General features: G+C 66.8%; 49 protein-coding genes and 2 tRNA genes (2 of these 51 only partly in view). 16 read left to right on the plus strand and 35 right to left on the minus strand.

Translation table 11 applies throughout. From position 1 onward, the window contains the following. Together DBY63_RS05605 and DBY63_RS05610 are read right to left on the minus strand one after the other, a co-directional pair. Positions 1–412, minus strand: the 5' portion of a protein-coding gene (locus DBY63_RS05605) for a transposase (protein ID WP_074584930.1). The gene continues 44 nt to the left of window position 1, outside the view; the window shows 412 of its 456 coding nt (coding positions 1–412); the start codon lies at positions 410–412; its stop codon lies beyond the left edge, outside the window. A 123-nt stretch (positions 413–535) separates the two neighbouring features. Then, positions 536–2,803, minus strand: a complete 2,268-nt coding sequence (locus DBY63_RS05610; RefSeq protein ID WP_027598826.1) for a YgiQ family radical SAM protein — start codon at positions 2,801–2,803, stop codon at positions 536–538. Positions 2,804–3,248: 445 nt separating this feature from the next. On the opposite strand from DBY63_RS05610, the gene DBY63_RS05615 reads away from it, so the two are divergent. Beyond that, positions 3,249–4,625: an amino acid permease gene (locus tag DBY63_RS05615; RefSeq protein WP_007161139.1), complete on the plus strand. Its 1,377-nt coding sequence runs from the start codon at positions 3,249–3,251 to the stop codon at positions 4,623–4,625. Between the two features lie 103 nt (positions 4,626–4,728). Here the strand turns inward: DBY63_RS05615 and DBY63_RS05620 are convergent, their stop codons facing one another. From DBY63_RS05620 to rnr, 10 genes are all read right to left on the minus strand, one after another. Next, complete coding sequence (locus DBY63_RS05620) at positions 4,729–6,210, minus strand: glucosyltransferase domain-containing protein (protein WP_108581463.1); 1,482 nt, start codon at positions 6,208–6,210, stop codon at positions 4,729–4,731. Positions 6,211–6,283: 73 nt separating this feature from the next. Beyond that, positions 6,284–7,300 carry a D-alanine--D-alanine ligase gene (locus DBY63_RS05625; RefSeq protein ID WP_027601073.1) on the minus strand — a complete coding sequence of 339 codons (1,017 nt, stop codon included), beginning with the start codon at positions 7,298–7,300 and terminating at the stop codon, positions 6,284–6,286. Further along, positions 7,300–8,694, minus strand: coding sequence for a replicative DNA helicase (gene dnaB, locus DBY63_RS05630; protein WP_007161142.1), 1,395 nt, complete (start codon positions 8,692–8,694; stop codon positions 7,300–7,302). The genes DBY63_RS05625 and dnaB overlap by 1 nt, the downstream gene beginning before the upstream one ends. A 150-nt stretch (positions 8,695–8,844) precedes the next feature. Further along, entirely contained in the window at positions 8,845–9,291 is a 447-nt protein-coding gene (gene rplI / locus DBY63_RS05635) for a 50S ribosomal protein L9 (protein WP_007161143.1), read from the minus strand. A 20-nt stretch (positions 9,292–9,311) separates the two neighbouring features. Then, on the minus strand, positions 9,312–10,202 hold the full coding sequence (locus DBY63_RS05640; protein WP_027598829.1) for a hypothetical protein: 891 nt from the start codon (positions 10,200–10,202) through the stop codon (positions 9,312–9,314). 35 nt (positions 10,203–10,237) lie between these two features. Further along, positions 10,238–10,468: a 30S ribosomal protein S18 gene (gene rpsR, locus DBY63_RS05645; RefSeq protein ID WP_007161145.1), complete on the minus strand. Its 231-nt coding sequence runs from the start codon at positions 10,466–10,468 to the stop codon at positions 10,238–10,240. A 26-nt stretch (positions 10,469–10,494) separates the two neighbouring features. Further along, positions 10,495–10,905 carry a 30S ribosomal protein S6 gene (rpsF, locus tag DBY63_RS05650; protein WP_058791034.1) on the minus strand — a complete coding sequence of 137 codons (411 nt, stop codon included), beginning with the start codon at positions 10,903–10,905 and terminating at the stop codon, positions 10,495–10,497. A gap of 182 nt (positions 10,906–11,087) precedes the next feature. Continuing rightward, entirely contained in the window at positions 11,088–11,462 is a 375-nt protein-coding gene (locus DBY63_RS05655) for a response regulator (RefSeq protein WP_007161147.1), read from the minus strand. A 129-nt stretch (positions 11,463–11,591) separates the two neighbouring features. After that, the gene (rlmB, locus tag DBY63_RS05660; RefSeq protein WP_108581464.1) at positions 11,592–12,344 is read right to left on the minus strand and encodes a 23S rRNA (guanosine(2251)-2'-O)-methyltransferase RlmB; all 753 of its coding nucleotides are present in this window, start codon (positions 12,342–12,344) and stop codon (positions 11,592–11,594) included. Further along, a complete protein-coding gene (gene rnr, locus DBY63_RS05665; RefSeq protein WP_108581465.1) occupies positions 12,341–15,145 on the minus strand; it encodes a ribonuclease R in 2,805 nt (934 codons plus the stop codon). Before rnr ends, rlmB begins: the two co-directional genes overlap by 4 nt. Positions 15,146–15,354: 209 nt before the next feature. Here rnr and DBY63_RS05670 point away from each other — a divergent pair. Both DBY63_RS05670 and DBY63_RS05675 read left to right on the plus strand, forming a co-directional pair. Next, positions 15,355–15,441 (plus strand) — tRNA-Leu (locus tag DBY63_RS05670). 112 nt (positions 15,442–15,553) lie between these two features. Further along, positions 15,554–15,640 (plus strand) — tRNA-Leu (locus tag DBY63_RS05675). A 91-nt stretch (positions 15,641–15,731) separates the two neighbouring features. On the opposite strand, the gene DBY63_RS05680 is transcribed toward DBY63_RS05675, so the two are convergent. The 12 genes from DBY63_RS05680 to DBY63_RS05735 form a co-directional block, all read right to left on the minus strand. Next, positions 15,732–17,666, minus strand: a complete 1,935-nt coding sequence (locus DBY63_RS05680) for a methyl-accepting chemotaxis protein (RefSeq protein ID WP_027598832.1) — start codon at positions 17,664–17,666, stop codon at positions 15,732–15,734. A gap of 198 nt (positions 17,667–17,864) precedes the next feature. After that, a complete protein-coding gene (locus DBY63_RS05685; RefSeq protein ID WP_027601077.1) occupies positions 17,865–19,160 on the minus strand; it encodes an adenylosuccinate synthase in 1,296 nt (431 codons plus the stop codon). 78 nt (positions 19,161–19,238) lie between these two features. Further along, the gene (locus DBY63_RS05690) at positions 19,239–20,426 is read right to left on the minus strand and encodes an ATP phosphoribosyltransferase regulatory subunit (RefSeq protein WP_027601078.1); all 1,188 of its coding nucleotides are present in this window, start codon (positions 20,424–20,426) and stop codon (positions 19,239–19,241) included. 255 nt (positions 20,427–20,681) lie between these two features. After that, a complete protein-coding gene (gene hflC / locus DBY63_RS05695) occupies positions 20,682–21,551 on the minus strand; it encodes a protease modulator HflC (protein ID WP_007161153.1) in 870 nt (289 codons plus the stop codon). Then, positions 21,551–22,738 (minus strand): FtsH protease activity modulator HflK, encoded by a 1,188-nt coding sequence (hflK, locus tag DBY63_RS05700; RefSeq protein ID WP_007161154.1) that lies wholly within the window; start codon positions 22,736–22,738, stop codon positions 21,551–21,553. The genes hflC and hflK overlap by 1 nt, the downstream gene beginning before the upstream one ends. 98 nt (positions 22,739–22,836) lie before the next feature. Continuing rightward, entirely contained in the window at positions 22,837–24,141 is a 1,305-nt protein-coding gene (gene hflX / locus DBY63_RS05705) for a ribosome rescue GTPase HflX (RefSeq protein WP_007161155.1), read from the minus strand. A 20-nt stretch (positions 24,142–24,161) separates the two neighbouring features. After that, on the minus strand, positions 24,162–24,407 hold the full coding sequence (gene hfq / locus DBY63_RS05710; protein WP_007161156.1) for an RNA chaperone Hfq: 246 nt from the start codon (positions 24,405–24,407) through the stop codon (positions 24,162–24,164). Positions 24,408–24,494: 87 nt separating this feature from the next. Continuing rightward, the gene (gene miaA / locus DBY63_RS05715; protein ID WP_027601079.1) at positions 24,495–25,475 is read right to left on the minus strand and encodes a tRNA (adenosine(37)-N6)-dimethylallyltransferase MiaA; all 981 of its coding nucleotides are present in this window, start codon (positions 25,473–25,475) and stop codon (positions 24,495–24,497) included. Between the two features lie 42 nt (positions 25,476–25,517). After that, positions 25,518–27,416 (minus strand): DNA mismatch repair endonuclease MutL, encoded by a 1,899-nt coding sequence (gene mutL / locus DBY63_RS05720; protein WP_108581466.1) that lies wholly within the window; start codon positions 27,414–27,416, stop codon positions 25,518–25,520. Next, a complete protein-coding gene (locus DBY63_RS05725) occupies positions 27,409–28,839 on the minus strand; it encodes an N-acetylmuramoyl-L-alanine amidase (RefSeq protein ID WP_027598837.1) in 1,431 nt (476 codons plus the stop codon). The genes mutL and DBY63_RS05725 overlap by 8 nt, the downstream gene beginning before the upstream one ends. Positions 28,840–28,877: 38 nt before the next feature. Next, positions 28,878–29,339, minus strand: coding sequence for a tRNA (adenosine(37)-N6)-threonylcarbamoyltransferase complex ATPase subunit type 1 TsaE (tsaE, locus tag DBY63_RS05730; RefSeq protein WP_108581467.1), 462 nt, complete (start codon positions 29,337–29,339; stop codon positions 28,878–28,880). Next, the gene (locus tag DBY63_RS05735) at positions 29,327–30,814 is read right to left on the minus strand and encodes a bifunctional ADP-dependent NAD(P)H-hydrate dehydratase/NAD(P)H-hydrate epimerase (protein WP_027598838.1); all 1,488 of its coding nucleotides are present in this window, start codon (positions 30,812–30,814) and stop codon (positions 29,327–29,329) included. The genes tsaE and DBY63_RS05735 overlap by 13 nt, the downstream gene beginning before the upstream one ends. 61 nt (positions 30,815–30,875) lie before the next feature. Here DBY63_RS05735 and queG point away from each other — a divergent pair, with 61 nt between their 5' ends. Continuing rightward, a complete protein-coding gene (gene queG / locus DBY63_RS05740; RefSeq protein ID WP_108581468.1) occupies positions 30,876–31,940 on the plus strand; it encodes a tRNA epoxyqueuosine(34) reductase QueG in 1,065 nt (354 codons plus the stop codon). A 4-nt stretch (positions 31,941–31,944) separates the two neighbouring features. Here the strand turns inward: queG and DBY63_RS05745 are convergent, their stop codons facing one another. The 5 genes from DBY63_RS05745 to DBY63_RS05765 form a co-directional block, all read right to left on the minus strand. Beyond that, positions 31,945–32,634 (minus strand): DUF2931 family protein, encoded by a 690-nt coding sequence (locus tag DBY63_RS05745; RefSeq protein WP_108581469.1) that lies wholly within the window; start codon positions 32,632–32,634, stop codon positions 31,945–31,947. Next, a complete protein-coding gene (locus tag DBY63_RS05750) occupies positions 32,631–34,499 on the minus strand; it encodes a DUF2235 domain-containing protein (protein ID WP_108581470.1) in 1,869 nt (622 codons plus the stop codon). Before DBY63_RS05750 ends, DBY63_RS05745 begins: the two co-directional genes overlap by 4 nt. Before the next feature lie 97 nt (positions 34,500–34,596). After that, positions 34,597–35,211, minus strand: coding sequence for a trimeric intracellular cation channel family protein (locus tag DBY63_RS05755; protein WP_042137396.1), 615 nt, complete (start codon positions 35,209–35,211; stop codon positions 34,597–34,599). A gap of 16 nt (positions 35,212–35,227) precedes the next feature. Then, positions 35,228–35,776 (minus strand): oligoribonuclease, encoded by a 549-nt coding sequence (orn, locus tag DBY63_RS05760; protein ID WP_108581471.1) that lies wholly within the window; start codon positions 35,774–35,776, stop codon positions 35,228–35,230. 50 nt (positions 35,777–35,826) lie between these two features. After that, complete coding sequence (locus DBY63_RS05765) at positions 35,827–36,597, minus strand: class I SAM-dependent methyltransferase (protein WP_108581472.1); 771 nt, start codon at positions 36,595–36,597, stop codon at positions 35,827–35,829. A gap of 94 nt (positions 36,598–36,691) precedes the next feature. Here DBY63_RS05765 and rsgA point away from each other — a divergent pair, with 94 nt between their 5' ends. Continuing rightward, positions 36,692–37,714 carry a small ribosomal subunit biogenesis GTPase RsgA gene (gene rsgA, locus DBY63_RS05770; protein ID WP_007161170.1) on the plus strand — a complete coding sequence of 341 codons (1,023 nt, stop codon included), beginning with the start codon at positions 36,692–36,694 and terminating at the stop codon, positions 37,712–37,714. Positions 37,715–37,762: 48 nt separating this feature from the next. Here rsgA and DBY63_RS05775 read toward each other — a convergent pair whose 3' ends face one another. The 3 genes from DBY63_RS05775 to motA all read right to left on the minus strand — a co-directional run bounded on the left by DBY63_RS05775 (position 37,763) and on the right by motA (position 40,537). Continuing rightward, the gene (locus DBY63_RS05775) at positions 37,763–38,362 is read right to left on the minus strand and encodes a nitroreductase family protein (RefSeq protein WP_007161171.1); all 600 of its coding nucleotides are present in this window, start codon (positions 38,360–38,362) and stop codon (positions 37,763–37,765) included. Between the two features lie 163 nt (positions 38,363–38,525). Then, positions 38,526–39,686: a flagellar motor protein MotB gene (locus DBY63_RS05780; protein ID WP_042137344.1), complete on the minus strand. Its 1,161-nt coding sequence runs from the start codon at positions 39,684–39,686 to the stop codon at positions 38,526–38,528. Further along, a complete protein-coding gene (gene motA / locus DBY63_RS05785; protein ID WP_007161173.1) occupies positions 39,686–40,537 on the minus strand; it encodes a flagellar motor stator protein MotA in 852 nt (283 codons plus the stop codon). The genes DBY63_RS05780 and motA overlap by 1 nt, the downstream gene beginning before the upstream one ends. Before the next feature lie 117 nt (positions 40,538–40,654). On the opposite strand from motA, the gene DBY63_RS05790 reads away from it, so the two are divergent. From DBY63_RS05790 to DBY63_RS05810, 5 genes are all read left to right on the plus strand, one after another. Beyond that, positions 40,655–42,172, plus strand: a complete 1,518-nt coding sequence (locus DBY63_RS05790) for an HDOD domain-containing protein (RefSeq protein WP_108581473.1) — start codon at positions 40,655–40,657, stop codon at positions 42,170–42,172. 59 nt (positions 42,173–42,231) lie between these two features. Beyond that, positions 42,232–43,041 carry a rhodanese-like domain-containing protein gene (locus DBY63_RS05795; RefSeq protein WP_058791019.1) on the plus strand — a complete coding sequence of 270 codons (810 nt, stop codon included), beginning with the start codon at positions 42,232–42,234 and terminating at the stop codon, positions 43,039–43,041. Positions 43,042–43,057: 16 nt separating this feature from the next. Next, entirely contained in the window at positions 43,058–43,966 is a 909-nt protein-coding gene (asd, locus tag DBY63_RS05800) for an archaetidylserine decarboxylase (RefSeq protein WP_108581474.1), read from the plus strand. A 67-nt stretch (positions 43,967–44,033) separates the two neighbouring features. Then, positions 44,034–45,794 carry a molecular chaperone gene (locus tag DBY63_RS05805; protein ID WP_108581475.1) on the plus strand — a complete coding sequence of 587 codons (1,761 nt, stop codon included), beginning with the start codon at positions 44,034–44,036 and terminating at the stop codon, positions 45,792–45,794. A gap of 40 nt (positions 45,795–45,834) precedes the next feature. After that, positions 45,835–47,913 carry an EAL domain-containing protein gene (locus tag DBY63_RS05810; protein ID WP_074584943.1) on the plus strand — a complete coding sequence of 693 codons (2,079 nt, stop codon included), beginning with the start codon at positions 45,835–45,837 and terminating at the stop codon, positions 47,911–47,913. 27 nt (positions 47,914–47,940) lie between these two features. On the opposite strand, the gene serB is transcribed toward DBY63_RS05810, so the two are convergent. After that, the gene (gene serB, locus DBY63_RS05815) at positions 47,941–49,095 is read right to left on the minus strand and encodes a phosphoserine phosphatase SerB (RefSeq protein ID WP_108581476.1); all 1,155 of its coding nucleotides are present in this window, start codon (positions 49,093–49,095) and stop codon (positions 47,941–47,943) included. 189 nt (positions 49,096–49,284) lie between these two features. Between serB and DBY63_RS05820 the strand changes: the two genes are divergently transcribed. The 3 genes from DBY63_RS05820 to DBY63_RS05830 all read left to right on the plus strand — a co-directional run bounded on the left by DBY63_RS05820 (position 49,285) and on the right by DBY63_RS05830 (position 53,069). Continuing rightward, a complete protein-coding gene (locus DBY63_RS05820) occupies positions 49,285–50,778 on the plus strand; it encodes an AhpA/YtjB family protein (RefSeq protein WP_108581477.1) in 1,494 nt (497 codons plus the stop codon). A gap of 21 nt (positions 50,779–50,799) precedes the next feature. Then, the gene (locus DBY63_RS05825; RefSeq protein WP_027598856.1) at positions 50,800–52,338 is read left to right on the plus strand and encodes a C13 family peptidase; all 1,539 of its coding nucleotides are present in this window, start codon (positions 50,800–50,802) and stop codon (positions 52,336–52,338) included. Positions 52,339–52,427: 89 nt separating this feature from the next. Next, complete coding sequence (locus DBY63_RS05830; protein ID WP_108581478.1) at positions 52,428–53,069, plus strand: oxidoreductase; 642 nt, start codon at positions 52,428–52,430, stop codon at positions 53,067–53,069. 295 nt (positions 53,070–53,364) lie between these two features. On the opposite strand, the gene DBY63_RS05835 is transcribed toward DBY63_RS05830, so the two are convergent. Beyond that, on the minus strand, positions 53,365–54,300 hold the full coding sequence (locus tag DBY63_RS05835) for a LysR substrate-binding domain-containing protein (protein WP_017642882.1): 936 nt from the start codon (positions 54,298–54,300) through the stop codon (positions 53,365–53,367). A 126-nt stretch (positions 54,301–54,426) separates the two neighbouring features. Here DBY63_RS05835 and DBY63_RS05840 point away from each other — a divergent pair, with 126 nt between their 5' ends. After that, a complete protein-coding gene (locus tag DBY63_RS05840) occupies positions 54,427–55,803 on the plus strand; it encodes an L-serine ammonia-lyase (protein WP_108581479.1) in 1,377 nt (458 codons plus the stop codon). Between the two features lie 63 nt (positions 55,804–55,866). Beyond that, the gene (locus DBY63_RS05845) at positions 55,867–56,343 is read left to right on the plus strand and encodes a YbaK/EbsC family protein (protein ID WP_108581480.1); all 477 of its coding nucleotides are present in this window, start codon (positions 55,867–55,869) and stop codon (positions 56,341–56,343) included. On the opposite strand, the gene DBY63_RS25160 is transcribed toward DBY63_RS05845, so the two are convergent. Then, positions 56,331–56,459, minus strand: a complete 129-nt coding sequence (locus DBY63_RS25160) for a hypothetical protein (protein ID WP_007161186.1) — start codon at positions 56,457–56,459, stop codon at positions 56,331–56,333. The genes DBY63_RS05845 and DBY63_RS25160 overlap by 13 nt on opposite strands. 145 nt (positions 56,460–56,604) lie before the next feature. Between DBY63_RS25160 and DBY63_RS05850 the strand changes: the two genes are divergently transcribed. Further along, positions 56,605–56,897, plus strand: the start of a protein-coding gene (locus DBY63_RS05850; protein ID WP_108581481.1) for a PLP-dependent aminotransferase family protein. It continues 1,111 nt past the right edge of the window; 293 of the gene's 1,404 nt are visible here — the first part of the coding sequence; it begins with the start codon at positions 56,605–56,607; its stop codon lies beyond the right edge, outside the window.

A 56,897-nucleotide genomic window follows, 5' to 3' on the forward strand; every position in this document is an offset into this window, starting at 1 on the left:
TCACCAGCCCCGCCCTTAGCGGATTGGCGACGATGTACCGGGCCACCGCCTGCACATCCTCTTCGGCTCGTAGCGCATGGTCATGATAGGCCGGCGCCCACACAGCCCCTTTGGTATTGCGGATCGCATTGACCCGACGCGCGCTTGCCGACTTCAGGCGCAGGACCAACTCTTCCAGGCTGAAACACTCACCCAGCGAAACCAGCCAGTGAACGTGATCCGGCATCAACACCCAGGCAAGCAGCCTGGCGTCATCGAGCAAACGAGGGTCGTTGAAGGCACGAGCCGCCGTGCACGCCAAATGGAAATCGGCGAACAGTGCCTGACGTTCCACGGTCGTGGTGGTAAGGAGATACAGCTGGCCAGGCAGAGAAACCCGGCCCCTGCGTAGCGCCGCATGACGTGATGACATCGCTCGTCCTTGAGTGATGAAGACAATTCAAGATCTTAATCGCGGCCATGGCGGTCCGCCGATGCGGCCGCTCCTACAAAAGCATCGCTCTCTGTAGGAGCGGCCCATGGCCGCGATAGAACCCTACCGCGGCATGTTCGGCTGGCGCCGCGACTTCTTGCGCGGACCGCCCTTGGCGTAGCCGGCGGCCTGGCCTTCCTGGCCCTTGTCCCAGGCCTTGCTGCCGTCGCTGGCGCGGGGCGGCAGGCCGTTGTGCTGGGTCAGGATGCGCCCAGCGCCGGTGCCGGCCTTCTTGCTGCCCACCGGGGTGGAATTCTTGCGTCGCGCGCTCTGGTAACCGGTGTCGCCCACCGGCTGGGTGGCCGGGATCAGCTGGTGCTTGCCCGGCCCGATCAGGTCGGCGCGGCCCATCTCCTTGAGCGCCTCGCGCAGCATCGGCCAGCCCTTGGGATCGTGATAGCGCAGGAAGGCCTTGTGCAGGCGGCGCTGCTGGTCGCTCTTGACGATGGTCACGCCATCGCTCTTGTAGGTGACCTTGCGCAGCGGATTCTTGCCCGAGTGGTACATGGCCGTGGCGGTGGCCATCGGCGAGGGATAGAAGGCCTGCACCTGGTCCGCACGGAAGCCGTTGCGCTTGAGCCAGAGGGCGAGGTTCATCATGTCCTCGTCCGTGGTGCCCGGGTGCGCGGCGATGAAGTACGGGATCAGGTACTGCTCCTTGCCCGCCTCCTTGGTGTACTTCTCGAACATCTGCTTGAAGCGGTCATAGCTGCCGATGCCGGGCTTCATCATCTTGTCCAGCGGACCGCGCTCGGTGTGCTCGGGCGCGATCTTCAGGTAGCCGCCGACATGGTGGGTGACCAGTTCCTTGACGTACTCGGGCGATTCCACGGCCAGGTCGTATCTCAGCCCCGAGGCGATCAGGATCTTCTTCACCCCCGGCAGCGCCCGCGCCTTGCGGTAGAGCTCGATCAAGGACGAGTGATCGGTGTTGAGGTTCTCGCAGATGCCGGGGAACACGCACGACGGCTTGCGGCAGTGGCGCTCGATCTCCGGATCCTTGCAGGCGATGCGGTACATGTTGGCGGTCGGCCCGCCGAGGTCCGAGACCACGCCGGTGAAGCCCGGTACCTTGTCGCGCATCTCCTCGATCTCGCGGATGATCGAGTCGTGGGAGCGATTCTGGATGATCCGGCCTTCGTGCTCGGTGATGGAGCAGAAGGTGCAGCCACCAAAGCAGCCACGCATGATGTTCACCGAGAAACGGATCATCTCGTAGGCCGGGATCTTTTCCTTGCCATAGGCCGGGTGCGGCACGCGCGCATAGGGCATGCCGAACACGTAGTCCATTTCCTCGGTGGTCATGGGGATGGGCGGCGGCGTGAACCAGACGTCCACGTCGCCATGCCGCTGCACCAGCGCCCGGGCGTTGCCCGGGTTGGTCTCCAGGTGCAGCACCCGGTTGGCGTGGGCATAGAGCACCGGGTCGTTGCGGACCTTCTCGAAGGACGGCAGGCGGATCACCGTCTTGTCGCGGGTCATGCGCGGGCTTTCCAGCAACTGCACCACCTTGGCTTCGTTGGGATCCTCAACCTCACCCTTGGCTTGCTCGATGGCGCAGGCCTCGGTGTCCTGGGTGTTCACATAGGGATTGATGATCTTGTCGACGCGACCGGGACGGTCGATGCGGGTCGAGTCGACCTCGAACCAGCCCTCGGGCGTATCGCGACGGATGAAGGCGGTGCCGCGCACATCGGTGATGGACTCGACGCGCTCGCCACGCGACAGGCGCTGGGCGATCTCCACCACCGCCCGCTCGGCGTTGCCATAGAGCAGGATGTCGGCGGTGGCGTCCATCAGGATCGAGCGGCGGACCTTGTCCTGCCAGTAGTCGTAGTGGGCGATCCGGCGCAGCGAGGCCTCGATGCCGCCGAGCACGATCGGCACGTGGCTGTAGGCCTCCTTGCAGCGCTGGCTGTAGACCAGGCTGGCGCGATCCGGTCGCTTGCCGGCGACGTTGCCCGGGGTATAGGCATCGTCGGACCGGACCTTCTTGTCCGCGGTGTAGCGGTTGATCATGGAGTCCATGTTACCCGCGGCCACCCCGAAGAACAGATTCGGCTCGCCGAGCTTCATGAAGTCGTCCTTCGACTGCCAGTCCGGCTGGGCGATGATGCCCACGCGGAAGCCCTGGGCCTCCAGCAGCCGGCCGATGATGGCCATGCCAAAGGACGGATGATCGACGTAGGCGTCCCCGGTGACGATGATGATGTCGCAGCTGTCCCAGCCGAGTTGCTCCATCTCCGCCCGACTCATGGGCAGGAAGGGTGCAGGACCAAAGCACTCGGCCCAGTATTTCGGATAGTCGAACAGCGGCGTGGCGGCTTGCATGGCAGCTTCCGGGAAAGGGGGTTTTCAGGAGGGCGCGAAGAATAGCACAAAAAATGACCAGTTCAGCCCCCGGACATCGATTGCCTTTGGCTATCGACGGTGGCTCTGGACCCGCCCTCACCCCAACCCTCTCCCCGGGGGAGAGGGGGCAAAAGCACACCGCGCAGCTATTCGTCCCCCTCTCCCTTGGGGAGAGGGTCGGGGCTAGGGAAGCCCATCGGCAATGCCCTTCAGCCGTAGGGTGGATAACGGCGCAGCCTTGTCCACGCGTAGCTGCCCCCTTCTCCCCAGAGAGGACCGAGGAAAGATACCCAACGGCAGCATGCTCTTCCCCCTCGCCCTCCGGGAGAGGGACGGAGTGAGGGAAAGTCCACTCAGCGGCCCAACTCGACAGGAGTGCTACCATAGCCGCCCGCTCCCCTTCACCACCGAGACGCCCCCGTCCATGTCACAGCCCCAACCCGCCGCCGGCCAGTTGCAGCGCGGCCTGAAGAATCGTCATATCCAGCTGATCGCCCTCGGCGGAGCCATCGGCACCGGTCTGTTCCTCGGCTCGGCCGGGGTGCTGAAATCCGCCGGTCCGGCGATGATCCTCGGCTACGCCATCGCCGGCTTCATCGCCTTCCTGATCATGCGCCAGCTCGGCGAGATGATCGTCGAGGAACCCGTCGCCGGCTCCTTCAGCCACTTCGCCAGCCGCTACTGGGGGCGCTTCCCGGGCTTTCTCTCCGGCTGGAACTACTGGGTGCTCTATGTGCTGGTGGGCATGTCGGAACTCACCGCGGTGGGCAAGTACGTGCAGTACTGGTGGCCCGAGGTGCCGACCTGGGCCAGCGCCCTGGTGTTCTTCGTGCTGGTCAACGCCATCAACCTGTTCAACGTGAAGGCCTTCGGCGAGACCGAGTTCTGGTTCGCGCTGATCAAGGTGGTGGCCATCCTCGGCATGATGGCCTTCGGGCTCTGGCTGCTGGTCAGTGGCAGCGGCGGTCCCGAGGCCTCGGTGAGCAATCTCTGGAGTCATGGCGGCTTCCTGCCCAACGGCTGGAGCGGTCTGTTCGCCGTGCTGGCGATCATCATGTTCTCCTTTGGCGGCCTGGAACTGGTGGGCATCACCGCCGCCGAAGCCGACCAGCCGCGCAGCGTGATCCCCAAGGCCATCAACCAGGTGGTCTGGCGCATCCTGATCTTCTATGTCGGCGCCCTGACCATCCTCTTGTCGCTGCATCCCTGGGACGAACTGGTGCGCAGCATCGGCGCCGGCGGTGACGACTACGCCGGCAGTCCCTTCGTGCAGACCTTCGCCCTGCTCGGCAGCGACACCGCCGCCCACCTGCTCAACTTCGTGGTGCTGACCGCGGCGCTGTCGGTCTACAACAGCGGCGTCTACTGCACCAGCCGCATGCTCTACGGCCTGGCCGAACAGGGCGATGCCCCGCGCGCCCTGCTGCGCACCAATCGCCGTGGCGTGCCGCTGCTGGGCATCGCGGTGTCCTCGGCGGTGACCCTGCTCTGCGTGGTGGTCAACTACCTGCTGCCGCAGAATGCCCTGGAGCTGCTGATGTCGCTGGTGGTGGCCTCGCTGGTGATCGCCTGGGCACTGATCAGCCTGACCCACCTGAAATTCCGCGCCGCCCAGCGCCAGGCCGGGCGCACCTCGCACTTCCCGGCCTTCTGGTCGCCCTTCGCCAACTGGCTGTGCCTGGCCTTCGTCGGCATGATCCTGGTGCTGATGCTGCGCATCCCCGGCATCGCCGTCTCGGTCTATGCCATCCCGGTCTGGCTGGCCTTCCTGTTCCTCTGCTACCGGCTGCGCCGCGGCTGATCGCTACGGGTAGTTGGGCTGAGCGCAAGCGAAGCCCAACACCTGGGGTAGGCACCGCTCGTTGGGCTTCGACGATGGAGCCGTCTCAGCCCAACCTACCTCCCTACTCGAACGGCACCCAGGGCCTTTGCGGCTTCATGATGATGCAGCCGTCCTCGCCCACCGCCCAGATGTCGTAGAAGCGATTGTCCACCAGTCGCGTGGCGGCACCGGGCACGGCCACCCGCTGGGTGCAGCTGTCGCTGTCGGCATCGTCGATCACCCCCAGATCCAGCAGGCGTTCGGCGATCATGAAGTTGCCCGGCGACAGGCCGAGGATGAAGGGCAGCACCGGCACCTGCTCGAAGGTCTTCTGTGCCAGCGGCAGCCAGGCCACTTCCAGCGGCCCCCCGGTCCAGAGCAGGCGCTTGAGCGACCGTAGCTCCGGAAGGCTGCTGAGGTCATGGTGCAGTTCCTGGACGAAACCGCGCTCGAAGATCTTTTGCGCCGAGAGCACCTGGCCATAGGCATAGGCCAGCGACAGCATCCACAGCACCGGCAGCACCAGCAGCCAGGTCAGCCGTGGCTGGAGACGTTCCAGCAGGTCGTGGGCCAGCAGCAGGGCCAGGGTCAGGATGACCGCCAGGCCCATCAGGGTGCGCGCCTCGAGGATGAAATCGCTGAACAGCAGGGTGATGCCGGCCACGCAGGCGGCCAGCACCGGCAGCGTCGCGCCGTACAGCAGCAGGGGCAGCAGCGCCCGGCGGCCATAGGCGCGGGCATAGGTCAGGCCGCCCAGGCCATAGCCGATCGCCGCCAGCCCACCAAACAGCCACCACAGCCAGAGATTGCCGGGGGTGACCAGCAGGCCGACGCTCTGCAGCACCTCGCCCAGCCGATGCCAGAGCTCGGGCAGCACCTGGCCACCCACACCGGCGTGTCGCGTGGTCGCCATCAGCTGATAGGCGGTGAGGAAGTAGAGGGCGCAACCCAGCAGCAACTGCAGGCCCTGGCGCAGCACCAGCCGCAGGGCCTGCGCCGGGGCCTCGCGGCGTTGCACGGCGCGGATGAACTCCAGGCAGCAGAGGCCGACGAAGACATTGAGGGCCACCTGGTAGAAAGCGACGGCCGCCGCCAGCAGCGCCGCCGGCACCAGCAGCGCCAGCACGGTGTGACGACTGCGAAAGATCGCCGCATAGATCACCGCCACCAGACTCAGGGCCATGGTCGGGCCATCGTACTGGTAGGTCAGGTTGCCCAGCCAGAACGGCGAGAACCACAGCGGCAGCAGGGCCAGGCACTGGGTCGGTCGCGGCGCGCCGAAGCAGTGGCGGGCCAGATCGGTCAGGGCCCAGGTCGCGGCGGCGCAGGCGATCAGCAGCGGCAGGGGAAAGAGGTTGAGGGTACTGCCGCTGAAGGTCAGCAGCCGATAGAAGACCTCGGTGAGCACCCGCCCCTGCTGGCGCCACTCCGGGCCGTTCTCCAGCTGGATGCGCCAGTTGTCATCGACATAGGGAAAGTCGACCAGGATGAAGGGCAGGACGAACAGCAGCAGTGCGGAAAGGAACAGCGCCCGGGTCTGCACCGGGGTGAGCGTCTGGGGCATGGCGGCGGATCCGGCTTCGACGGGAGACGCAGCCGCCACCACCCGAAGCGATAGCGGCGCCGGCTGCGTGGGGTCAGTCCTGCAGGGCCAGCTGGCAGATGCGCTCGCAGAGTTCGTCGAAGTCGATGCCCATGGCCGCGGCCGATTGCGGCAGCAGACTGGTGGCGGTCATGCCCGGCAGCGTGTTGACCTCCAGACACCAGAGCCGTCCCTCGGCGTCCAGGCGGAAGTCGGCGCGACTGTAGCCGTCGAGCTTGAGCGCCCGATGCGCGGCCAGGGCCAGCCGGCGCGCTTCCTCGGCGATCTCCGCGGAGACCTCGGCCGGAAAGACTTCCACAGCGCCCTTGGGCTGGTATTTGCTGGTGTAGTCGAACACGCCACTCTGGCCGAGGACGATCTCGCCCACCGCCAGTGGCTGGTCGCCCAGTACGCCCACGGTCAGCTCGCGCCCGGCGACGAAGCGCTCGATCATCACCTCGCGGTCATAGCGCAGCGCCAGCTCGATGGCCGGTTGCAGGTCCTCGGCGCGGCTGACCTTGCTCAGGCCCACGGTGGAACCCTGCTGGCTGGGTTTGACGATCACCGGAAAGCCCAGGGTGTCGGCCACGGTCGCGGCATCCACCGGCGCCATCAGCCAGTCGGCGGTGGGTACGCCAGCGGCCCGGAACAGCCGCTTGCTGAGGTCCTTGTCCATGGCCACGGCGCTGCCCACCCGGCCGCTGCCGGTGTAGCGCAACTCGGCCAGGTCGAGCAGGGTCTGCAGGGTGCCGTTCTCGCCGGTCCCGCCGTGCAGGGCGAGGAACAGCAGATCCTGGTCGCCCAGCTGGGCACGGCTGAGCACCGCGCCGGCATCCTGGCCGCGCATCCGCACCAGGGCGGTCCGCTCCGGCGGTTCGAGGCCGACGCGGGCTTCCAGCAGGGCGCGCTCGGCGTCTTCATCGAGCAGCCCCAGGGCGGTATCCACGGTCACCACCTGATGCCCACGCCGGCGCAGCGCCGCCACCACCTGGGCACCGCTGGCGATGGACACGTCGCGTTCTTCGCTGGTGCCGCCGAGCAGGACCGCGATCTTCAGCTTGTCCTTGACCATCATTCGTCCTCGAAAACGTAGCTGCCGGGCGCGAGATTCTCGAACCGGGTGTATTTGCCGATGAAGGCCAGCCGCGTGGTACCGATCGGACCGTTACGCTGCTTGCCGATGATGATTTCCGCCACGCCCTTGTACTCGGTCTCCGGGTGGTACACCTCGTCCCGGTAGACGAACATGATGACGTCGGCGTCCTGCTCGATGGCGCCCGATTCGCGCAGGTCGGAGTTCACCGGGCGCTTGTTCGGCCGCTGTTCCAGCGAGCGGTTGAGCTGGGAGAGCGCCACCACCGGGCAGTTGAATTCCTTGGCCAGGCCCTTGAGCGAGCGCGAGATCTCGGAAATCTCGTTGGTCCGGTTCTCGCCGCTGCTGCCACCGATCTGCATCAGCTGCAGGTAGTCCACCATGATCAGCGCCAGGTCGCCGTGCTCGCGCACCAGGCGCCGGGTGCGGGCGCGCATTTCCGAGGGACTGATGCCGGCGGTATCGTCGATGAACAGCTTGCGGTCGTTGAGCAGGTTGACCGCCGAGGTCAGTCGCGGCCAGTCGTCATCGTCCAGCTTGCCGGAACGCACCTTGGTCTGATCGATGCGGCCGAGGGACGAGAGCATCCGCAGCACGATGGAGTCGGCGGGCATCTCCAGGGAGAACACCAGGACCGCCTTGTCGGTGCGCAGCACCGCGTTCTCCACCAGATTCATGGCGAAGGTGGTCTTGCCCATGGAGGGACGGCCGGCGACGATGATCAGGTCGGCCGGCTGCAGGCCGCTGGTCTTCTCGTCCAGGTCGGCGAAGCCGGTGGACACCCCGGTGATGGCATCGCTGGAGTTGAACAGGGTATCGATGCGGTCGATGGCTTTGGTCAGGATGTCGTTGACCCCGACCGGCCCGCCGGACTTCGGCCGCGCCTCGGCGATCTCGAAGATCTTGCGCTCGGCTTCGTCGAGCAACTCGTTGGCCCCGCGCCCTTCCGGGTTGTAGGCGCTGTCGGCGATGTCGGCGCTGATGCCGATCAACTGGCGCAGGGTGGCCCGCTCGCGGACGATCTGCGCATAGGCCTTGATGTTGGCCACCGAGGGGGTGTTCTTGGCCAGCTCGGCCAGATAGGCCAGGCCGCCCACCTGGGGCAGCTGACCTTCGTTGTCCAGCTGTTCGGACAGGGTCACCACGTCGAACGGCTGGTTGCGCTCGGCCAGACGGGCCACGGCGCGAAAGATGAGTCTGTGGTCGTGGCGATAGAAGTCGCCATCGGACACCTGATCGAGCACGCGCTCCCAGGCGTTGTTGTCCAGCATCAGACCACCCAGCACGGCCTGTTCGGCCTCGATGGAATGCGGCGGGACCTTGAGGGCAGCGGTCTGCAGATCGTACTGCTCGGGCAGGGAAATCTCGTTCATGCGCAGGTCTTGGGCCCCCATTGCGGGCGGCGAAATGATTTTCGATAGGGCAGAAAAGACAAAGGGCACGTCACTGCCTTGGCAATGACGTGCCCGATTGTCGACAGACCGGCGCCGGGGCGCAAGTCCGCCAGTCAGGCGACGGCGCGCTTATTCAGCGACGACGACGACCTTGACGGTGGCTTCGACGTCGGTGTGCAGGTGCACTTCGACATCGTATTCGCCAACGCTGCGCAGGGCGCCGTTGGGCAGGCGAACTTCGCTCTTGTCCAGCTCAACGCCGGCGGCGCTGACGGCTTCGGCGATGTCGCGGGTGCCGATGGAACCGAACAGCTTGCCTTCGTCGCCGGAGTTGGCGGCGATGGTAACGGTCAGGTCGGCCAGCTTGGCGGCACGGGCATCAGCCTCGGCCTTCTTCTCGGCAGCCTGCTTCTCGAGCTCGGCGCGACGAGCTTCGAAAGCCTCGACGTTGGCAGCGGTGGCTGCGGTGGCCTTGCCCTGCGGCAGCAGGAAGTTACGGGCGTAACCGCCCTTGACGTTCACTTTGTCGCCCAGGTTGCCCAGGTTGGCGATCTTTTCCAGCAGGATGACATCCATTGAGTCTTTCCTCTTAACTTTTAACCTTCACCGTCCGCGGGCCCCTGCGGCTCTTGCGCGGACCGCCCACGGAAATCGAACACGCTATCGATCACAGCCAGAATCACCAACAACGGATAGATCAGCTGCCCGAACAGCAACAGCGTCACGTACAGCCCTACCAGCCAGAATCCTGCCAGGCGCTTGGCCGCCACCAGCCCGTGCAGCAGGGCGATGCCGGCAAAGGCCAGCGGCACGCTGCACAGCGGGGTCAGCAGGCCAAGCCCGCTGCCCAGGTTCGGCGCCAGCACCAGCAGGGCCAGGAGGCCGAGCGCGATGGCCGGACGCAGACGCAGGGCGCGAAATTCGCGACCGAACCCCTGGGGGTTGTACAGCGCCGCCTGCCAGTAGCGCCCGAGCATCAGGCACAGCAGGCAGGTGATCTGGAAGAACGCCGCCATCAGACCGGTCAGCACGGGCAGCAGCAACTGCTGCAACTGCGCCTGCTTTTCCGGCGGCAACTGCGCCGCGCTCGGGCCCAACACCTGGGGCAGCAGCCGACGGATTTCCTCCGCCAGTTGCGCGATGCCCTCGGCATAGACCTGGCCCAGCACCAGGGCGAAGACCAGCCCCAGGGGGACACTGGCCAACAGCACCCGGGTCCAGGACAGACTCTGGCGCAAGATGGCCGCCAGCAGCGTCGAACCCAGCAACACCAGCACGATGCTGGCATCACCCAGATACAGCCAGAACAGCGCTGGCAACAGGGCCCAGACCAGCACCCCGGCCGCCGCGGCAGGTCCCCGGCGCAACAGCACCAGGCTGCCACCGGCAGCGGTCATCCAGTACAGCAGCGGCACGACTGCACCCAGCACCACCACGAGGGTGGCTTGAGTACGGCCGCGCATGATGAACTCAGCCAGAGGCCGCATGCCGTGTTTATCCGTTATTCGTGATCAGGCGTCGATCAACGACCGTGGCTGTCGGTGTAGGGCAGCAGGGCCAGGTAACGGGCACGCTTGATGGCGGTACCCAGCTGACGCTGGTACTTGGCCTTGGTGCCAGTGATACGGCTCGGGACGATCTTGCCGGTTTCGGAGACGTAGGCCTTCAGGGTGTTGAGATCCTTGTAGTCGATCTCTTTCACGCCTTCGGCGGTGAAACGGCAGAACTTACGACGACGGAAGAAACGTGCCATGACAATGATTCCTCGCTAGATCCAGATTACTCGGCGCTGTCGGCGTCGTCGGAGTTGCCTTCGGCGGACTCGGACTCGGCAGGACGCTCGCGACGCTCGCGACGCTCGTTGCGGTTTTCTTCGGCCTTGAGCATCTCGGATTGACCGGTGACGGCCTCGTCACGGCGCAGGATCATGTTGCGGATCACGGCGTCGTTGTAGCGGAAGTTGTCTTCCAGCTCGGCCAGGGCCTTGGCGCTGCACTCGATATTCATGAGCACATAGTGAGCCTTGTGAACGTTGTCGATGGCGTAAGCCAGCTGACGACGGCCCCAGTCTTCCAGGCGATGGACTTTGCCACCGTCTTCTTCGATAGCCTTGGTGTAGCGCTCGACCATGCCGCCCACCTGTTCGCTCTGGTCCGGATGAACCAGGAACACGACTTCGTAATGACGCATTTAATGCTCCTTACGGGTTGCAGCCTGCCGCGGAAACGCGGTCAGACAAGGAGTGAATAGTTCGGATGACTTGCCCTGCGGAATGCGGACGCACTCCGGGCAAGGGGCAACATTCTAGAGAAGGGCGCCGGGGGGCGCAACCGCAGGCATGACCGACGCGACCGCCGGGCAGCCCCAGGCACTCAGCGTTGCACGTCGGCCAGGGCCTGGCGGATCTTGTTCAGGTCATAGGGCTTGATCAGCACCCCGACCCGCGCCTCCATCCCCGGCTCGCGCTCGAAGGCATAACCCGAGGCGACCACGATGCGCAGCGTCGGATCCATCGCCAGGGCGCGGCGGGTCAACTCGATGCCGGACATGCCGCCCAGCCCGATATCGGTGAACAGCACATCGTGTTCGCGTTGCGGCAGCAACTCGAGGGCGGCCTCCGCCGAGGCGACGGCCGTAACCTGATGGTCCAGCTCCTCGATGACTTCGGTGGTCAGCATGCGCAGCGTGGCATCGTCTTCGACGAGCAGCACTCGCAAGCCTACCGGCTCCTGGATCTCCTGACTCACGCGGGCGTCCTCTTGTTGACAGGCCTCGCCCCGGCATTCCCGGAGCGAGGCCGATATTCTGCGCACTGCAGCGCGATTCGTATAGTGCGATACGCGCTGCGTCGGTACCCAGACGTTTCTTAGCGCGGGTTAGCTGGGCGCAGAGGCGCGTCTTTGACGCACGGCCTCGAACAGGCAGACCCCGGTCGCCACCGAAACGTTGAGACTGCTGACACTGCCGGCCATGGGCAGCCGGGCCAGATGATCACAATGCTCACGGGTCAGTCGGCGCATGCCCTTGCCCTCGGCCCCCATGACCACCACGGTCGGCCCACTCATGTCGACGTCATAGATCTCCTGGGTCGCCTCACCGGCAGTCCCGACGATCCACAGGCCACGCTTCTGCAGCTTTTCCAGGGTCCGCGCCAGGTTGGTGACGGCCACCAGCGGCAGCACCTCGGCGGCCCCACAGGCGACCTTGCGCACCACGGCGGTCAGGGTGGCCGACTTGTCCTTGGGCACGATCACCGCCAGGGCTCCGGCGGCATCGGCGCTGCGCAGGCAGGCGCCGAGGTTGTGCGGATCGGTCACACCATCAAGCACCAGCAGCAGTGGCGGGCCCTCGGCCCGATCGAGCAACTCCTCGAGCATGGCCTCGCCCCAGACCTGGCTGGGGCTGACCTGGGCCACCACGCCCTGATGCACGCCCTCGGCCAGTTCGTCGAGCAGCGCCCGCGGCTTGGTTTCCACCGCCAGGCGCTGACCGGCGGCCAGCTCCAGCAGGGCCTCGACCCGCGGCTCACGCCGCCCTTCGGCGATCCAGAGCTGCTTCACCCGCCGCGGATGGAAGCGCATCAGCGCTTCCACGGCGTGGATACCGTAGACGGTTTCCAGCTGGCTCATGCGTCATCCTTGGGGCGCGCCTGGCCCTTGCGATGCGGCTTCTTGGCCTTGGCCTTGGTCCTGCTCTTGGCCGCGGCCTGGGCCTGGCCTTCGACCTTGGGCTTGGCAGCCGACTTCTTCTTGGCGGCAGCGGCCTTGGACTTCTTGACCTTGGCCTCCACCGCGGCGGCGCCCTCGGCGGCCGTGCCCTGCGCCGGGCGCTTCGCCGGAGCGGTACGCGCCTTGGCCGTGGCACTGGCCTTGCCCTTGGCAGTCTTGCCCTGAGCCGTGGCCTGGCCCTGGGCGCCGGCCTTGTCCTGACCGCCGGACTTGCCCTTGGCCTTGGGCTTGCCGCCCTCGACCTTGGCTTCCGCCAGCAGCGCCTGCTTCACCGCACGACTGCGCTTGACGTCGGTATTGCCCAGCAACTTGTCGGCCTGCTCCAGCAATTCCGGCGACACCGAGGTAGCCGGGGCTTCCGGCGTCGGGGCGACGGCCTGGTCTTCCACTGCCGGCGCCTCGCGGCGACGACCGCGACCGTCACGCTTGCGGCGCGGCTCGCGCTCTTCACGGACCCGCGGCGCGCCGGCCGAGGCCGGCAGCACGAAGTCGATCTTGCGCTCGTCCAGGTCGACCCGGGCCACCACCACCTCGATGGGATCGCCCAGGCGATAGCTGCGCCCACTGCGCTCGCCGGAGAGGCGATGATGGACGCTGTCGAAATGGTAGTAGTCGTCCGGCAGCGCGGTGACGTGCACCAGGCCCTCGACAAAGACCTCGGACAGTTCGACGAACAGGCCGAAACCGGTCACCGCGGTAATGACGCCGGCATAGGTCTCGCCGACGCGATCCTTCATGAACTCGCACTTGAGCCAGTTGGACACGTCACGCGTGGCTTCGTCGGCACGGCGCTCGGTCATGGAGCACTGCTCACCGAGCTGATCCAGGCGCAACTCGTCGTAGGGATAGATGCGCGCCTTGGCCATGCTCGTCGCGCCTGCGCGCTTGACGTGCTTGGTCTCCAGCTTGGAGCGGATGACGCTGCGGATCGCCCGGTGCACTAGCAGATCCGGATAACGCCGGATCGGCGAGGTGAAATGGGTGTAGGCCTCGTAGTTGAGACCGAAGTGACCGTTGTTGTCCGGGCTGTAGACCGCCTGACTCAGGGATCTGAGCATCACCGTCTGGATCAGCCGGAAATCCGGCCGCTCACGGATCTGCTGCAGCAGCGCCTGGTAGTCCGACGGCACCGGATTGGCCTTGCCCTTGGTCAGCGACAGACCCATCTCACCGAGGAACTGGCGCAGATTGGTCTGCTTTTCCAGGGGCGGCGCCTCGTGCACCCGATAGAGGGCCGGCACCTTGTGCTTTTCGAGGAACTTGGCGGTGGCCACGTTGGCGCACAGCATGCACTCCTCGATCAGCTTGTGGGCATCGTTGCGCTGGGTCGGACGGATCTCCGAGATCTTGCGGTCGGCGCCAAAGACGATGCGCGTTTCCTGGGTCTCGAAATCGATGGCACCGCGCACATGACGAGCGGCCAGCAGCACCTTGTACAGGCTGTAGAGCTGCTCCAGGTGCGGCACCACGTCGCCGAGCTGCTTGCGCAACTGCTTGCCTTCGGCCGACTTGGGCTGTTCAAGCACCGCCGAGACCTTGTTGTAGGTCAGACGGGCATGGGAGTGGATGACCGCTTCGTAGAACTGGTAGCCGGTCATGCGCCCGGAAGCGGCGATGGTCATCTCGCAGACCATGGCCAGGCGATCCACCTGGGGATTGAGCGAACAGAGGCCGTTGGACAGCGCCTCCGGCAGCATTGGAATCACCCGCTCGGGAAAATACACCGAGTTGCCGCGCTTTTCCGCCTCGGCATCCAGCGCCGAGCCGACCTTGACGTAGTGGGAGACGTCGGCGATGGCCACGTACAGCCGCCAGCCGCCGGACTTCTTGGCCTCGGCATAGACGGCATCGTCGAAGTCGCGAGCATCTTCGCCATCGATGGTCACGAAGGGCAGCTGGCGCAGATCGATGCGCTTCTGCTTGTCCTTCTCCTCCACCTCGGGCTTGAGCTTGGCAGCCTCCTTCTCGACGGCCTTGGGCCATTCGTTGGGGATGTCGTAGCTGCGCAGGGCGACCTCGATCTCCATGCCCGGTGCCATGTAGTCGCCCAGGATCTCGACCACTTCGCCCTGGGCCTGGCGGAAGGTGGTGGGCCACTCGTCGATGCGCACCTGCACGAACTGGCCGTGAGCGGCGCCGCCGTGCTTGCCCTCGGGCACCAGCACCTGCTGACCGATCTTGGGATTGTCCGGCACCACGTAGGCCAGGCCGCTCTCCTGGAAGAAGCGCCCGACCAGCGACTCGTGCGCCCGGGTGACCACCTCGACCAGGCCGCCTTCGCGACGACCGCGCCGATCATGGCCGGCGACCCGCGCCAGGGCGATGTCGCCATCGAACACCAGGCGCATCTGCGCCGGGCTGAGGAAGAGGTCGTCGCTGCCGTCGTCGGGGATCAGGAAGCCGAAGCCATCGCGATGGCCGGCGATGCGGCCACGCACCAGGTCCAGCTTGTCGATGGGCGCATAGGCACCGCGGCGGGTGTAGATCACCTGACCGTCGCGCTCCATGGCGCGCATGCGGCGCCGCAAGGCTTCGAGCTGGTCTTCGGTGACGAGACCGAATTCTTCGGCGAGCTGTGGCCGTGTGGCCGGGGCGCCGCGATCGGCGAGATGAGCCAGAATGAGTTCGCGACTCGGAATGGGGTTATCGTACTTTTCCGCTTCCCGGGCGGCCTCGGGATCGAGGGATTGCCAATCGGCCATCAGTCTGGGGTTACCTTCTGTGTCTTGGTTCGGTAGGAACTGCCATGGCGCCTATTGAAACGTGAAAACCACGCAATAGTTAGCCTGGCATGCTCAATAAAATATTTTTCACAGCAGGGGTTTACAAGCAAACGCCCCCTGAGTAAAGTGCCGCCCCACGACGCCGTGAGCAATCACGACGCCGGAGATGAGCAATCATCGCCTTGAGTGCCCAGGTGGCGGAATTGGTAGACGCACTAGGTTCAGGTCCTAGCGGTGGCAACACCGTGGAAGTTCGAGTCTTCTCCTGGGCACCACTCATTATAGTCGATCGATTTGCAGATCGGTCGACGAAAAGCCGGCACTAGCCGGTTTTTTAATCCTGAAACCCGCAAGGGTGACGGGAAGCGACCAGAAGTCGCACTGCAGGCCCAGGTGGCGGAATTGGTAGACGCACTAGGTTCAGGTCCTAGCGGTGGCAACACCGTGGAAGTTCGAGTCTTCTCCTGGGCACCAATACCAAGCGGACGATCCCGGATCGGACGCAACAGAAAAAACCGGCTTCGGCCGGTTTTTTCTTGCCTGCGAAAAGGCGTGGGGCCCTCCCCTACGCCTTGAACTGCCCCAGACTGCCGCGCAACTGGGCGGCCAGCTCCGCCAGAGTCCGACTGCTGTGCGCAGTGGCCGCCACCGATTCGGCTGCGCGCAGCGTCTCGCCATGGATGACCTCGACCCGCTGGCGTACCGCCGCGGCGCCCTCCGCCTGACGCTGGGCCGCCTGGGCAGCCGTGGTCATGCTGGCATGCACCTGATCCACGGCGCGGTGGACATCCTGCTGGATGCGCTTGCTGTCGCGCAGCACCGCCAGCCCGCTGCCGGCCTGCTGGCGCGCCGCGCCTATGGCGGCGACAGCTTCGCGCGCGCCTTCCTGCAGACCGGCGATGTGGGTCCGGATGCTGCCGGTGGATTCCTGGGTCTTGCTGGCCAGCGCCCGCACCTCGTCGGCGACCACCGCAAAGCCACGTCCGCTCTCGCCGGCCCGGGCCGCCTCGATGGCTGCATTGAGCGCCAGCAGGTTGGTCTGCTCGGCGATGCCGCGGATCACGTCCAGCACCACCTCGATCTGCTCACTTTGCGCGGCCAGCCGCTCGATCACCTGGGCGCCGGACTCGACCTGGGTCACCAGCCCCTCGATACCTTCGGCCACCTCGGTGGCGATGCGGGCGTTGCTCTGGGTGGAACTGCGAATGGCCTCCACCTGCTGCAGGGCGCCCTGCATGGCCTGACTTTCGCCCTGGGCTTCCGCGGCGATACCGGACAAGGCCTCCAGACTGCGCGCCACCTCTTCGCGTTGGCGCAACGCCGCCGCTTCGGCGGTGGCACTGCTGCCGGCCAAACCGCGGATTTCCTCGCCGGTACGCGCCGCGACGCCATGGGCCTCGCCCACCAGCGGCTGCAGCTTGGCCAGGAAGCGATCGACCGCGCCACCCAGCGCCTGGATCTCATCGCCCTGCCCCAGCTGCAGGCGGCGCGTGAGATCCCCCTCCCCGGCTGCCAGATCGTCCAGCGCCCGCTGCAGCACGCCGATCCGCCGCAGCACCCGGCGCCCCAGCACCAGCGCCACGGCCACGACCATCACCACGCCGACCCCGATCAGCCCCAGGGCGATCTGCCAGCGCAGCGCGCCCGCCAGGGTGGCGACCGTTTCACCGGCATTGCGACTCATGGCCAGGGCAGCCTGGCGCGTGCCTTCCAGGCGCGTCGCCAGGGTCGCCGCACTGCCCTTGGCCGCGGCCGTCACGCTGCTGGAGACCAGACCGCCGGCGTCGTCGATCAGGGTCTTGAAACTCTTGTCCAGAGCCGCGCCGGTGCGCTCGATGGTCTGGGTGGAAAAGCCCACCACCACCTTGCCGATCTCCACGCCATTGGGACTGATGGAGGCATCCACGCGATAGACCGAAGGATCCCGGGTCGCGGCATCCAGCACCTTGGCCAGGGCGCCCTCGCCCTGGCCCACGGCGAGCAGGCGGGCCACGCGCTCGTCCTGGCGATTGAGATAGCGGGTCAGATTCTGGCCCTGGGCGTCCTGGAAGACCACGAAGAGCACCTCGGGATTGCCTTGCGCACGCCGCGCCAGGTCGGACAGGGCCGGCACATCGGCGTCCCACATCGCCTTGGGCGCGACGCCCGCAAGCAGCTCGGCCAGATTCTGCGCATTGCTCTTGAGGGTAGCGGTCAGGGTCTCACCCACCTGCTGCCGCTCGCGCGCCAGCCGCTGCGCAAGCCCCTCGGCCAGCCGCGCACGGGTCTGCCCCGCCAATTCGGCAAGACTGCCATCCACCTCGCCCCCGGCCTGGCGCAGGGTGTCAGCGAGCTGCTCGGACTCGCCGGACAGGCGGGTGGCCAGGCCTGACTGCAGCCCCTTCACCGCATCCTGGGTCAGCCACAGCGCCAGGGCTACCTGGAGCATGACCGCGAGCAAAAGACTGATGAATACCGGCAGCAACAGGCGACTGCGCAGCAGCGACAAGAGAAACGACATGGAGGTCTCCAGCGACAAGGGACATTTACAGGCTGTCGGCCAGCTCGAGGGGAGCTGGAGGCTCAGCGGTAAATAGTCATAGCAATATGCTGGCCATTTCGGACCAGCGGCCGTCCCCGGCCTACCAGCGTCTCTCGCCCGCCAGAAATGGAAAAGCCCCGCGGGGCGGGGCTTTTCCGGCTGCATCCTTTTAGCGCATCAGGCGAAAGGATGGCGCAGCACGATGGTTTCCTTGCGATCCGGACCGGTCGAGACGATGTCGATCGGCGCCTCGACCAGCTCGGCGATGCGGCGGATGTAAGCCTGGGCGTTGGCCGGGAGCGCCTCGAGACTCTGGGCACCCACGGTGGATTCGCTCCAGCCCGGCATCTCTTCGTAGACCGGCTGCAGACCGATGTAGCTGTCGGCGTCGGTGGGCGCCTCGGTCAGCAGGTTGCCGGCGGCATCCTTGTAACCGGTGCAGATGCGCACGGTTTCCAGACCGTCGAGCACGTCTAGCTTGGTCAGGCACAGACCGGAGATGCTGTTGATCTCGATGGAGCGACGCAGGATGACGGCATCGAACCAGCCGCAACGGCGCGGACGGCCGGTCACGGAGCCGAATTCGTGGCCCTGCTTGGCCAGGTAGGCACCGGTTTCGTCGAACAGCTCGGTCGGGAAGGGACCGGAGCCGACGCGGGTGGTGTAGGCCTTGGTGATGCCGAGGATGTAGTCCAGGTACAGCGGACCCACGCCGGAACCGGTCGCCACGCCACCGGCGGTGGTGTTGGAGCTGGTGACGAAGGGATAGGTGCCGTGGTCGATGTCCAGCAGGGTGCCCTGGGCGCCTTCGAACATCAGGTTCTCACCGGCCTTGCGCAGCTCGTGCAGACGGCTGACGACGTCCATGACCAGCGGCTGCATGACCTTGGCGTGTTCCATGGCCTCGTCGTAGGTCTTCTGGAAGTCCACCGGCGGCTCGTTGAAGTAGTTCTGCAGGACGAAGTTGTGGTAGTCCAGCACTTCCTTGAGCTTGACGGCGAAACGCTCGGGGTGGAACAGATCGCCGACGCGCAGACCGCGACGGGCGATCTTGTCTTCGTAGGCCGGGCCGATGCCGCGACCGGTGGTGCCGATCTTGGCTTCGCCACGGGCCTTCTCGCGGGCCTGATCCAGGGCCACGTGATAGGGCAGGATCAGCGAGCAGGCCGAGCTGATGCGCAGGCGCTCGCGCACCGGCACGCCGCGCGCTTCCAGCTCGCCGACTTCCTTGAACAGGGCTTCCGGCGAGAGCACCACGCCATTGCCGATCAGGCACTGGGTGTCGGCGCGCAGGATGCCCGAGGGAATCAGCCGCAGGATGGTCTTCTGACCATCGATGACCAGTGTGTGGCCGGCGTTGTGACCGCCTTGATAACGCACCACGGCAGCGGCCTGGTCGGTCAGCAGGTCCACGATCTTGCCCTTGCCCTCATCACCCCACTGGGTGCCCAGGACGACGACGTTCTTACCCATAACCTTATCCCCTGTCAGGAAGATTTCTGTCGGCCAGGCCGACGATGCTCACGTTCACCCGGATGCCAGATCCGGTGTTTAGGAATTCAAGGGCACCACGACCCAGGCGCCCTGCTGCTCGATCAGGCGGCGATCGCAGCCCGAGCTGTGCAGCTGGTCCGCGTCGTCATGAGCGGTGGCCTGGACCACCCGCTCGCCCGCGGCACGCAATTCGCGCACGGCCTGCCAGAGCACCGGCGCATCGCCCGCCGGCGCCCAGATGCCGCGGCGCGGTTCGTCGAGCACGGCGGTGCCCAGCTCGACGAGGGTCTTGAGATCGGTGGAAAAGCCGGTGGCCGGACGCGAACGGCCGAAGTCGGCGCCGATGTTGTCATAGCGACCGCCCTGGGCGATGGATTGACCGGTGCCCGGCACGAAGGCGGCGAAGACCACCCCGGTGTGGTAGTGATAACCGCGCAACTCGCCCAGATCGAAATACAGCGGCACGCCCGGGAAACGCCCTTTGAGCGAATCGGCCAGGGCGATCAGCTCGTCCAGTGCCTGCAGGACGCCCGCGGGCGCACCCGCCAGGCGCTGCCGCGCCTGCTCGAGCACCATGGCATCGCCACTGAGCTCCACCAGCGCCCGCAGCCAGCCGCGCTCGGCGGCGGGCAGGCCGGCGGTCAATTCGGCGATCTCGTCGACCGCCTTGCGCTGCAGGGCATCGAACAGCTGCTGCTCGCTGGCGCCGGAGACGCCGGCCGCCTGGCACAGCCCGCGATAGATGCCCACATGCCCCAGATCCATGTGGACGTCGGGCACCTGGGCCTGCTCGAGCACGTCGAGCATCAGGCTGATGACTTCCAGATCCCCTTCGCTGCCGGGCACGCCATAGAGCTCGGCGCCGACCTGGATCGGGCTGCGCGAGGTGGACAGGGCACGGGGACGGGTATGCAGCACGCTGCCGGCATAGCACAGTCGGCTCGGACCGCTCTGCTTGAGGCTATGGGCTTCCATGCGCGCCACCTGGGGCGTGATGTCGGAGCGGAAGCCCATGAGGCGGCCGGAATTGGGATCGGTCACCTTGAAGGTGCGCAGTTCCAGTTCCTTGGCCGCGCCGGTGAGCAGCGATTCCAGGAATTCCAGGTGCGGGGTGATGACGAACTCGTAGCCCCAGCAATGGAACAGTTCCAGCACCCGACGCCGAGCGCCTTCGATGCGCGCCGCGTCGGGCGGCAGGATTTCCTCGATACCGTCAGGCAGCAGCCAGCGGTCTACCGTAGCCATTAGGCCTCTTCTCCATGTCATGGATCGGCACGCGGCTGCCGAGGTCGGCGCAGTGGATTCCTGGAGAATCCTGCCGCCGGATCGAGCCGCTCTGCCGTGGATTGCTACCCGGATCAGCCAGGGCGTCGCCCTTCCACGGGTTTCGTACGGACGCAAAAAAGCCGGGGATGGCCCCGGCTGATTCATGATAACACGAAAAAATCGGCGATCGGGGATGAACGACGAGCGAAGCCTAGGCGCCGTTCATCCCTGACCTCACTGCCCCGGACTCTGGAAATACTTGAAGAAATCGCTCTTCGGATCCAGCACCAGGACGTCGCTCTTGCTGGAGAAGCTGGAGCGATAGGCCTGCAGGCTGCGATAGAAGGAGAAGAACGCCGGATTCTTCGAGTAGGCCTGGGAATACACCTGGGCCGCCTGGGCATCACCTTCACCGCGGGCCTGTTCGGCCTGGCGATAGGCTTCGGCCAGCAGCACGCGGCGCTGACGATCGGCGTCGGCACGGATGCCTTCCGCCAGTTCGCGACCCTTGGCGCGATGCTCGCGGGCTTCCCGCTCGCGCTCGGTGCTCATCCGCTCATAGACGCTGCGGCTGACTTCCTTGGGCAGGTCGATGGCCTTGACGCGCACGTCCAGCACCTCGATACCCAGCTCCTGGTTGGCCATCTTGTTCAGCGCCGCGGTCAGCGAACCGACCATGGCATCCCGCTCACCGGACACCACCTCGTGCAGGGTGCGACGACCGAACTGGTCACGCAGCCCCGCCTCCAGGCGGCGCAGCAGGCGTTCGTCGGCGATCTGCTTGAGACCCGAGGTCGCGGTGTAGTAGCGATCGGCATTGAAGATGCGCCACTTGGCGTAGGCATCCACCATCACCGCCTTCTTTTCCAGGGTCAGGAAACGCTGCGTCGGGGTATCCAGGGTCTGCAGGCGGGCATCGAACTTGCGCACCCGGTTGACGTAGGGAATCTTGAAGTGCAGGCCGGGCTCCAGATTGGGCTCGACCACACGACCGAAGCGCAGCATCACCGCCCGCTCGGTCTCCTTCACCACGAACAGACTGCTCCAGGCGGCAAGGCCCAGAACGACCACGACGATCAGCGCGGCCAGCGATTTATTGCTCATCAGCGGCTCTCCCTCGTACGCGCTTCGGTGGACTGCGGCAGATTGCGAATGACCGAGGCCGCCGTATCGCTCGACGCCGCCGGGGCAGCGCCACTGCTGATCGCCGAGGTCGGTGCCGGGGCACGGTTCTGCATCAGCTTGTCGAGCGGCAGATAGAGCAGGTTCTGGCCGGCCTGACCGGTGACCATGACCTTGCTCGCCTGACCGAGCACTTCCTGCATCGTCTCGATGTACAGACGCTCGCGGGTCAGCTGCGGATTGGCCGCGTACTGGACCGCCAGCTGGCTGAAGCGCGAGGCATCACCCTGGGCCCGGGCGACGACTTCGTCGCGATAGCCGTTGGCTTCCTCGATGATGCGCTGGGCAGCACCGCGGGCCTCGGGGATCACGCCGTTGGCATAGGCTTCGGCCTGGTTCTTCTCGCGCTGCTCGTCTTCACGGGCACGGATCACGTCGTCGAAGGCTTCCTGAACTTCACGCGGCGCCGAGGCGCTCTGGATGTTCACCTGGGTCACGGTGATGCCGGTCCCGTAGGTATCGAGGAAGCGCTGCAGACGTTCGCGGACGTTGGTGGCGACCTGCTCGCGGCCGTCGGTCAGCAACTGGTCCATGGTCGAGGAGCCGGCCACGTGGCGCACGGCGCTGTCGGTCGCCTGCTGCAGGCTGACCTCGGGCTGGTCGACGTTGAGGACGAAGTCCTTGAGATTGGTGATGCGGTACTGGACGGTCAGCGGCACCTCGACGATGTTCTCGTCCTGGGTCAGCATGGCGCCCTGCTTGCTGTAGGCCCGCTCACGGGTGACGTTTTCCTGGTACTTGGTCTCGAAGGGCGGGAAGTAGATGTTCAGGCCGGGCCCTACCGTCTCATGGTATTTGCCCAGGCGCAGCACCACCGCCTGCTCCTGCTCGTCCACGACGTAGACGGCGTTGTACAGCCAGAGAGCGCCGACCAGCAGCACGCCCAGCAGCAGCAAACCCTTGCCACCACCCGAGCCAAAGCTGTCGCCGCCGCTGCCGCCGGAGCGCTTCTTGCCGCCGACCAGGCGGTTGATGCGGTCCTGAAACTTACGCAAGGCTTCGTCGAGATCCGGCGGCCCCTTGCGTCCACCATTGCCGCCACCGTTGTTGTTGCGGCCGCCCCAGGGGTCTTGATTGTTCGAGTTGCCACCGGGCTCGTTCCAAGCCATAGCGCTCTCCCTACTGATAACGCGAAAACGCGCCGAAATGGCGCGCCGACCAATGCTACCGGATGGTCCCTGCCCGAACAAAAGCGCCGAGCGGGGGTTTATTGCAAAACATGTTGCTGGATAAAGACTTCCGGTTCTTCACCGGCCCGGCTGAGCAGTCGATTGAGTTCGGCGCGGGGTACTCGTACAGACAACAGGATGTTGCCTTCGTCATCATGATCGTCCTGGCGAACCACGCCCAGCTCGAACAGCTGGGCCCGCAGCCGGGCATGCCGCTGGGGCAGGCGCAGCACCCCGACGAAAAGATCTTCGCCGAGCAGTTCGGCCACGGCCTGACCGACCAGCTCCAGACCACGGCCTTCGCGCGCCGAGACCCAGACCCGGATCGGCCGTCCGGTTTCATCGTCGCGCTGGATATGCGGCTCGACCCCGTCGAGCAGATCGAGCTTGTTGTAGACCTCCAACATCGGCAGCTCGTCGGCACCGATTTCGTGCAGCACCGCCTCGACCTGCTCGATCTGCAGCTGGCGATCGTCCTCGTGGGCATCGATCACGTGCAGCAGCAGGTCGGAGTTGCTGGATTCCTCCAGGGTCGCTCGGAAGGCCTCCACCAGCTTGTGGGGCAGATGGCGGATGAAGCCCACGGTATCGGCCAGCACGATCGGCCCCAGGTCCGGCAATTCCAGACGGCGCAGGGTGGGATCGAGGGTGGCGAACAGCAGGTTGGCCGCGTAGACGCCGGATTCGGTGAGGCTGTTGAACAGGGTGGACTTGCCGGCGTTGGTGTAGCCGACCAGGGACACCGAGGGAATCTCGGCACGCCGGCGACCGCGCCGGGCCTGCTCGCGCTGGCTGCGCACCTTGTCCAGGCGCTGGCGGATCTGGCGGATGCGGATCCGCAGGAGACGACGGTCGGTTTCGAGCTGGGTTTCACCCGGACCACGCAGACCGATGCCGCCCTTCTGGCGCTCGAGGTGAGTCCAGCCGCGCACCAGCCGGGTGCTCATGTGCTCGAGCTGGGCGAGTTCCACCTGCAGCTTGCCCTCGTGGGTACGGGCGCGCTGGGCGAAGATGTCGAGAATGAGGCCCGTGCGATCGAGGACGCGGCACTCGAAGGCTTTTTCGAGGTTGCGTTCCTGGCTGGGCGTGAGGTCATGGTTGAAGATGACCAGATCGGCGGCATGGGCATGCACCTGGTCGTGCAGCTCTTCGACCTTGCCGGTACCGATGAGATAACGCGCCGTCGGCTGGCTGCGGTTCACCGTGACGAACGCCACGGTCTCCGCACCCGCCGATCGCGCGAGTTCGAGGAACTCCTGAGGATCTTCGCGCGCCTCGGGATGCAGGCCTTCCAAATGGACCAGAATGGCCCGCTCACCACCTTCGTGACGCTCGAAGAACAACAGGGCGCTCCTCTCGTTATTTATTCGCTATCCGACTCGCTCGTCTCGGAGCTGGGCAGACGGACCGGGCGGCTCGGCACCACGGTGGAGATTGCATGCTTGTAGACCATCTGGCTGACGGTGTTCTTGAGCAGAATCACGAACTGGTCGAAGGACTCGATCTGACCCTGCAGCTTGATACCGTTGACGAGATAGATGGAAACCGGAACGCGCTCTTTACGCAGGGTGTTCAGGTAAGGGTCTTGTAGCGAATGCCCTTTTGACATCGTGTCGCTCTCCTAAGGAAATGAAAATACCGATCTGGCGACATGCCAGTTTCCGCTGCCCACCATGGACACGCGGACAAAAACGATTCAGCTGCGGGGCGATATGGTGTCACCGGCCAGGCATTTCAAGATCCGCGGCAGATTGTCACAAGCCAGGCTGTCGAAGGTGTGTGCGGCGGGCCAGCCACGCAACCAGGTCAACTGCCGCTTCGCCAACTGCCGCGTCGCCGCAACGCCACGCGCCACCATCTCTTCCTGCGTGCAACGCCCTTCCAGGAACTCCCACACCTGACGATAGCCTACGGATCGCATGGACGGCAGACCAGGATGCAGATCGGGACGTTCCCGCAAGGCTGAGACTTCGTCGATGAAGCCCTGTTCCAGCATCAGGCTGAAGCGCTCGGCGATACGCGCATGGAGCACCTCACGCCGGCCGGGCGCCAGGATCAATTGGGCCACAGTATAGGGTAATTGCGTCTGGGGCGCCCCGTTCGAATCGGCATTGGCGCGCAATTGCAGCGCGCGGTGCTCGGTCATCGACTGGCCGCTGACGCGATACACCTCGAGCGCACGCAGCAGGCGCTGGGGATCGTTGGGATGGATGCGCGCGGCCGATACCGGATCGACCTCGGCCAGTTGCCGGTGGATTTCGCCCCAGCCGGCCGTGGCCGCCAGCGCCTCGATCTCGGCCCGCACCTCGGCGTCGGCACCGGGCATGTCGGCCAGGCCTTCGAGCAGGGCCTTGAAGTAGAGCATGGTGCCACCCACCAGCAGCGGGATGCGTCCGGCCGCGGTGATCTCGGCCATGGCCGCCAGGGCATCGGCGCGAAATTCGGCGGCGGAATAGCTCTCCGCAGGGTCGCGGATGTCCACCAGCCGGTGCGGATGGGCGGCCAGCAGCTCGGCGCTGGGCTTGGCGGTGCCTATGTCCATGCCGCGATAGATGAGCGCCGAATCCACGCTGATCAGCTCGATGGGCAGCAGCCGCGCCAGCTCGAGGGCGAGATCGGTCTTGCCGGAGGCGGTCGGCCCCATGATAAAGATGGCGGGCGGCAGAGGGGCGGTCATTGCGGATTCTCGAAGGGGCGCCGCGCTGGGCGCGGCGGGCGGTCAGCGGCCGCGCAGGAAGAGTTTGTCCAGATCGTCCAGGCTGAGCTGGGCCCAGGTGGGACGACCGTGGTTGCACTGGCCGCTGCGCTCGGTGGTTTCCATGTCGCGCAGCAGGGCATTCATTTCCGGCAGGGTCAGCCGCCGGTTGGCCCGTACCGAGCCGTGGCAGGCCATGGTGCCGAGCAATTCGTTGAGGTGCGCCTGGATGCGGTCGCTGGTGCCATAGTCCAGCAGGTCGGCGAGCACGTCCTGCACCAGCCGCGCCGCCTGGGCCTGCTTGAGCAGGGCGGGGATCTGGCGGATGGCGAGGGTCTCGGGACCCAGCCGCTGCAGTTCGAAGCCGAGGCGCTCGAACCACTGACCATGCTCTTCGGCGCAGTCGGCCTCGCGCTCGCTGACGGCCAGGGACTCCGGCACCAAGAGCGGCTGGCCGCGCAGGCCTTCGCTGGCCATGGCTACCTTGAGGCGTTCGTAGGTGATGCGCTCGTGGGCGGCGTGCATGTCCACCAGGATCAGGCCCTGGGCGTTCTCGGCCAGGATGTAGATGCCCTTGAGCTGCGCCAGGGCATAGCCCAGCGGCGGCACGTCGCCCTGCTCCGCGGGCAGGGCCGCGGCCTCGGTACCCTCCGGCAGCGGTGCGAAGAAGGCCTTGTAGGCGCTCTGCACCTCGGCCACCGGCGCACCCGCATAGGGCTGCGGAGTGGGACTGTAGTGCGCGGCACCACCCGACCCGCCGCCACCGGCGAAGGGCTGGGCCGGCGGCGCAGGGCTGTCGTGCAACACGGCGGCGGCCAGGCGCATCTCGCCCTGGGGGCCGAATTCACCGGCGGCCGGACCGCTCAGCGGCGTCGGTGCGGTGGGCGCCACCACGGCGAGCTGGTCATCCGGGCGGATGTCGCCAAGTGCCCGGTGCAGGGTGCCGTAGAGAAAGTCGTGCACCTGGCGGCTGTCGCGGAAGCGCACCTCGTGTTTGGTGGGGTGGACGTTGACGTCCACCGCCGCCGGATCCACTTCCAGGAACAGCACGAAGGCCGGGTGGCGCCCGTTGTAGAGGACGTCGCGATAGGCCTGGCGTACGGCATGGGCGACCAGCTTGTCGCGCACCATGCGGCCGTTGACGTAGAAGTACTGCAGATCCGCCTGGCTGCGCGAAAAGGTCGGCAGGCCGACCCAGCCCCAGAGGCGCAGGCCGTTGCGCTCGTGCTCCAGCGGCAGGGCCTGTTCGAGAAAGGCCGGACTGCAGACCGCGCCGACCCGCCGACCCTGGCTCTGGGGATCGCCCGCCGGATGCAGGGCCAGCATACTCTTGCCGTTGTGTCTCAGATGAAAGCCGACGTCGAAGCGCGCCAGCGCCAGGCGCCGCACCACTTCCTGCAGGTGATCGAATTCGGTCTTTTCGGCGCGCAGGAACTTGCGTCGCGCCGGGGTATTGAAGAACAGGTCGCGCACCTCCACCGAGGTGCCCTGGGGATGGGCGGCGGGCTGCACCCGCGGTTGCATCTCGCGGCCTTCGGTCTCCACCTGCCAGGCCTGGTCTTCGCCGCGAAAGCGCGAGGTCAGGGTTAGGCGCGACACCGAACTGACCGACGCCAGGGCCTCACCGCGAAAGCCCAGGCTGGTGACGCTTTCCAGTTCGTCCAGGTGGTAGATCTTGCTGGTGGCGTGGCGCGCCAGGGCCAGATGCAGGTCGTCCGGCGGGATGCCATGGCCGTCGTCGCGGATGCGCAGCAGCTTGACCCCGCCCTGCTCCACCTCGATGTCGATGCGCCGGGCCCCGGCGTCCAGGCTGTTCTCCAGCAGTTCCTTGGCCACCGATGCGGGTCGTTCGACCACCTCGCCGGCGGCGATCTGGTTGGACAGCCGCGGGCTGAGCAGCTGGATGCGCCGGGGTTCAGTCATTGCTGGCCGCCAGTTCGTGGGTGGGGATGGTCAATACCTGGCCGGAGCGGATGCGATTGCCACGCAGCCCATTGGCCGCCCGCAGGGTGGAGAGATCGACGTCATAGCGACGGGCGATGAGGCTCAGGCTTTCACCGGGCTGCACCCGGTGCTGATCGAAGCCGCGTACGCTGCCGACCTTGTCGCCCCGCTGCTCGCGCTGCCAGGCCAGGTAGGTGCCGGGCGGCGGACGGTGCTGGAAGTACTGCACGATACCGGCCTGGATCTGCCGGGCGAGCAGCCCCTGGTGCGCCGGACTGGCCAGCTTGGCCGATTCGTTGGCATTGGTGATGAAGCCGGTTTCCACCAGGATCGAGGGGATGTCCGGCGACTTCAGCACCATGAAGCCGGCCTGCTCCACCCGCGTGTGCAAGAGCTTGGTAGCGCGCCCGACCTGGCTGAGGATGGTCTGGCCGACCTCCAGGCTGGAGGCCACGGTGGCGGTCATGGACAGGTCCATGAGCACCCCGGCGAGCATGGGATCCTTGTTGTCCAGGGCATCGGACACCCCGCCGACCTGGTCGGAGCGGTTTTCCGCATCGGCCAGCCAGCGCGCCGCCTCGGAGGTGGCGCCGCGCTGGGACAGGGCGAAGACGGTGACGCCTTCGGCGCTGGCACTGGGCGCCGAGTCGGCGTGAATGGAAATGAACAGGTCGGCGCCCTTCTTGCGGGCGATGATCTGCCGCTGGCGCAACGGGATGAAGTAGTCGCTGGTGCGGGTCAGCTCGGCGCGAAAGCCCTTCTGCCGATTGAGATTGGCCTGCAATTGCTTGGCGATGGCCAGCACCACGTTCTTCTCGTACAACCGACCGCGACCGATGGCACCCGGGTCTTCGCCGCCGTGGCCGGGGTCGATCACCACCACCACGTCGCGCTTGCCGCTGGGGCTGGACGGCAGACGGGTCGCCGGCTGCGCCGGGGTCACCGGCGTGGCCGGCAGATTGGGCGTGACGGTGGCGGGAATGTCGCTGGTGGCGGGATCGGTGCCCTGGTCGTAGAGGTCGACCACCAGGCGATTGCCGTATTCCTTGTTGGGCGCCAGGGTAAAGCTCTTGGGCGTCAGGGCACCCTTGGTGTCCAGCACCAGGCGCACCTCGCCCGGCGAACGCTGGGCCGCGCGCAGACCGGTGATGGGGGTGTTGCGCAGCGGCTTTTCGTTCAGCCCACCGTCGAGCTGCGCGCCGGACAGGTCGATGACGATGCGATCCGGGGCACTGAGGGTGAAGACGCTGGCCTTGACCGGGCCGGTCAGATCGAACACCAGACGGGTGTTGTCGGGCGCACGCCAGACGCGCATGCCCTTGATCTGGGTGGCGGCCAGCAGCTGACTGCTGAGAATCAACAACAACAGGCCGAGTCCCGACCTGAAAAAACGCTTGCGCATGCCTGCGACCGTATAGCTGGAGAACGAGGGATCGGCGCCTAGGGCGCGAGGGCGGCGCACCAGGCCTCGCCGTGAGCGCCATGACTAGTCAGGCGCAGATCACGGCCGTCGGCGCGTGGCGTAATGGTAATGTCCAGGTCCGGCTTTGGCAAAAAGCCCTGACCGCGCTCGGGCCATTCCACTAGGCACAAGGCCTCGGGTGTGAAGTAGTCGCGAATCCCCATGAATTCCAGTTCTTCCGGATCGGCCAGGCGATAGAGATCGAAGTGATAGATCGCGCCACTGGCCAGTTCGTAGGGCTCGACCAGGGTGAAGGTGGGACTCTTCACCGCCCCGGTGTGGCCGAGGCCACGCAGGATGCCCCGCGACAGGGTGGTCTTGCCGGCGCCCAGATCGCCGTGCAGATAGAGCACGCCACGACCGCCGCTGGCCTGGGCCAGGCGGGCACCCAGGGCGTACATGGCGTCTTCGTCGGCGGCGTGCAGGGTCAGTTCAGGCATGGCTGGAGTTCCTCGAGCAACTGGCGGGCGACCGGGGGCAGATCGCTGGCGGCGAGACCGCGGCCCTGGCGACCCAGCTCGGCGCCGGCACGGCCGTGCAGCCAGGCGCCCAGGCAGGCGGCCTCGAAGGGGGCCAGCCCCTGCCCCAGCAGGGCGGCGATGATACCGGTGAGGATGTCCCCCAGGCCACCGGTAGCCATCGCCGGATGCCCCTCGCCGCACAGCGCCATGCGACCGTCCGGATGGGCGATCAGGGTACCGAAGCCCTTGAGCAGCGCCACGCCGCCATAGCGCCGCGCCAGTTCGCGGGCGCTGCCGGGACGATCGGCTTCGATGTCCTTGATCGAGACCTCCAGCAGCCGCGCCGCCTCGCCCGGATGGGGCGTCATCACCCAGGGCCCGCGCGGCGCCTGGACCACCCCGGCGGCCAGCAGATTGAGGGCATCGGCGTCCCATACCTGGGCCGCGTCCAGCGTCGCGGCGGCACTGGCCAGGGCCTTGCCCCAGGCGCCCTGCCCCAGGCCCGGCCCGACGGCGAGCACATCGGCCTTCTTGGCCAGTTCCAGCACGGCGAAACTGGAATGCACCCCGGCGACCATGACCTCCGGCCGCCGCGCCAGCACCGCGGTGACATTGGAGGGCCGGGTCGCCAGGCTGAGCATGCCGGCGCCGCAACGCAGCGCCGCCTCGCTGGTCATGATGGCTGCGCCACCGGTGCCTTCGTCGCCGCCGATCACCAGCAGATGGCCGTACTGCCCCTTGTGCGCATTGAGCGGGCGCCTGGCCAGCCGCGGCAGGTTGCCGGGCGCCAGGCGCTGGGCGGTGGCGTGGGCGGGATTCTGCGGTTCCTCCATCAGCGGCTCGAACACCAGACTGCCGACATGGTCAGGCCCCTTGCCGGTGAACAGGCCGAGCTTGAGGCCGATGAAGGTGATGGTCAGATCGGCGCGCACCAGAGGGCCCGCCGCGGCGCCGGTGTCGGCATCCAGTCCGGAAGGGAGGTCGATGGCCACCACCGGCAATTCGCTGGCGTTGATCCGTTCGATGGCCGCGGCATAGGGCTCGCGCGCCGCGCCCTTGAGGCCGGTGCCCAGCAGGGCATCGACCACCAGCCCCTCCAGCGGGGCATCCGCGCGCCAGGGCTGGATGTCCACGCCGGCGGCCAGGGCCTCGGCATGGGCTAGGGCGGCATCCCCCTGGAGTCCGGTCGGATCGGCCAGGTGCCAGACCCGTGCCTGCCAGCCGGCCTTGCGCGCCAGCGCCGCGACCAGATAGCCGTCGCCGGCATTGTTGCCACCGCCGGCCAGCACGCAGAGGGCACCGGCATGGGGCCAGCCGTGGCGCAAGGAGCGCCAGGCCGCGGCCGCCGCGCGTCTCATCAACTCGAGGCCGGGCAGACCGCCGGCGATCAGTTGGGCGTCGAGATCCCGCACCTGCTGGGCGCTGTAGAGCTGGAACGGCAGTTCGTCGTGCATGCTGGGAAAGCCTCCGGAGTCTGGCAAAATAGGCGGCCCTCCTGCCTGTGCGTTCCCGTCGATGTCCGCTGTCGCTCTCGATCTCGCCGCCCTGGCCGACCTCATCAAGACCTGGGGTCGGGAATTGGGCTTTCAGCAGACCGGCATCGCCGGGCTGGATCTGGCACGTCACGAGGAACATCTGGAGCGCTGGCTGGCCGCCGGTTTCCACGGCGAGATGGACTATATGGCCGCGCACGGCAGCAAACGTTCGCGACCGGCCGAACTGGTCCCGGGCACCCTGAGGGTGATTTCCCTGCGCATGGATTACCTGCCCGGCGACACCCGCATGAGCGAGCGTCTGGCCGACGGCGCGGCGGCCTATGTTTCGCGCTACGCCCTGGGCCGCGACTATCACAAGCTGATCCGCAAGCGCCTGCAGCATCTGGCCGAACGCATCCAGGGCGAGATCGGCCCCTTCGGCTATCGCGCCTTCGTCGACAGCGCGCCGGTGCTGGAGAAGGCCATCGCCGAACAGGCCGGCCTGGGCTGGATCGGCAAGAACACCCTGGTACTCAATCGCAAGGCCGGCAGCTGGTTCTTTCTCGGCGAGCTCTTCGTCGACGTGCCGCTGCCGGTGGACGAACCCACCCCGCGTGACCACTGCGGCACCTGCCGCGCCTGCCTGGACATCTGCCCGACCCAGGCCTTCGTCGGCCCCTATCAGCTCGACGCCCGGCGCTGCATTTCCTACCTGACCATCGAGTTCAAGGGCAGCATTCCGCCGGAGCTGCGCCCCTTGATCGGCAACCGGGTCTTCGGCTGCGACGACTGCCAGCTGGTCTGCCCCTGGAACCGCTTCGCCAAGCCCACCGCCGAAGGCGATTTCCAGCCACGCCACAGTCTGGACAGCGCCAGCCTGGCCGAACTCTTTCGCTGGACCGAAGCCGAATTCCTCAGCCGCACCGAAGGCTCGCCGCTACGCCGCGCCGGCTACGAGCGCTGGCTGCGCAACCTGGCCGTGGGCCTGGGCAACGCCCCGACCAGCATCCCGGTGCTGGAAGCCCTGAAGCTGCAGCGCGAACACCCCTCCCCCCTGGTGCGCGAGCACGTGGAATGGGCGCTGCAGCGACACGCGGCCAGCTAGGCGCTCAGGGCCCTACCGTAGTGTAGGGGATGGGTGCCCACCAGCTGCCGTAGGGGACGCCGTATTTGTCGATATAAGCCTTGGTGACCTCGGTCAGCGGCAGGGCGTACTGGCCGTTCATGCGGCCCTGATCAGGCCCCTTAGGCTCGACCTCGGCCTGCAGAGTCAAGACCTCAATGGGATCCAGGCAGGGGCCCATGATCCACACCTTGACGATGCCACCGGGTGCCAAGCCGATGGTCAGGTCCTTGCGATAATCTGAAGTGCGACCACTGACCGGGCATTCAGCGGGCAGGCGTTCGAGCATTTTTTTCCGTGCCCAGGCAGGAATGGCAAATACCGTCTGATAGGTCTGGGGCTCAACTAAAGATTGCCAGCGCACAGCAACCATATAGGGCAAATCTAATCCGGTCATGTAGCGGCCTTTACCCGAACCGATTCTCCTAGGCCAGCCCTTGGCAGTTGCCGATAGACTCGCAGGTTGCCCCATAGCCACCACGCCACCCATGGCATTGGGGAAAAAGCGGCCATCGATGTCGCTGACATTGGCCTGCTCCAGCCAGATCTGCATGTAGTTGGGTGCCAAAAAGCCAAGGTACCAGGCGTCATAGGGCAACCTGGATTTGGGCGTGGCATTGGATTGGCAGCCAGCCAAACCAAACGCCAGGATGAGGTACAGCAGCCAACGGCTCATTCGGGATAGCCTGCTTGGGGACGGTTGGGATAGACGTTGCGGCGACCAGTCGCCGTAGGCGCATTGACGAAGAAGATGGCCAGATCACTACGGTCTTTACCCAATAGCGCGTTCCAGTGAGCGGAAAGATGCACATAACGACCGAACAGCAGGCGGGCCTCGGCCTGGTCGATATATAGCGGAGAACCCTGGGCGTTGGCCTGCAACTTAGTGGCGATACCTTGTAACTCATCAGGAATTGCTAAGGCTGCCGTCGCAGGAATCGGGGACAGAGCTACATCATGATCAATAGCTAGTCGGTGCATGATGCGTAAGTAAATCAACGATAGCTCGCCGCGGACTCGGCGTTCCAGGCGGATCGCGGCGACAACGTCGGTTTCCGGCAGATTGCCGCGGGTACGTGGCAAGTTGTTGCGCCAGGTATCGATTGCCAAGGTGGTGGAGCCTGGGTCGTACCAGGGCTCTCGTTGCAACTGCGCCAGCTCCCGCTGGGCTTGGCGATAGCTCCAGGCCGCCTGGCTGTCGGTGCCATAGCGCTCTCGCGAGGCGCGTGGTCGCGTCAACAGCAGGCGCTCGGTCATCTCGGGCGCATAGCCTCCACCTAAGTCGGCATGAGCACCCGGCAGGGCAATTTCTTGATGCTGGGGCGCAACACTGGTAAGGGCGAAGTTACGCCGGTGCTCGTCACGTGCGACCAGGTGCACCACCTTGTCGGCACATCCTGCCGGCAGATAGAGGTTGACGCCAGGGTTGGCGATATTGGTCGGGGTAAAGTCGCCACGCCTGGGGTCCGCTATCGCCGTTACGGTATCGAATAGTCCGATGAAGTTGAGCCTGACCTTAGCGCTCTGCCACGAAAAGCACCTGGCTAAACCCGCTGCAGCAATACCGCCGCCCGCCTTGAGCACCTCGTTTGCGAAGTGGCGTGCAGCCGCGGCACCCCGGCTAAAGCCAAAAATATCGAATTTGATGGCTTCAACGACGACATTGGGATTGATGCGCTTGAATTGATCGTAGCGCTCACCGAACGCGACTGGAAACGTCTGAACACATCCCAGCACACCACTGGCACCCAAGCCCGTTCCCATGGACAAGGCGCTATCAGGTTGTCCGGCCCGAGTGCCGATACCTTCGATATAGACCGGAATAGCCGCTGACTTTTCGTCCTGCTCGACGGCACGCTGAGTATCGTCTTGATAGAGCCGATACAACCGCACGATGTTCGTATCGGCATTGGCATAACTGCTGTCCGGATTGCCCATGAACGCCTGGCAGTGCCGAGCGATGCTCTCGGCTTGATCGGTATCAAACTCCTGCTCTTCCGCCCGGCAGGCGGCGCCGGTGGCGGCGTTGAAGAGGTTGTTGCCGGTGCCATCGAAGAAGACGCCGATGCGCAGGGTGATGCGCTGTTCCAGCGGGCGCTCCGCCTGTTCGGCGACTTCATTCCTGGCGACTGGCGCGCTGTCCGGGCGCTTGGCCGGTCCCTCGCTGCCCTGTCGCTCCCGGTCGCGTAGCGCCGCAGGCTTGCCCTGCCCCGGCGCCAGGCCGGTAGCACCTGCATGGCTTGCGCAGGCGCCCTTGGCCGCGCCGCCTGCGTCCAGGCCGATGATGACGGTGCCGGAACCACCGATCACCACACCGCCATGGCTGGTGAGGCTGCCGAGCACCGCCGCAGGCCGGCCGTTGATCAGGACGTTGGGGATGACCGCGGCGCTCAGGGCCGCGCCACAGCCGCAGGCATGGCCGAGGGTCGCGGCGGGCAGGCCATCGAAGGTGACATCGGCGGAGCCCTGGACCAGGGCGGTGGAACCACATTTGGGGCAGGCGACGGCGTCGCCCAGCCGAGCAGCGGGCTTTCCAGACATGACCGATCTCCCTATCGGTAACTAGGGCCTGAAAAATGCCGCACAAAAGGCTCTAGGACAAGCCTTTCAGCGCGATATCGCGCAAATCGTCACGGCCTTAGCCGTGGGGATCGTCCGGATAGGTGAAGGTCGGCATCTGCCAGTTGAATCTCAGCGCCAGCAGGCGCAGCAGCAGCCCCGCGGCCAGGGTGATGAGCAGTGCCTGCTCTTCGCCGAGCCACGGGCGGCAGAGCAGGTAGCAGCCGGCGGAGAGTACCGCCACGCTGGCATAGAGTTCGCGCCTGAGGATCAGGGGTACGTCGTTGCAGAGGATGTCGCGCAGGATGCCGCCGCAGGTGCCGGTCAGGGTGCCGCTGACGATGACGATGGCCGGACTCAGGCCCATTTCCAGGGCCACCTGGCAGCCGATCACGGTAAAGGCCACCAGGCCCAGGGCGTCGAGCACCAGGAACAACCGGCGCAGATAGCGCATGACCCGCGCGATGGCGACGGTGGCGAGGCCCGCGCCGACGGTGAGCGCGAGGTACTCCGGGTGCTTTACCCAACCCAGCGGATAGTGCCCCAGCAGCACATCACGCACTGATCCGCCGCCGAGGGCGGTGACGCTGGCGATCAGCGCCACGCCGAACAGGTCCATGCCGCGGCGCCCCGCGGACAGGGCGCCGGTCATGGCTTCGGCGGTGATGGCGACCAGGTAGAGGATGGACAGCAGCACGGACGGGTGGCCGTCAGACCTTGATGAAGTGCTCGCGGTAGTGACGCAGCTCGGCGATGGAATCGCGGATGTCGTCCAGCGCCAGGTGGCTGCCGCTCTTCTTCACGCCGTCGCGTACATGGGGCGCCCAGCGCGCGGCCAGTTCCTTGAGGGTGGAGACGTCCAGGTTGCGGTAGTGGAAGTAGGCTTCCAGCTCCGGCATGCGGCGATAGAGAAAGCGCCGATCCTGGCAGATGCTGTTGCCGCAGATCGGCGATTTGCCCTTGGGCACCCACAGCCGCAGGAACTCCAGGGTCAGGGCCTCGGCCTGGGCGGTGTCGACGGTGCTCTCGCGCACCCGCTGGGTCAGGCCCGAGCCGCCGTGCTGACGGGTATTCCACTCGTCCATGCCGGCCAGGATCTCGTCCGACTGGTGGATGGCCAGCACCGGACCCTCGGCCAGCACATTGAGATCGCTGTCGGTGACGATGGTGGCCATCTCGATGATCACGTCCCGATCCGGATCCAGGCCGGTCATTTCCAGGTCGATCCAGATCAGGTGCTGCGGATTGGGGGCGGTCATGGTGAACTCCTTGATGATGGCACCAGTGTAGCAGCGCGCCTGCTGCGCACCTACCGGTGCCAGAGCAGCAGCCGGCTGCCGCGCAGGTCCCCGACCTCCAGCACCCGATCCGCCGGCTGGCCGGGAATCTCGAAGGTGTTGCTGATCAGCCAGCTGCCGGCGCGCTGCTCCGTGCGGGCCTTGTCGCCCAGGCGCGGCATGGGCGCCGGCGAGAGAAAGCAGTAGACGACGTCGAACTCGCCCAGCTCCACCCGCCAAAGATCGCGATAGCGCACTTGGCAATTGCGCCGCGGCAGGCAGCGCAGCCAGGCCAGGGCGAAGCTCAGCGGCGCCGTCTCCACGCCGACGAAGGTGGCCTGCGGAAAGCGCCTGGAAAGATCGACCAGGGTATCGCCCAGGCCGCAGCCCAGGTCGACGAAGCTAAAGGTCGGCTCGCGCTCGGCGAGCAGTTCGGCCAGTCGCTCGCGGGTCTGGCGGCCGGTGAGATAGAGCGGTACCCGCTCGCGCAGGCTGTTCCAGTTCAGCAGCAGGAGCAGCAGGAAGCCGAGCGCGGCGATGCCCGCCGAGAGCCCGCGACCGCTGACCAGATAGAGCGCCGGGGCGAACAGCAGATTGATGAAGACCCACCAGCGGGCGAGTCCCAGCAACTCGCCGAGCAGGGCCGCCAGTACCGCCTGCAGGCAGACCAGCGCCAGCAGCGAGGGGCGCTGGCCGGCGAAGCTGGCCCACAGGCGGATGCCGACGACGGCGACCACCAGGGCGGCCAGTTGCACCAGCACGGCCAGCAACAGCGGATAGCGCGAGGCGAGATGGGCCAGCATGGGGGCTCCGGAGCGACGAGGTACGCCAAGTTTAGGTAATCCGCGAGGGGCGGCCAATGCTAGACTCAGCGGTCCTGAAACCCGCGGACATCCCATGGCCAAACGCCACCTGACCCGTCGCCAGAGCTGGCGGATCGAGAAAATCCAGACCGAACGCGCCGCCCGCGCGGAAAAGCGCGAATCCAAGCTGATCGACGAGCTCGAGGGCGGCGATCTGGGCCCGGAGCAACAGGGCTTGGTGATCGCCCACTTCGGCGTTCAGGTGGAGGTCGAGGATGACGACGGCCAGCTGCAGCGCTGTCACCTGCGTGCCAACCTGCCGACCCTGGTCACCGGCGACCGGGTGGTGTTTCGCGCCAGCCTCCAGGGCAATGGCGTCATCGTCGCCCAGCTGCCGCGCCGCTCGGAAATCTGCCGGCCGGACATGCGCGGCCTGCTCAAGCCGGTGGCGGCCAACGTCGACCGCCTGGTGATCGTCTTCGCCCCGCTGCCCACGCCCCACGCCAACCTCATCGACCGCTACCTGGTGGCCGCCGAGCACGCCGGCATCCAGCCGCTGCTGCTGCTCAACAAGGCCGACCTGATCGACGAGCACAACGGCCCGGCGCTGGACGACCTGCTGGGCATCTACCGCGAACTGGACTATCCGCTGCTGGAGGTCTCGGCCCACAACGGCCTGAGCATGGACCAGCTCAAGAGTGCCCTGGACGAGCACGTCAGTGTCTTCGTCGGTCAGTCCGGGGTGGGCAAGTCGTCGCTGGTGAATGCCCTGCTGCCGGGCGTCGATACCCGCGTCGGCCCGCTGTCCGAGCTGACCAACAAGGGCACCCACACCACTACCACCGCCCGGCTCTTCCACTTTCCCGACGGCGGCGACCTGATCGACTCGCCCGGCATCCGCGAATTCGGCCTCAGTCACGTCAGCCGTGATGATGTCGAAGCCGGCTTCAAGGAATTCGGCGACTACCTGGGCCACTGCCGTTTCCGCGACTGCAAGCACGAGCGGGAGCCCGGTTGCGCCCTGCTCGCCGCCTTGGAGCGCGGCGACATCCATCCGCAGCGGATGGCCAGTTACCGGCATATCCTGGCTAGCCTCGAAGGCGAGTCGCGCTACTAGGCAAAACGCCGGGCAAGCCCGGCGTTTTCTTATATCAGTCGACGACCATCAGCCAAAGACGCGGAAGCGCTCGGCATCGTCCATGAAGCCCTTCTCGGGGAAGTCGCCTTCGTTGGAGCCGAAGGGCATCTGGGCGCGCAGGTGCCAGGTCTCCGGCAGCTTCCACTCGGCGGCGGCCAGGGCGTCGGGCAGCGGATTGTAGTGCTGCAGGCTGGCGCCGATACCGGCATTGGCCAGGGCCGTCCACACCGAGAACTGGGCGATACCGCTGGCCTGCTCCGACCAGATCGGGAAGTTGTCGGCGTAGGCCGGATACTTGTCCTGCAGGCCGGCGACCACATGCCGATCCTCGTAGAACAGCACGGTGCCGGCGCCGGCCGCGAAGCTGTTGATCTTGCCTTCGGTGGCGGCGAAGGCGTCGGCCGGCACGATCTGCCGCAGCGCCTGCATGACGAAGCCCCAGAACTTGTCGCTCTCGGCGCCGAACAGGATCACCGCGCGCGAACTCTGCGAATTGAAGGCGGAGGGCGACAGCTTGACGGCCTCCTGGATCAGCGCGGTGACCTGGTCCTGGGCCAGCGGCAGATTCTTGCCCAGCGCGTACTGGCTGCGGCGGCGCTTGATGGTGTCGATAAAGGCGTTGCTCATCGGAAGGCTCCTGCAAGGGAATCGGAGATCGGGAGACCGCGCACGAGGGCGCAAGGTGCCCGATCCGTCATGAAACCCCTGCAGCTTAACCAGCCGTCTTCACGTCAACGGACGAAAAAACCGAACGCTAGCAGCGAATTTTCCTATCTATCAGCGCGACCGTTCAGGGCTTGCTCTGGATGACACCCGCATCGAAGGCATTGATCTGCTGCTTGAAGGCCGCGTTGTTGATGGGTTGCGCCAGGTTACCGGTGGCACTGACGCCACCGCTGGAGACCCCGCTCCGGCTCGCCGCCGGGGCGGCGCCGGCCGCGGGCTTGGGTGCCTGGTTGCCGCCGGCGCGTCCCTCGATGGCCTGCTGGGCCTTCTTGGTCAGCACGATGATGTCGATGCGGCGGTTGACCGGATTGAGCGGATGCTCGCGATCGAAGGGGGCCGAGGAGGCATAGCCGACGATCCGCGCCACCTGCTCTTCCGGATAGCCACCGGCGATCAGCGCCCGGCGTGCGGCGTTGGCGCGACCGGCGGACAGCTCCCAGTTGCTGAAGTCACCCTTGCCGTTGTAGCGCGCCGCATCGGTATGGCCGCTGATGCTGATCTTGTTCGGCACTTGGCGAATGGTGTCGGCCATGGCCAGCAGGATGTCCTCGAAATAGGACTTCAGCCGCGGACTGCCGGAGTCGAACATCGGCCGGTTCTCGGCATCGACGATCTGGATGCGCAGGCCGTCCTGGGTGATTTCCAGCAGGATCTGGTCCTTGAACTTCTGCAGTTCCGGATTCTGCTCGATCTTGTTCTGCAGCTCCTGCAGCAACAGCTCCAGGCGCTCCTTGTCGACCTGCTCGGCGATCTTTTCCGCCTGGCTGGCATCCATCTTCTGGGCCTGCTGGTTCTGATCCTTCTGCGCCGCCGCATTCGGCTGGCGATCCGGCGAACTGTCCGGCGACTGGGTCGGATCGGGCTGCACCCGGTTGGAGTCGTTGGGGTCGGCTCGCTCCTCCATGTCCGGGTTGACCTTGTTCTGGGTCGAATCCGGCTGGGCCTGGATCTCGGGATTCAGGGTGCGGTCGGGCGCCGGCGTCGGCGTGCCGCCCAGGTCGATGACATAGGGGCTGGCGCTTTCGGTGAAGCCGATCGGATCCTGGAAGTAGCCAGCGATGGCCTTCTTCTGCTCCGGGGTGGCCGAGGACATCAGCCAGAGCACCAGGAAGAACGCCATCATGGCGGTGGCGAAGTCGGCGAAGGCGATCTTCCAGGCGCCGCCGTGGTGGCCGGCGGCGCTCTTCTTGACGCGCTTGACGATGATCGGCTGGTTGTTGTCCATCAGCTGCCCCGCATCGCCTGCTCGAGTTCACTGAAGGACGGCCGGTGCGCCGGGAACAGCACCTTGCGACCGAATTCCACGGCGACGGTGGGCGGCATGCCGCTGGCAGCGGCGACCAGGCAGGCCTTGATGGCCTCCAGCACATTGAGTTCTTCCTTGGCGTCGTGCTCCAGGCAGGTCGCCAGCGGTCCGAAGAAGCCGTAGGCCGCGAGAATACCGAGAAAGGTCCCCACCAGGGCCGCACCCACGTGGCCACCGATGGCCGCCTGGTCGCCCTCGCCGAGCATGCCCATGGTGATCACGATGCCCAGTACCGCGGCGACGATGCCGAAGCCGGGCAGGCCGTCAGCGACCCGCGATACCGCGTGGGACGGATGCTCCAGCTCTTCCTTGATGCCGGCCAGTTCCATGTCGAACAGGCCTTCCAGCTCGTGGGGGGCCATGTTGCCGGAGGACATCAGTCGCAGGTAGTCGGCGACGTAGGCAGTCATCCGCTCATCCTTGAGGATGTTCGGGTACTTGCTGAAGATCGGACTGGCCTTGGGGTCCTCGACGTCCGCCTCGATGGACATCATGCCCTCGCGCCGGCTCTTGTTGAGGATCTCGTAGAGCAGCTTCAGCACGTCCAGGTAGAAGGCGTGGGTGAAGCGATTGCCAAACATCTTCAGCGACTTCTTGAACACCTGCATGAAGGTGCTGCCCGGGTTGGCCTGCAGGAAGGCCCCCAGGGCGGCACCGCCGATGATCAGGACCTCGAGCGGCTGGATGATCGCAGCGATCTTGCCATGCGCGAGGATGTAGCCGCCGAGGACAGACGCGAATATCACGATGATGCCGATGATTTTTGCCATGGTTGGGAATACTGTGTGCTAAGGAAAATTGAGCCGGGGAATCACCCTCACGCCCCCTTTATCGGACCCGGCGCCCCGGACTGAAGGCCTTTCATCAAATTTCAAGGCGACCGTCGTATGTCCAGCCGCCCGAACACTGTCGAAGACTGGGTCAAACACCTGGAAGGCGTGCGCCTGCCGGTGGCCACCGCCACCGCGGAGCGTCTGCGCCGCGCCCTGGCCGATGGCCGTCTGGCGTTGCATGAGATCGCCGAACGGCTCTGCGAGTCACCCCCCCTGGCGCTGGCCCTGCTGCGCGAGGCCAATCGCGGCCATGCCAGCCTCGGCGATCCGGCCGCCAGTCTGGAAGCCGTGCTCGGCCGTGTCGGTCTCGGCCCGGCGGAGTACCTGATCGCCCGCCAGCCGACCCTGCCCGAGGAACGCCTGCCGCGTCCGCTGCGGCAGCTGTGCCTGGTCAGCCAGCACGCCATGACCCTGGGGCTGGGCCTGTTCGGCGTGCCCCTGGCGCGGCTGTGGCCGGACATCCGTCTGGCCGCCCTGCTCTTTCTGGCGCCGCTCTGGCCGCTGGCGACCCGCTATCCGGAACTCTTCGAGGAATGGGAGCGACGGGTGCTGGGCGAAGGCGAACCGGCGATAAAGGTCGAGCGCGAGCTGCTCGGCGTGCCGGCGATCCGTCTGTGCCAGGCACTGGCTCGCCACTGGCAGCTGCCCGAGTGGATCGTCGAAGGCTATCGGCTGCTGGACCAGGATCGCCGGCAACTGGTCAGGGCGCTGCACATCGCCCATGGCGACGATCCTCTCGAACAGCAGCAGCGTCTCGACGACGACCCCACTCTGCGGCGCTGGCTGACCCATCCCGGCAACACCATCCTCCTGGCCAACGGTCTGGCCTTGGCCAGCCACCATGCCTGGGACGGTCCCCACACCCTGCGCTGGCAACGTTTCAGCGCCCTCTACCTGCAACTGCCACTGGCACGGGTGCAGAGTCGCAGCCACGAACTGGCGGTGCAGGACGCCCAGCGCCATGCCCGGCCCGGCCTCTGGCACCCGGCCGAAGGCCTGGTCTGGCCGCCGGGCGAACGGCGCCTCAAGCCGGTGCCCCGGGTCCAGGTCGCCAGCGAGAGTCAGGCGCAGCGCTGGCGCGGACTCTGCGAGCAGTTGCTGCACACGCCCAGCGCCTTCGCCACCCTGCCCCAGCTGTTCGATTGCGCCCGCCAGGCGCTGGTGGCCTGCGGCCTGCCGCGGCTGCTGCTGCTGACTCCGGATCGCAACGGCCAGAAGGGCAATGTCCAGCTGCACCATGGCCTGGACGACGCCCCCGGCCTGCAACTGGACATCGCCAGCCATCCGCTGCTGGCCAAGCTGTTCGGCAGCCCCGGCCAGTTGCGCATCGATGACGGCAACCGCGCGCGTTTCGCGCCGCACCTGCCCGCCGATCTGCGCCGGCTGTTCAGCAACGAACGGCTCTGGCTGCGCAGTCTGGGCTTTGGCGAGCGGGTGGTGCTGCTGGCGATCCTGGACAGCGAACTGCAGCCGGCGGATCCCCGTCGGACCGCGGCGCTGGACAAGACCTTCACCTGCATCGAGCGCGCCATCGGCACCTTCGCCAATCGTCCGCGGGTACGACCGACCTGACGCTGGCCGGTCAACCTCGGTACACTTCACCTTTGCTACGGACCGACGGGAAATCCGCGATGCCCTTTTCCGCCCTGCCCCTGGTGATCGAACCGGCCGATCTCGCGGCGCGCCTGGATGCGCCCGAACTCATCCTGGTGGATCTCTGCAGCGCCGCCCACTATGCCGAGGGCCATCTGCCCGGCGCGCGCCATGTCGCGCCCGCCCGCACCCAGCTGGGCAGCAAGCCGGCGCCCGGCCTGCTGCCGGCCCAGGCGGACCTGGAGCAGCTGTTCGGCGAACTGGGCCAGCGCGACGAAGCCGTCTACGTGGTCTATGACGACGAAGGCGGCGGTTGGGCCGGACGCTTCATCTGGCTGCTCGATGTCATCGGGCACGGCCACTATCACTACCTCAACGGCGGCCGCCAGGGCTGGATCGCCGCCGGCCTGCCGCTGAGCACCGAGGTACCCGCGCCGGCCGGAGCACCGGTCGCCCTGACCCTGCACGAGGAGCCCACCGCCAGCCGCGCCTATCTGCAGAGCCGGCTGGGCGCCGAGGACCTGGCCATCTGGGACGCCCGCGGCGCCGACGAATACCGCGGCGAAAAGGTGCTGACCGCTCGTGGTGGCCATATTCCCGGGGCGATCAACTTCGAGTGGACCGCCGGCATGGATCGCGAGCGCCAACTGCGCATCCGCGAGGACCTGGGCGCCGAACTCGAACGCCTGGGCATCACCCGCGACAAGGAAATCATCACCCACTGCCAGACCCATCACCGATCCGGCTTCACCTACCTCGCGGCCAAGGCCCTGGGCTATCCGCGGGTCAAAGCCTATGCCGGCTCCTGGGGCGAATGGGGCAACCACCCCGACACCCCCATCGAATGACTGCCAAGGACCTCCCATGAAACTGCAAGACCGACTGTTCATCCTCGCCCAGCACCTGCTGCCGCACCATCTGCTGTCGCGGGTGATCGGCGGCTTCGCCGAGTGCCGGGCGCCCTGGTTCAAGAATCTGCTGACCCGCTGGTTCGTCCGTCACTATGACGTCGACATGCGCCAGGCCCAGGTGGAAAACCCCACCGCCTACGAGAACTTCAACGCCTTCTTCACCCGCGCCCTCAAGCCCGGCGCCCGCCCGCTGCCGGCCGAAGCCGGTGTGGTGGTGAGCCCGAGCGACGGCGCCATCAGCCAGCTCGGTCGCATCGAGCACGGCCGCATCTTCCAGGCCAAGGGCCACAGCTACAGCCTGCTGGAGCTGCTCGGCGGCGATGGCCTGCGCGCCGCGCCCTTCATGGGCGGTCATTTCGCCACCATCTACCTGTCGCCCAAGGACTACCACCGGGTGCACATGCCGCTCACCGGCACCTTGAAGGAGATGGTCTATGTGCCCGGCCGCATCTTTTCGGTCAACCAGCTCACCGCCGAGAACGTGCCCGAACTGTTCGCCCGCAACGAGCGGGTGGTCTGCATCTTCGATACCGCCGTGGGCCCCATGGCGGTCATCCTGGTCGGCGCCATGATCGTCGCCAGCATCGAGACGGTCTGGGCCGGCCTGGTCACGCCGCCCAAGCGCGAACTCAAGAGCTTTGCCTACGACGAGGCCGCCCGCGCGCCCATCACCCTGCGTACCGGCGACGAGCTGGGGCGCTTCAAGCTGGGCTCCACCGCCATCGTGCTGTTCGGCCCGGACGCGGTGAACTGGTCCGCTGAACTCGGCGCGCTGTCCACCGTCAACATGGGGCAACTGCTGGGGGTTCCGACCACGCCGGCCCCCTTGACCACCGTTTCCGAGCCAGGGCCTCTCGCCTAGATGCGCGGTTCATTGCCCATCGAACCAGGAGTGTGCGCGGCGAATGGATAGCAAAAGGCCACAGCTCATGTTGCGGGTACCGACGCCCGATCAGCGCAGCCTGACGTTTTGTGACGCCACCCCGGCCGGCCTCAAGCGCTGGCTGGAGCAATTGCCACGGGCCAAGCTGGGCGAATTCGCCCGACTGCTCTATCAGGGCCTGCTGGAACTCAACCGGCTGATCCTGACGCCGGAAGCGCGCCTGCGCCTGCTCGAAGCCCTGCGCCCGGACGTGCAGCGGGTCTGCCAGCAGCTCGAGCGTCATGTGCTCAACCAGGCCATCGTGCTCGACGAACGCTCGCGCAAGGTGGCCAATCTCTGCCAGGCCCTGCAGAACCTGCTGGCCGCCGGCTACAAGCTGATCGTGGTCGAGGAAAGCGAGCGCGGCGAACGCAGCACCCTGCTGGCCACCGCCATCCAGCGCGCCCTGCGCGCGCTGCTCGGGCCGCTGATCCGCGCCGCCCAGCTCTATACCCCGGTGCACGACAACCTCTGGCTGGAGCTGCACCAGCTCTATCGGCTGGCAGTGACCACTGGCCTGCACAACCAGAAGATTCGCGACGAACTGCTGCCCGGCGACGGCAGCCAGACCATCACCCAGGCCTATGGCGCCGCCCTGCTATTTGGCGCTGCGCGCTGCAACCAGCTGCGCCAGAGCCATATCGCCCAGCTGACGCTGCACCTGGACGACTGGGCCAGCCTGATCCGCCTGCAAGGGCCCGAACAGAACGGCACCCTGATGGTGGTGGCGCCGCAGATCGACGCCCCGCCGCGTTATCGTTCGCTGTTGCGTGAAGCCAATCTCAACGGTCTGCTCGGTCTTGCGCCGCAACAACTGGTGCAGGCCATCGAGGACTACTTGGCGCTGGCGCCGGAGCAACGCCCGCGGGCGCGCCTGCCGGTGCACGGCGACCTGTCCCTGGATCTGCTGCAGCACCTGGTCGGCGCCTGGGGCCAGGAGGCGGACCGCGCCTTCCAGCGCATGCCCGGCCAGGGCCAGGTGCAGGTCTGCATCGGCATGAGCGCCCTGCACTACCAGCTCGCGGGGGGGCAGGTGTTCGCCGACACCCTGCGCCTATCGGCGCAGGCCGTGCCGGACGCCTTTGCGCCCAAGCCCAAGGAAGACGTCTGGTCGCTGGCCTTCGATGCCGATACCCGCGCACCCGACGCCTTGGACTGGAGCGCCGAGTCCCTGGAAGAAATCCATTACGACGTCCTGCCCGGCGACGGCGAGGCGGCCAGTCCGGCCTTTCCGATCCATGCGGTGCAGGTGGTCAATCACAGTCCGGGCGGCTATTGCCTGAGCTGGAGCGGCGAGGTCCCCGAGCAGCTGCAGGCCGGCGAACTGCTCGGCGTGCGCCTGCCCGAGGATCACAACTGGGGCCCGGCGGTGGTGCGCTGGGTACGCCAGGTGCCCGGCAGCGGAACCCACATGGGCGTCGAACTGCTGGCCCCCACCGCACGGCCCTGCGGGCTGCAGCTGCTGCGCAAGGCCGAGCAGAACAGTCAGTACCTGCGTGCCCTGCTGCTGCCGGAGATCAAGGCCATCGACCAGGCGCCGACCCTGATCGCGCCGCGACTACCCTTTCAGGAGGGCAGCAAGGTGCAGATCAATCAGCAGGGCAACGAGCAGCGCGGCATGCTCGACCGGCGTCGCAGCATGACGGTCAGCTTCAGCGTCTTCGAATATCACCTGCTGGAACAGAGCGGCGCTCAGCCCAGCGGCGGCCCTGCCGGCGGTGGCGCCCGGCAGGAAGAAGACTTTGACTCGCTGTGGAAGTCTCTGTAGCTTCGATAAATCATCGTTATCGCCAGGGCGCGAATAGACCATGGCCGCCGAACACAGTGCGATCCGCCTGTTACTGCTCGAAGCATCGCAGAACGAGGCGGAACGCCTGGTCAGTCTGTTCCGCAACGCCGGACGGGCGACGCGGGCCCAGCGTCTGGCCGACCCTGCAGGTCTCGACGAACTGCTGTCCCAGTCCTGGGACCTCGCCATCCTCGCCCCGCCCTCGCCTGAACTCGACAGCCTGAGCGCGCTGCGCCAGTTGCGTCGCCGCGTCCCCCAACTCGCCGTCATCCAGCGGGTGCCACCGGACGATCCCGCAGCGGTGCTCGACGCCCTGCGCCTGGGCGCCCGCGATGGCATCGCCAGCGACAACGACGAGCACCTGCTGCTGGCCAGTCTGCGCGAACTCGGCAACCTGGCCGAGCGCCACGAACGCCGGCGCCTGGAGCAGGCCCTGGCCGAGGCCGAACAGCGCTGCCAGCTGCTGCTGGCCAACGCCGTGGAGGCGGTCGCCTATGTCCACGACGGCCTGCATATCCACGTCAACTCGGCCTATGTGGAGCTGCTGGGCTATCCGTCCGCGGAAGACCTGGAGATCACGCCGCTGATGGATCTCATCGCCGCCGCCGACCAGCCGGCGCTGCGCGAAGCCTTCCGCCAGTTGCGCGACGACCCCAGCCCCCGCGAACTGGACTGCCGGTGCGTCCGCCAGGACGGCAGCACCCTCGGCGTGCGCCTGCGCCTGACGCCGGCCATCTACCTCGATGAACCCTGCGTGCAGCTGCACCTGCGCGAGGAACGCGCGGCTCCGGCCGCCGAGGCCCTCGAGGAACAGCTGCGCGAGGTGCGCTTCCAGGACACCCTCACCGGTCTGCTCAATCGCAGCCGCATGCTCGAACTGCTCGAAGACGCCCTGGAGCGCGCCCGACTCGGCGCGCCGGCCAGCTTCGCCTACCTGAGCATCGATCGCTATCCGACCCTGCTGGCGGAGCTGGGCATAGGCGCCATGGACGAGTTGCTGGTGGCCCTGGCCGAGCGCCTGCGCGAGCACTTCGGCACCCTGGTGACCCTCTCGCGCTTCGCCGATGACGCCTTTACCGCCCTCCTGCCACAGGCGGCCGACGCCAGCCTGGACAGCGCCTTCGAGCGCCTGCTCGGTCGTCAGGAGCGGCAGCCGCTGACCCTGGCCGGGCGCACCCTGGCGATCAGCTATTCCATCGGCGTGGTCAGCCTGGACAACCACACCAAGAGCGCCGGTGATCTGGTGGACCGGGCGCACCGCTCCGCGCGCCAGGTCGCCCAGCGCGGCGGCAACGCCTGCAAACGCTACGATCCCCAGGAAGAGCTGGCCGCCGCCGCCAATCGCGGCAATCTGGTGGCCATGGTCAAGCAGGCCCTGCAGCAGAACGGCTTCCGCCTGCTGTTCCAGCCGGTGATCGGCCTGCGCGGCAGCAGCCACGAGTACTACGAGGCGCTGCTGCGGCTGGTCAATCCCCAGGGCGAAGAGGTCTCACCGGCCGAATTCGCCCGCACCGCCCGCGACAGCGGCCTGAGCGGCCAGATCGATCGCTGGGTGATCCAGCAGGCGGTGCGCCAGCTGGGCGAACACCGCGCCCGCGGCCACGGTACCCGCATCTTCGTGCACCTCTCGGGCGCGACCCTGGGCGATCTGGAGTTGCTGCCCTGGCTGCGGGAAACCCTGCAGGGGCAACAGCTGGACGCCGAGGCGGTGATCTTCCAGCTCAGCGAAGAAGACCTGCTGGCCCAGCCGGAGCAGGCCCTGGCCATGGCGCAGCGCCTGCGCCGCCAGGGTCATCCGGTCACCCTGAGCGGCTTTGCCGCCGGCGATCCGCCCCTGGCGGCGCTGCGGCTGCTGGTACCGGATTACGTCAAGCTGTCGGGCAAGCTGATCAAGGATCTGGGACAGCCGGAGCACCAGGAGCGGCTCAAGGCCATGGTCGCCGAGTTGAGCGCCCAGAACGTCCAGACCATCGCGCCCTTCGTCGAGAGCGCCAGCGTGCTGGCCCAGCTCTGGCAGGTCGGGGTGCACTTCATCCAGGGCTACTACCTGCAGGAGCCCAGTCAGGCGATGGACTACGAATTCCACCCCGAGCACTAGGGCTCGGGGTGGCCGTCGAACGCGACCTCAGCCGCGGGTAAGCCGGTCTTCCACGCCGAGCAGATAGAGCACGCCATCCAGGCCCAGCACGCTCACCGACTGGCGCGCGGACTGGCGCACCAGCGGCTTGGCGCGAAAGGCCACGCCCAGCCCGGCCAGGGCCAGCATCGGCAGGTCGTTGGCGCCGTCGCCCACGGCGATGGTCTGCTCCAGCGTCAGGCCTTCACGGCTGGCCAGTTCCTGCAGCAGGTCGGCCTTGCGCTGGGCATCGACGATGGGCTCGACGGCGCGGCCGGTCAGCTTGCCGTCGACGATCTCCAGTTCGTTGGCATAGACGTAGTCGATGCCCAGCCGCGCCTGCACCTGACGGGCGAAATAGGTAAAGCCGCCGGAAAGGATGGCGGTCTTGTAGCCCAGCCGCTTCAACTCGGCGAACAGCCGCTCGGCGCCCTCGGTCAGGCGCAGGCCGGCACCGATGTCTTCCAGTACCTCTTCGGACAGGCCCTGCAGCAGCGCCATGCGCTCGGTGAAGCTGGCACGGAAGTCGATCTCGCCACGCATGGCGCGCTCGGTGATGGCCGCCACCCGCTCGCCGATGCCGGCGGCCTTGGCCAGTTCATCGATGACCTCGGCCTGGATCAGGGTGCTGTCCATGTCGAACACCGCCAGGCGGCGATGCTGCCGCTGCAGATCGTCAGGTTGCCAGCCGATGTCGGCCTGGCCTTCCTGGGCCAGCGCCAGCAGCCCCGCGCGCAGCGCCTGGGGCTCGTGCGGCTCGCCGGTGACGCGCAGCTCCAGGGCGGCGCGCGTGGTCGCGCCCGGCTCGCTCAGGGCGCGGATGGCATGGATGTTCAGGCCCTGCTCGCGGCACAGCGCGGCCAGGCGGGTCAGCGGCAGATCGGCCAGGGTACGACCCATCAGCGTCAGGACATGGGCTTCGCCGGTTTCCGGCGCCGGCTGCGCCAGGGGCGCCACCTGCAGGCCCAGGGCCTGCAGCGCCTGCTGCAACGCGGCGCCAGCACTTGCCGGGCTGACCAGCAGGGTCACGGCGGCACTGTTGTCCAGCCCCTGCTGCTGCAGCGATTCCAGCCGGGCACCGGCCGCGGCCAGGGCGCCGGTGAGAGCAGCCAACCAGTCGGCGGGCAGGATGCCCACGGCCTGGAGTCCGATAACGTCTTGCATGGCGATCCCCTCGCGGAAAAGCGCGCAGTCTACCCTTTCGCCCCGACGGTGCCGAGCCATGGGCACCGGCTGGCGGCGGGAGTCCACCGCCGGCCTCTTTTGCGGGCGAAGCCCTGCATTCGCCGTTTTCGCACCCCTGGCGCGCTGGTTATACTGGCCGCACATTTTTTGTCCAAAGAAACGATTTCTGTGACCCGCCCCGCGACCGTCAAGCCCGATAATTTCTTCCTGCTGATCTACCGAGCCCTGCGCCAGCGTCGTGTGCCGGTGGCCTTGCGCATCGTTTCCCACAGCCTGCTGCTGGTGGCGGCCGCCCTGGTGATCTATGCCGGCATCATGAGCATGCAGTTTCGCCATGCCATGCAGCAGCAGGCCGACGCCGTCGGCCAGAGCCTGGTGACCCAGACGGCCAACTCCGCCGCCGAATTGCTGGTGGCCAACGACAACCTCAGCCTCAATGTGCTGCTGAGCAACCTGGCGCGCAATCCGCTGGTGGCCCATGCCGCGGTCTACAGTCCGGACAACCGGGTGCTGGCCGAATCCGGCACGCGCCCGAGCCAGGGCCTGCTGACCGCTACCGACGGCATCTACAGCACGCCGATCCGCTTTCAGGACGTCACCGCCGGCCAGGTGCGCCTGGCGCTGGACATGGACCAGTTCCAGCAGCCGATGATGATCAGCCTGCAGAACATGGGACTGCTGGGCCTCATCCTGTTGGCCCTGACGCTGATCCTCAGCCTGCGCCTCGGGCGCCAGCTGTCGACGCCGCTGCTGGAGCTGCGCGTCTGGCTGCGCGATCCCGATGACCCCGCACCGGGCGCCGGTCGCCTCGACGAACTGGGCGACCTGGCTCGTCAGCTGCAGAGCCGCCTGGTACCGCCCAAGCCGCCCAAGGCGGAAGTGGCCGACGAAGACGACGATCCCTTCGCCGACGAGCAGGGCGGCCTGAGCGTCAAGCCGCCTGCGCGCAAGGCCGCCGTCAAACCGGCCGCGCGCAAGGCGCCCGTGGCGGACGCCGACAGCGAGCTGGACGCCGACGCCTTCGCCGAGCTGGTACCGGACTCCTTCACCGAGCCGCCGCCCACGCCCGCTCCGGTGGTGCCCACCGAACCCGATATCGTCACCTCCGCGGTGCTGGCCATTCAGCTCGGCGCCCAGGACCAGCTCAGCCGGCTGCCGCGCAGCCGCCTCGAACAGCTGCTGGAGCGCTATCGCGACTGCCTGCAGCAGGCCACCGAGCTCTATGACGGCGAACTCCACACCCTCAAGGACGGGGGCAGCCTGATCCTCTTCCACGAGCGCAGCGACGACGACGACTACCTGACCCGCGCGCTGTGCTGCGGCGAGATCATGCGTGCCCTGGGTCATGCGCTGCAGGTGGAAGTGGTTGGCAGCGGTGCAACCCTGCAGCTGCAACTGGGTCTGACGCAGGGCGAACGCCTCGCCGGCCTGGAGCTTGCCCAATTGCTGGAAAACACCACCGTGCGCAATGCCCAGGCGCTGAGTCGCCACAGTCGCAACCTGTTGCTGGTCGAGCAGAGCATCGCCGAGGACGAGCTGCTGCGTAAACGCGCCCGTATCCGCACCATCGCCAGCCCCGCCGGGGCCAGTTGCGTGGAACGTCTCCTGGAACCCTACTCCGCGACGCTGGAGCGTCATCTGGTCCGGCTCGAGGCGCGTTAAAGCGCCCACCCGACCCCACCTATGAGCGCCCTCCTGCCCCGTCTCGCCCTCGTTGCGCTGTTGCTGGCGGCCTGCGCTGCCCAGGCGGCGCCCAACGCGAGCAGCGTGCGACTGCCCGATGGCGGGGTCTATACCGGCGAGATCGTCAGCGGTCTGCTCAACGGCAGCGGGCGCATCGAGTGGCCCAACGGCAACTGGCTCAAGGGCCGCTTCAAGGACGGCCTGGCCGAGGGCCCCGGCGAACAGCAATTCGCCGACGGCACCTACTACCAGGGCACCTTTCGCCGCGGTCTCTACCATGGCCAGGGCAATCTGATCAGCAGCAGCGGGTGGGAGTACCACGGCAGCTTCGTCAATGGCCGCATGCAGGGCCAGGGCTCCAAGCTCGACAGCGACGGCACCCAGACCATCGGCACCTTCAACGACGGCCACCTCAATGGCGTCGGCCAGTGGCAGGAGCCGGGCGGCGATCGCTATGACGGCGAATTCGTCGACGACCAGTTCGAAGGCGCCGGCGTCTATCGCAGCGCCGGTGGCGATCTCTGGCGCGGGCGCTTCAGTGGCGGCGAGCTGACCGGCAACGGCGAATTCGTCGGCAGCGACAGCAGCCAGTACCGCGGCGCCTTCCGCAACTGGAAATTCGATGGCCAGGGCGTGCTCACCAACAGCGACGGCAGCGTCTATCGCGGCAACTTCGCCGATGGCGTCTATGCCGGCATGGGCGTCCTGACCCGCGCCGACGGCCAGGTAGAACGGGGCCTCTGGGAAGGCGGCAAGCGCATCCGTGACGATCAGGGCCAGTACATCGCCGATCCCCTGGAGCGCGCCCTGCTCGATCAGGGCAAGGTGCTCGACCAGGAATTGCAGCAGATCCCCGCCTCCACCCCCGCCACCGAACTCTATGGCCTGGTCCTGGCCGGTGACGGTGGCCAGGGCGTGTTCCAGCGCGAGGCCAACTATGTGGCCAACTTCCTGACCACCACCTGGGGCGCCCGCGACGTCGTCCACCTGATCAACGCCAAGGACATCCGCAGCGACCATCCGCTGGCCACCCGCGAGAATCTCTACCAGAGCCTGCAGGCGCTGGCCCAGCGCACCGGTCCGGAAGACCTGATCCTCATCTACCTGACCAGCCACGGCTCGGCCGACCATCAGCTGGTGCTCTCCCAGCCGGGCTTGGATCTCTCCAGCCTGCCGGCAGCGGAGCTCGGCCGCCTGCTCGCGCCGCTGCGCGGACGCGACAAGCTGATCATCGTCTCCAGCTGCTACAGCGGCGGCTTCATCCCGCAACTGCAGGACGACCATACCCTGGTGATGACCGCCTCCAAGGCCGATCGCACCTCCTTCGGTTGCACCGACGAAGCCGATTTCACCTACTTCGGCCGCGCCCTGTTCGCCGAGGCCTTCCAGCACACCGACGATCCCGAGCAGGCCTTCCAGCGCGCCCGCGACACCGTGTCGGTGCGCGAGAAGACCGAAGGCTTCGACCCGTCCGAGCCGCAGCTCTGGGCGCCGCCGGCCGTGCTGCAGAAGTGGCGCGCCTGGCGCGCGGGTCGCTGAGAACTGCCTTTGCCTTGGGGCTTTGACGAACAACCGGAACGCCTGAGGTCCAACCTGACATCAGCGGTCGCCGCTACAAGGAGAGCCCCGTGTACCTGACGCCTCAGCATGCCCTCATCGCCGGCGCCACTGGCCTGACCGGCGAACACCTGCTCGACCGCCTCCTCAACGAGCCGACGGTCCCCCGGGTGCTGGCGCCGACCCGTCGCCCGCTGGCGGAACACGCCCGGCTGGACAATCCGGTGGGTGACCTCAACAGCCTGCTGCCGACCCTGGAAGGCCCGCTGGACGTGGCCTTCTGCTGCCTGGGCACCACCATGAAGCAGGCCGGCTCCGAAGCCGCCTTTCGCGCCGTGGACTATGGCCTGCCCCTGGCGGTCGGCCAGCGCGCCCTGGAACTGGGCGCCCGCCACTACATCGTGGTCAGCGCCATCGGCGCCGACTCTCAGTCCTCGATCTTATACAACAAGGTCAAGGGCGAACTGGAAGAAGCCCTGCGCGCCCAGGGCTGGACGCAACTGACCCTGGCGCGACCGTCGCTGCTGATCGGCCAGCGCCAGGAAGAACGCCTGGGCGAGCGCCTGGCCGCCCCCTTGTCGCAATGGCTGCCCGGCAAGTGGCACGGCATCGAAGCCGCCGTGCTGGCCCGCGCGCTATGGCGCCTGGCCTTGGAAGAAGGCAAGGGCGTGCGCGTGGTGGAATCGGACGAATTGCGCAAGCTGGGGCGATAGAGGCGTAGAGCCAGGGGCGGGGTTGCCGCCCTCGCGGTCATGCGATCCGCCGATGCGGCCACTCCCCGCTCGGACAGCTCCCTCTCCCTCCGGGAGAGGGTTGGGGTGAGGGCGCGCCTCACGACGAATTCACCCGCGGAAAAGGCTGCGCCGTTTCCCACGCTACGGAGCCTGCACGCGCTCGGATAAGCCCCCTCTCCCTCTGGGAGAGGGCTGGGGTGAGGGCGCGCTTCACGACGAACTCACCAGCGGAAAAGGCTGCGCCGTTTTCCACACTACCGAGCTATCACGCCCCTCAGGCCGGCTGGGCCAGCACCATCTGGTCGACCTCTTGCACCAGCCAGTCGTGCAGGGCGCGCAGGCGGGGATCGGCCAGGGCGCCCTGGGCATAGAGCAGCATGTACCTCTTGTGCGCCGGTACCGAACGGCCGAAGGGCGGCACCACCAGCACGCCACGGGCCAGCTCGTCGGTGATCAAGGCGCGGCGGGCGATGGCCACCCCCATGCCGGCGATAGCCGCCTCGATGGTCAGGTGGTTGCGGTTGAAGGTGTGACCCCGGCGCACATCCAGCGCCGGCGCGCCGATGCTGGCCAGATAAAATTCCCATTCGGCGTATTCGTAGCTGCCGCGCCAGGCGGTGATGTCGTGCAGCAGCGGATAGAACTCCAGGTCCTCCGGCCGCTCCAGCGGCGGTCGCCCCGCCAGCAGGCTGGGCGCGCAGACCGGAAAGATCTCTTCCTCCATCAGCGGCGTCGAGGCCAGGCCCGGATAGCTGCCGTCGTTGAGGTCGATGGCCAGGTCGAATTCGCCCTCGCGCAGCGACCAGCTGCTGTCTTCGGCCACCAGCCGCAGTTGCAGGTCGGGAAAGCGCGCCTGCAGCCGCGGCAGTCGCGGCGTCAGCCACTTGCCCAGGAACGAAGGGATCGACCTGAGGCGCACCACGCCGCCGAACTGACCGGCGTTGAGACGGCGCAATTCGGCGTCGATAAGCCCATAGGCCTGATTCAGGGTGGTTGCCAGGCGCTGGCCTTCGGCGGTCAGCTCCAGGCCACGGGCCACCCGGTGAAACAGCTTGAAGCCCAGGCGCTCTTCCAGCTGGCGCATCTGCTGGCTGATGGCGCCCGGCGTCACGTGCAGCTCTTCGGCGCAGCGCGTGAAGGACAGGTGCCGGGCGGCGCAGGCGAAGACCTGCAACCAGGCCTGGGTTTGGGCGTTGAGGATCCGGCTCATCGATGAGTTCCGCTAAAGGATCGCTTAGAAGCTTTCGTTTGTGCGAGCTGAGGGCTTATCACCACTATGAGCCATCCGCCGGCAGCTTGTCTGGCGACCATTCAAGCTCAATCAGGGATTATCGTCATGGCCATCAGCGTCTTCGACCTGTTCAAAATCGGCGTGGGTCCGTCCAGTTCCCATACCGTGGGCCCGATGCGGGCGGGCGCCCTGTTCGCCCAGCGCCTGGTCGACGAAGGTCTGCTGGAACAGGTCAAGCGGGTCGAGGTACGCCTTTACGGTTCGCTCTCGGCCACCGGCGTCGGCCATGGCACCGACCGCGCCACCCTGATCGGCCTCATGGGCGAATGGCCGGATCGCGTCGATCCCGCCGCCGTGGAGCCGCGCATCGAAGCCCTGCGCAATGAGCGCCAGCTGCTGCTGGCCGGGCGCCAGGCGATCCACTTCGACTGGCAGGAAGACCTGCTGCTCCTGGACGAGAGCCTGCCCTATCACCCCAATGCCATGACCCTGACCGCCTTTGGCGCCACCGGCGAGGTGGCCGAGGCAACCTACTATTCCATCGGTGGTGGCTTCGTGGTGGACGCCGCCCAGGCCGCCAGCGGCGTGCTGGACAACGACACCACCGAACTGCCCTACGACTTCTCCAGCGGCGCGGAGCTGCTGCAGCTGTGTCGCCGTCATGGCCTGGGCGTGGCCGAGCTGATGCTGGCCAACGAAAAGAGCTGGCGCTCCGAGGAAGAGATCCGCAGCGGCCTGCTGCGCATCTGGAGCGTGATGCGCGAATGCGTGCAGAACGGTCTCGCCAACGAGGGCATCCTGCCCGGCGGCCTCAAGGTGCGTCGCCGCGCCGCCCGCCTGCACCAGAGTCTGCAGGCCATCGGCAAGCCCAACGTCATCGGCTCCACCCTCTCCGCCATGGAATGGGTCAACCTCTTCGCCCTGGCGGTGAACGAGGAGAACGCCGCCGGCGGGCGCATGGTCACCGCGCCCACCAACGGCGCGGCCGGGATCATCCCGGCGGTGCTGATGTACTACATGAAATTCAATCCCGACGCCTGCGACGACGACGTGGTGCGCTTCATGCTCGCCGCCGCCGCGGTCGGCATCCTGTGCAAGAAGAACGCCTCCATCTCCGGTGCCGAGGTGGGCTGCCAGGGCGAGGTCGGCTCAGCCTGCGCCATGGCCGCGGCCGGTCTGGCCGAGGTGCTGGGCGCCAACCCGGCGCAGCTGGAAAACGCCGCCGAGATCGGCCTGGAGCACAACCTGGGACTGACCTGCGATCCGGTCGGCGGCCTGGTGCAGGTGCCCTGCATCGAACGCAATGCCATCGCCGCGGTCAAGGCGATCAACGCCGCCCAGATGGCCCTGCGCGGCGACGGAGAGCACTTCATCTCCCTGGACCAGGTGATCCGCACCATGAAGGAAACCGGCGCGGACATGCACAGCAAGTACAAGGAAACCTCGCGCGGCGGTCTGGCCGTGACCTTCGTGGAGTGCTGAGTCAGCCTTGACGCGGGCGGTACGGATTGCCGAAAGTCGGGGTTTACCTGCACGGGAAGCCCCATGAGCCTCGACTCCGTCCGCCAGCACCTTGCCTGCATCGCTCCCGATCTCGAGATCCTCGAGGCCACCACCAGTACCGCAACCGTCACCCTGGCGGCGGCCGCCCACGGCGTGGAGCCGGGGCGGATCGCCAAGACCCTGGGGCTGAAAGTCGGGGAGCAGCAGTTGCTGCTGGTGGCTCGCGGCGATGCGCGCCTGGACAACCGCAAGCTCAAGGTCGCCTTCGGTGGCAAGGCCAAGCTGCTCGATGCCGCCACCGTGGAAGGCCTCACCGGGCATCCGGTGGGCGGCGTCTGCCCGTTCGGGCTGGCCACACCGCTGCCGGTCTATTGCGACGAATCGCTGAAAGCCTTCGACGAGGTATTACCGGCCGCGGGTGCCATCCACAGCTGCGTGCGCCTCACCCCGGAGCGGCTGGCCGCCCTCAGCGAGGCGCGCTGGGTGGATGTCTGCGAGGTAGCCGATCAGCGCAGCTGATCGTTCTTTTCCACGTCGCGCCGGTCCTTGTTCAACACCACGCAGGCGTAGTAGCCGCCGCCGAGCAGGATGAGCGCGAGCAGGCTGAAGAGAATCATGAAGATACCATCGTCCATGGCTGCCTCCGAGGGATGCCAGAAAGGGATGGATAAAGCTTAGGCCTCCCGCCGCCCGCGTTACAGCAGCAGGTAGACACATGAAAAACCGGATCAGATGGGGCCCGGCTCGCTATAGTGACGGTCTCCCCTGCCCTGGCCCTGCATGAAGCGCTACGAAAGATTCGCCGACCAGCTCGCCACCCTGATGACCCGCGGTGTCCTCGCCCCGGGCGAGCGGCTGCCCTCGGTACGCAGCGCCAGCCAGACCCATGGCATCAGCCCCTCCACGGTGTTCCAGGCCTATTACCTGCTGGAGAGTCGCGGGCTGATCGAGGCCCGCGAGCGGTCCGGCTATTTCGTCCGCGAACCGGCCCGGGCGCGGGACGCGGCGCCGTTGCTGGCGCCTCTGGAAGGCACCGAGGTCGCGGTGAGCGATCTGGTCTATTCGGTGCTGCA

The sequence above is a fragment of the Pseudomonas sp. RIT411 genome (assembly GCF_003057735.2).
Lineage (GTDB): Bacteria > Pseudomonadota > Gammaproteobacteria > Pseudomonadales > Pseudomonadaceae > Chryseomonas > Chryseomonas oryzihabitans.

Coding starts and splice junctions, on each gene's coding strand:
- DBY63_RS05610 (WP_027598826.1), bottom strand. CDS start 2,803: ATGCAAGCCGCCACGCCGCTGTTCGACTATCCGAAATACTGGGCCGAG.
- DBY63_RS05615 (WP_007161139.1), top strand. CDS start 3,249: ATGTCACAGCCCCAACCCGCCGCCGGCCAGTTGCAGCGCGGCCTGAAG.
- DBY63_RS05620 (WP_108581463.1), bottom strand. CDS start 6,210: ATGCCCCAGACGCTCACCCCGGTGCAGACCCGGGCGCTGTTCCTTTCC.
- DBY63_RS05625 (WP_027601073.1), bottom strand. CDS start 7,300: ATGGTCAAGGACAAGCTGAAGATCGCGGTCCTGCTCGGCGGCACCAGC.
- dnaB (WP_007161142.1), bottom strand. CDS start 8,694: ATGAACGAGATTTCCCTGCCCGAGCAGTACGATCTGCAGACCGCTGCC.
- rplI (WP_007161143.1), bottom strand. CDS start 9,291: ATGGATGTCATCCTGCTGGAAAAGATCGCCAACCTGGGCAACCTGGGC.
- DBY63_RS05640 (WP_027598829.1), bottom strand. CDS start 10,202: ATGCGGCCTCTGGCTGAGTTCATCATGCGCGGCCGTACTCAAGCCACC.
- rpsR (WP_007161145.1), bottom strand. CDS start 10,468: ATGGCACGTTTCTTCCGTCGTCGTAAGTTCTGCCGTTTCACCGCCGAA.
- rpsF (WP_058791034.1), bottom strand. CDS start 10,905: ATGCGTCATTACGAAGTCGTGTTCCTGGTTCATCCGGACCAGAGCGAA.
- rlmB (WP_108581464.1), bottom strand. CDS start 12,344: ATGAGCCAGCTGGAAACCGTCTACGGTATCCACGCCGTGGAAGCGCTG.
- rnr (WP_108581465.1), bottom strand. CDS start 15,145: ATGGCCGATTGGCAATCCCTCGATCCCGAGGCCGCCCGGGAAGCGGAA.
- DBY63_RS05680 (WP_027598832.1), bottom strand. CDS start 17,666: ATGTCGTTTCTCTTGTCGCTGCTGCGCAGTCGCCTGTTGCTGCCGGTA.
- DBY63_RS05685 (WP_027601077.1), bottom strand. CDS start 19,160: ATGGGTAAGAACGTCGTCGTCCTGGGCACCCAGTGGGGTGATGAGGGC.
- DBY63_RS05690 (WP_027601078.1), bottom strand. CDS start 20,426: ATGGCTACGGTAGACCGCTGGCTGCTGCCTGACGGTATCGAGGAAATC.
- hflC (WP_007161153.1), bottom strand. CDS start 21,551: ATGAGCAATAAATCGCTGGCCGCGCTGATCGTCGTGGTCGTTCTGGGC.
- hflK (WP_007161154.1), bottom strand. CDS start 22,738: ATGGCTTGGAACGAGCCCGGTGGCAACTCGAACAATCAAGACCCCTGG.
- hfq (WP_007161156.1), bottom strand. CDS start 24,407: ATGTCAAAAGGGCATTCGCTACAAGACCCTTACCTGAACACCCTGCGT.
- miaA (WP_027601079.1), bottom strand. CDS start 25,475: ATGACCGCCCCTCTGCCGCCCGCCATCTTTATCATGGGGCCGACCGCC.
- mutL (WP_108581466.1), bottom strand. CDS start 27,416: ATGACTGAACCCCGGCGCATCCAGCTGCTCAGCCCGCGGCTGTCCAAC.
- DBY63_RS05725 (WP_027598837.1), bottom strand. CDS start 28,839: ATGCGCAAGCGTTTTTTCAGGTCGGGACTCGGCCTGTTGTTGTTGATT.
- tsaE (WP_108581467.1), bottom strand. CDS start 29,339: ATGCCTGAACTGACCCTGCACGCCGCCGACGAAGACGCCATGTACGCC.
- DBY63_RS05735 (WP_027598838.1), bottom strand. CDS start 30,814: ATGCACGACGAACTGCCGTTCCAGCTCTACAGCGCCCAGCAGGTGCGG.
- queG (WP_108581468.1), top strand. CDS start 30,876: ATGTCCGCTGTCGCTCTCGATCTCGCCGCCCTGGCCGACCTCATCAAG.
- DBY63_RS05745 (WP_108581469.1), bottom strand. CDS start 32,634: ATGAGCCGTTGGCTGCTGTACCTCATCCTGGCGTTTGGTTTGGCTGGC.
- DBY63_RS05750 (WP_108581470.1), bottom strand. CDS start 34,499: ATGTCTGGAAAGCCCGCTGCTCGGCTGGGCGACGCCGTCGCCTGCCCC.
- orn (WP_108581471.1), bottom strand. CDS start 35,776: ATGACCGCCCCCAATCCGCAGCACCTGATCTGGATCGACCTGGAAATG.
- DBY63_RS05765 (WP_108581472.1), bottom strand. CDS start 36,597: ATGCTGGCCCATCTCGCCTCGCGCTATCCGCTGTTGCTGGCCGTGCTG.
- rsgA (WP_007161170.1), top strand. CDS start 36,692: ATGGCCAAACGCCACCTGACCCGTCGCCAGAGCTGGCGGATCGAGAAA.
- DBY63_RS05775 (WP_007161171.1), bottom strand. CDS start 38,362: ATGAGCAACGCCTTTATCGACACCATCAAGCGCCGCCGCAGCCAGTAC.
- DBY63_RS05780 (WP_042137344.1), bottom strand. CDS start 39,686: ATGGACAACAACCAGCCGATCATCGTCAAGCGCGTCAAGAAGAGCGCC.
- motA (WP_007161173.1), bottom strand. CDS start 40,537: ATGGCAAAAATCATCGGCATCATCGTGATATTCGCGTCTGTCCTCGGC.
- DBY63_RS05790 (WP_108581473.1), top strand. CDS start 40,655: ATGTCCAGCCGCCCGAACACTGTCGAAGACTGGGTCAAACACCTGGAA.
- DBY63_RS05795 (WP_058791019.1), top strand. CDS start 42,232: ATGCCCTTTTCCGCCCTGCCCCTGGTGATCGAACCGGCCGATCTCGCG.
- asd (WP_108581474.1), top strand. CDS start 43,058: ATGAAACTGCAAGACCGACTGTTCATCCTCGCCCAGCACCTGCTGCCG.
- DBY63_RS05805 (WP_108581475.1), top strand. CDS start 44,034: ATGTTGCGGGTACCGACGCCCGATCAGCGCAGCCTGACGTTTTGTGAC.
- DBY63_RS05810 (WP_074584943.1), top strand. CDS start 45,835: ATGGCCGCCGAACACAGTGCGATCCGCCTGTTACTGCTCGAAGCATCG.
- serB (WP_108581476.1), bottom strand. CDS start 49,095: ATGCAAGACGTTATCGGACTCCAGGCCGTGGGCATCCTGCCCGCCGAC.
- DBY63_RS05825 (WP_027598856.1), top strand. CDS start 50,800: ATGAGCGCCCTCCTGCCCCGTCTCGCCCTCGTTGCGCTGTTGCTGGCG.
- DBY63_RS05835 (WP_017642882.1), bottom strand. CDS start 54,300: ATGAGCCGGATCCTCAACGCCCAAACCCAGGCCTGGTTGCAGGTCTTC.
- DBY63_RS05840 (WP_108581479.1), top strand. CDS start 54,427: ATGGCCATCAGCGTCTTCGACCTGTTCAAAATCGGCGTGGGTCCGTCC.
- DBY63_RS05845 (WP_108581480.1), top strand. CDS start 55,867: ATGAGCCTCGACTCCGTCCGCCAGCACCTTGCCTGCATCGCTCCCGAT.
- DBY63_RS25160 (WP_007161186.1), bottom strand. CDS start 56,459: ATGGACGATGGTATCTTCATGATTCTCTTCAGCCTGCTCGCGCTCATC.